Origin of the sequence: Pseudomonas grandcourensis, from assembly GCF_039909015.1 — a bacterium.
Lineage (GTDB): Bacteria > Pseudomonadota > Gammaproteobacteria > Pseudomonadales > Pseudomonadaceae > Aquipseudomonas > Aquipseudomonas grandcourensis.
On record NZ_CP150919.1, the window covers coordinates 1,311,983 to 1,369,653 of the forward strand.

The window sequence follows — 57,671 nt, forward strand, 5'->3', positions numbered from 1 at the left end:
GTGTTTTTCGGGCCGATGGCGGTGGCGATCATGGGGGGGTTGATTGTGGCCACGGCGTTGACGCTGCTGTTTTTGCCTGCGCTTTATGCTGCCTGGTTTCGGGTTCGCAAAGAGTCGGTTTGAGGGTCTGACCTTGGCGGCCTTCGGGCCGACCATGCTCTTGGTTGATTGAGTACATATCCGTTTCTGCGGTAACGGCGGCTGGCGGTTTCGCCCTTACGGCCAGCCCTTTCAAGGTCTTCGTTTAAACTCCCCCCAAAACTCCAGTCAGGGTGACGAAAACGATGTGGGCAGAAGTTCTAGCGCGGTTTGAAAAAAAGACACCGGCCAGTGTCATGACTAAATTGATACTGGAGCAGGCTGTTCCTGCCGAATGGGTTGATCAGGTGTTTGAAGAACACCGTCAACGCCAATACCCGCGTGAGCTTTTGTTTTCGACCATCGTTGAGCTGATGTCCCTTGTTTCATTAGGTTTGCGCCCTTCTTTGCATGCCGCTGCCCGGCAAATGGAGGGGCTACCGGTTACCTTGGCGGCGCTCTATGACAAGGTCAGCCGCACAGAACCGGCCTTGTTGCGAGCCTTGGTCACCGGCAGCGCCGAGCGCTTGGCTCCGACGATAAAAGAGTTGGGCTGTTCAGCCATTTTGCCCGGCTGGCAGCTGCGCATCGTTGACGGCAATCACCTGCCATCTACCGAAAAACGCTTGGGGGCTTTGCGGCGTGAGCGAGGTGCGGCGCGACCAGGGTTTTCAGTAGTGGTCTACGACCCGGACCGGGATCAGATTGTCGACTTGCAGCCATGCGAGGATGCCTACGCGAGTGAGCGCGTCAGCGTGCTGCCGTTGTTGGCCTGCGCCACTAAGGGCCAGCTGTGGATGGCTGATCGGTTGTACTGCACGCTGCCCGTCATGCAAGCCTGCGAGGAAGCGGGCGCTTCTTTCATTATTCGCCAGCAAAGCAAGCATCCACGGTTGATTGAGGAAGGCGGCTGGCAAGAATCTGTGGCCATCGAATCCGGAACGGTGCGCGAGCAAATCATCGAACTCAAAGGTGGTCACCGCTGGCGCCGAGTTGAACTGAACCTACAGACACCTACTGACTCAGGCGACACTGTGATGTGGTTCTGGAGCAACTTGCCAGACACCGTCAGCGCCGGGCAGATCGACGAGTTATACCGTCGTCGCTGGAGTATCGAAGGGATGTTCCAGCGCCTGGAATCGGTGCTGGACAGTGAAATCGAAAGCCTTGGCGCTCCGCGGGCGGCGTTGCTGGGTTTTGCTTCAGCGATCTTGGCCTACAACGTCCTGGCAGTGCTCAAACGCAGCGTGGAGCAGGCTCATCGCGAGACATTGCCCGAAGGCTGGGAAGCTTCGATCTTCCATCTGACGGTACAAGTACGCAGCGGTTATGAGGGCATGCAGATCGCGTTGCCCTCGGACTATCTATCACTCCAAACGACCTCGGAAACGCTGGCGGAGCGTCTGTTGGCGCTGGCCAGGAACATCAAGCCCAAACAGGTCGCCAAAAGCATACGTGGTCCCAAAATCGCCAAACCCAAGGAGTGGCTGGACGGCAAAGCTGCGCATGCTCATGTGTCGACCGACCGGGTGCTCAAAGCCCATAAAGCGAAAACACCTTGAAAGGGCTGGCCCTTACGGCGAGTCACTTTTTTTACAAACGCCTAAAAAAAGTAACCAAAAAAACGCTCGCCCCGAACGTACGGCCCCTCGCTAAGGCTCGGCGTTCCTTCGCTCCGGTATTCATCCGGGGGCATTGCCCTCCGGTCGGCTTCGCTTCGACCTACATGCAATGAGTTCGACTGCGTCGAACGGCGCTGCGCGCCAATCCCCGGATGAACACCTCCACTCAGCCTCCCGAGGGGGCGGGTGGATCAAGATCAAGAGCTGCAGGCGAGCTAACGCTCGGCCTGATGAGTGGTGAGAAGCAGTGAGTGTACGCCGACCCATTGTGGGAGCTGGCTAGCCGACCAATCCCTCACAGATGTACCCGATCCAATTGTAGGAGCGAGCCTGCTCGCGATGGCGGCTTATCGGTCAAAACCGTCGTTGCCATTTCAGCAACCCTGACTGCAAGAACCTGTACCAACCAGCGGGCCTTCATTGTTCCTACATCTATCTCGGACCCGTCTGATATTGAGGCTAAAAAGCTCAGGTGTTGTACTCAGCGCCCGGTTTCACGCATGTTTGAGACAGCACCATGAAAAATCCACCCACATTGAGGGGGCGGTCCGATCCGGTGTTTGATCGGCTGTTGCGATCGCCCCACAAGGAACGCCTTTCGCAATACCTTGCCTTGCTCAAGCCCCTGGACGATCAGGGGCGTTACCTGCCGTTCGATTCATTGCGCTATCGCTGGGCGCCTGGATTGGATTCGAACCTGTGCTGGGCCTTGGTCAAGAAGGCGCGGACTGCACAGTATTCGAGCCTTTTGCCATTGGGTGAACCGGCGTGCTGGCTGAAATTCATGCTGACGCCGCAAGCGCAAAAAGCCATTTCCGTAGTGGATCGTCAGGCGACAACCGCAGTGCTGGAATACATGACCGGCCAGATCGGCGAGCGCGCTCATTTCAGCTATTTGCTCAATGATCTGATCGAAGACGAGGCCATCAGCAGCAGCCAGCTCGAAGGTGCGGCCACCACGACGCGGGTGGCCAAGGACATGCTTAAGCGCCATCGCTCGCCGCGCACGCCGGATGAGCGAATGGTCATCGGTAACTTCAAGATGATGAACTTCGCCTGGGAGCAGCGTTACGAGCCACTGAGCGTTGAGCTGATTGCAGCCATGCATCGAGTTGGCGTCGAGGGTATCGACGATTCGCAGTACTCGCCAGGGGCGTTCAGGATCAACGATGACGTCGTCGTCCAGGATGGCGAGGGCAACACGGTGCATTCGCCACCGCCTGCAACAGGGCTCGCGTCACGCTTGCAGGTGCTGGCCAAGTGGATCAACCAACCCCACAACAACCCTCATCAAGCGGACTACCTTCATCCATTGATCAAAGCCATCGCGCTGCATTTTGTCTTGGGTTATGAGCATCCCTTTCGCGACGGCAACGGTCGGGTAGCGCGCGCGTTGTTTTACTGGTTCATGTTTAAAAATGACTACTCGGCGTTTCGCTACATCGCCATCAGTGTTTTGTTGCGCAATGCGCCGTTGAAGTACGGGCGGTCGTATTTGAATACCGAGGCGGATGATCTGGATCTGACGTACTTCATCGATTTCCAGTGTTCGGTGGTGTTGCGGGCTGTAGCCAGTTTTACCGAGGCGTATCGGAAAAGTCTGGACGATGCGCAGCAATTTGATTGCTGGCTGCGTGAAAGTGGTTTTCTCGACCAGCTCACCGAGAAACAGCGGGCGTTGTTTCAAGTGGCCAGGAGCGGAGTGGCCAAGGAGTTCACGGCGGTCAATGTGAAGGAGAATCTGGGTTGTTCCTACAACACGGCATCAGCCACGCTCAATGGGCTGGTCGCATTGAAGTTGTTCGAGAAGCGCAAGATGGGGCGCGAGTGGGTGTTCTTTCTAAGGCCAGTATCAGAGGCCTGAACCTTTGTGGGAGCAGGCCTGCTCCCACAGGTTTTGTGTCGCGGCTCAGAGCGTACCAAACACCTTCTTCGCCAAACTGGTCGCCGCAGCCGCCGGGTTCTGGCGGATGGTTTCTTCCTGTTTGCCGATCATTTCGAACAAGCCATTCAGCGCCTGCTCGGTGACGTAGTTTTCGACGTTGGCATTCTTCGCATCCACTACGCCCATGGTCGCCGCTTGCCCGGCGAAGGAGTTGTATTGCTGGGCCAGGCCAACCTTGTCGGTGGCTTGCTTGACGATGGGCAGGAATTTGGCGCGGATCTGTTCGCGGCTGGTCTTGTTCAGGTATTGGGTAGCCGAGTCGTTGCCGCCGCTGAGGATGCCCTTGGCATCTTCCACGGTCATTTTCTTCACGGCATCGACGAGGATGGGCTGGGCCTGGGTCACGGCGGTTTCCGCCGCTTTGTTCATGCTGGCTTCCAGTTCATCGACCTGATCGCCCATGCCGAACTGTTTCATCTTGCTCGCGACTTTGCCCAGTTTGCCCGGCAGTTCGATTTTCACGTCCGGGTTGTTGCTGAAACCACCCGGGGTGCCGAGTTGTTTGACGGCCAGTTGCGCGCCTTGGGTCAGTGCGTCCTTGAGTCCGCCTGTGGCGTCTTTCTGCGACAGGTCGGTGAGGGACAGCGCCAGGGCGTTGGCACAGATCATCAAGCCTGCGCACAGGCCGGCAAAGCGGAGGGTAGGGCGGAGCATGGCAACTTCCTTTTTCGAAAAAGACATTTAGTAGCGGGCCGGGTCGACACGGACCTTCAGCGGTTGTGGATCGGTGCCGTCCAGGCGTACGGCATGATTCTCGGTGGTGATGAACATCAGTTTGCCGTCGACTTCGATACGCGCACTCACCGAGTAACGGTGGTTGGGCTCTACCTTCAGCGGGTCGTAGCTGAGGTGGAAGGCCAGGGGCACCTGGCCCTTGACCTGGCCGCGCTGTTCGTCGATGACCTTCGCCGGGGCATCGGCGAGTGAGATGTCCTGCAGGCTGACGCTCAGGACCGCCGTCGGTGGCAGGGCGATGCGTTGCAGGTAGAAGACTTCGCCATCGAGGGAGGCCTTGGGCGCCGGTGTCGGGTGCTGGCAGGCTGTCAGCAGGACGGCGGCTGCGATCAGGGGCAGTTTTGTCATCGGTAAATCTCCGTATCGAGGGCGCCAGAACCGACTGGCGCCCTGATCAATCTAGACGCTTTGTACAGGTGGGGCGGCCTGGTCGGCGGCATCTTCACTGCGATGCAGCGCAACCTGACGGATCGACAAACGAATCTCCGCCGGCAATACGCGCTTGGCCGCGCCTTCGGCCAGTTCACCGAGCAGTTCGTGATAGCTCAGCTTGCCCGTTTCATCGCGCTTGAGCACGTCGAGGTCGAGCATGGTCTGGATGAAGTGGCGGAACAGGCTCTTGTCGAAGAATTCCGGGGCGTTCAGGCCATGCAGGATCGACAGGCGCTGGGCCATGACCGTGCACAGGTCTTCCAGTTCTTCGGCGCTGATGCTGTTCTGGCCGCTGTTGAGCAGTAGGGACACGGTCATGTAGAAGCGCTGCAAGGTCTGGGCGATGCTTTTCGACAGCAAGGTCAGCAGCACAAAATGCCGCGAGCTGGGCGCCGGGCGCAGGTACACGTCGTTTTCGAAACGCAGCAGGCCTTGTTCGACGAAGGCTTCCAGCCACTGATCGATCACCGCATCCAGTTCGTCCAGCGACCAGCGAATGAACAGTTCCGCTTGCAGGTACGGGTACAGCGCGCGGGTGTAGCGCAGGATCTGTTCGCGGCTCATGCGCGAGGCGCTCTGGAAGAAGCTCGCCAGCAGCGCCGGCAGTGCGAAGATGTGCAGCACGTTGTTGCGGTAGTAGGTCATCAGGACGGCGTTCTGTTCGTCCAGATACAGGATCTTGCCCAACGCATCGCTCTGCTCGGACAGCAGGTCCATGTCTTTCACGTGCTCGATCAGCGCCCGGCCATCGCCTTCCGGCAAGGTGGTGTGCGGCGAATAGGGGACCTTGCGCAGCAGCGCCAGGTACAAATCCAGCACCCGCGCCATGGCCCGGTCATCCAGCGCCAGTCGGGTGGTCGACAGCAGCGCCAGTGCCACCAGATTGACCGGGTTGATCGCCGCCGCTTCGTTCAGATGCCGGGCGACTTTCTCGCCGAGGCGGTTGGTGGTTTCGTTGAGCCAGGCGGGTCTGAACTGCGGGCCGAGTTCCTGTTGGCGCCAGTCCGGCTGCTCGCCGTCGAGGAACTCCGCCAGCTTGATCGGCTCGCCGAAGTTCACCGCCACCTGGCCGAAGCGCTGTTTGAGCGCGCCGATGACTTTGAAAATATCGAAGATCGACTCTTTCTTCTTGGCCGCACCGCGCAGTTCGCCGAGGTAGGTCCGGCCCTCCAGCACGCGCTCGTAGCCGATGTACACCGGCACGAAGACGATGGGCATGCGCGACGAACGCAGGAAGCTGCGCAGTGTGATTGCCAGCATCCCGGTCTTCGGTTGCAGCATGCGCCCGGTGCGCGAACGGCCACCTTCGACGAAGTACTCCACCGGGAAGCCCTTGGTGAACAGGGTGTGCAGGTATTCGTTGAACACCGAGGTGTACAGCGGGTTGCCCTTGAATGTGCGACGCATGAAGAACGCGCCGCCGCGACGCAGCAGGCCGCCGATCACCGGCATGTTCAGGTTGATGCCGGCAGCAATGTGCGGCGGGGTCAGGCCGTTACGGAACAGCAGGTAGGACAGCAGCAGATAGTCGATGTGGCTGCGGTGGCACGGCACGTAGATCACTTCGTGACCCTGGGCGACCTTCTGCACGCCTTCGATGTGATTGACCTTGATGCCGTCGTAGATCTTGTTCCAGAACCAGCTCAGCACCACTTCCATAAAACGGATCGCAGTGTAGGTGTAGTCCGAGGCGATTTCGTTGCCGTAGCGCAGCGCTTGAGCTTTGGCCTTCTCCGGCGAGATGTTCTCGCGCTCGGCTTCGTCGAGGATCGCTTGTTTGACCTGTGGCTGGTTGAGCAGGCCTTTGACCAGGTTGCGACGGTGGGAAATGTCCGGGCCGATCACCGCGGCCTTCAGGTTGCGAAAGTGCACCCGCAGGATGCGCTGGGCCATGCGCACGGTGCGCTCGTGGCCCTTGTCGTGTTCGATCAGTTCGCGCAGGTGGATCGGCGCGGAGAACTGCACGCGGGTCTTGCGGCCCAGCACGATGACGCTCAGCAATCGGCGCAAGCGCCCGGTAACGGCCCAGCTGTCGGCGAACAGCAGTTTCCATGGGCTGTTTTCGCTGTCCGGTGATTGGCCCCAGAACACGCTGACTGGAATGATCTGCGCATCTTCGGCGGCGTTCTGGCTCAGGGCGCTGACCAGGCGGGTCAGTGTCGGCGGTGCGCCGCGCTTGTCCTGGCGGCCGAGCCAGTCCGGGTCGGGCGTCAGGTAGAAGAACGCGGCAGGCTCCAGCAGGTTGCCCACCGATACCGGCAGCACCGGGCGTGGCAGGCCGGCCTTGCTGCATTCGGTATCGACCACGGCAAGGTCGGTCAGCGAAGGGTTTTGCAGGACGTAGAACACCGGACGACTGCGGTCGAGGTTGAGGGTGAACGACGACTGGTTGATCGTCTCGGAGCGAACCCAGAGGTACAACAGTCGGCGCAGGGTGCCAAACACAAGACGGCGGAACGGGGAGCGGGTCATACGGCTTCTGCGTGAGTGAATAAAACCGAGCGTTTGCTCGGGAGGCCGATAGTGTGCCGGATTCGTCGAAAATCGGCAAAAAAGCGCGTAAGTAAACTCCTGTTGAGAGTTTTAACGTCTGTCATATACTCGGCGCTCTGTCGCCGTTGCCCTCATGGGACCGGTATGCGCAGGCTGATGTTCCCGAGGCTTTCCTGCGAAAAGCCCGACCAATAATAAAAAGGGAGTATGAACAAATGGCAACACGCGAAACCGGCAATGTGAAGTGGTTCAACGACGCCAAGGGCTACGGCTTCATTCAGCGCGAGGACGGGGTGGACGTGTTCGTGCACTACCGCGCGATTCGCGGTGAGGGACACCGTTCACTGACCGAAGGCCAGCAGGTTGAATACGCGGTGGTGGAAGGGCAGAAGGGGTTGCAGGCTGAGGATGTTGTAGGTCTGTAACCAAAGTCTTCAGAACACCCAAAAACACTGTGGGAGCGAGCTTGCTCGCGATGAGGTCCTTTCAGCCAACGTAGATGTTGGATGTAAGTTCGCTATCGCGAGCAAGCTCGCTCCCACAGGTTTGGTGTATAGGCTTTTACGCGGTTTTCCAGGTGATTTCTTCTTCACCATCAACGCTGATGCGAATCCAGCGGTCGGCTGTTTCCTCACCCTCTTCCTCGACCCAGGTGCCCGGTGCGCAACGCACTTCCACGTTCAGCGCGGCAAACGCGGCGCGGGCGCAGGCGATGTCGTCGTCCCACGGGGTCTGGTCGCTTTCCAGGTACAGACTGTTCCATTTGCCGACGGCTTTTGGCAGCCAGGTCACTGGCACGTTGCCGGCCTTGCACTTGTAGGTCTGGCCCTTCTGGACCCAATCGGTGCACGGGCCCAATGCCGCGCCGAGCCAGGCGGAAATGGCCTTGTGGTCGACGTCGGCGTCTTTCAGGTAAATCTCGATATCGGGTTGGCGCATGGATGTCCTCACTGCGGGTCTGAAAAATCCATTCGCGGATTTAGCCGGTTTCGGGCACTCGCCCGGAACCAAAAGTTATTGAAGAACGAAATAATCGTAGCGCATTGATACGGTGGTCTCGAACGGCTCGGCCTGTTCGATAACCGCTGTCCGGCGCTCGGCACTGGCACGCCAGCCGTGGGGCGTCATCGCTAGCAGGTTGGCGCGGTCCTGCGGCTTGTCCAGCGTCAGCTTGAACGTCAGCGTCTCGCTGTGCGCCAGTGCCATGCCTTCCGGCACCAGGTCCAGATGCTTGTCGTCAATGTACTCGCGGACTTCGTCATACAGCCGCTCGCGCAGTTCCATCAGGTGGCCGCTGGTCGGTCCGACTTTCATCAAGCCACCGCCAACACTGAGCAGGCGCTTGGCTTCTTCCCAATCCAGCGGGCTGAAGATACTGGCCAGGAACTGGCAACTGCCGGAAGCCAACGGCACCCGCGCCATGCTGGCGATCAACCAGGTGAGCTGCGGGTTGCGTTTGCAGGCGCGTTTGACCGCTTCCCGGGAGATGTCCAGGGCATAGCCCTCGGCATCTGGCAGGGCCTCGGCGATTTGCGCGGTGTAGTAACCCTCGCCACATCCGATGTCCAGCCAGTGCTGCGGTGCATAACCAGCAGCCAGCTCCGCCAGACGCTTGGCCACCGGGGCGTAGTGCCCGGCGTTCAAAAAGTCTCGGCGGGCTTCGACCATCGCCTGGTTATCCCCAGGGTCACGGCTGTTCTTGTGCTGTACCGGCAACAGGTTCAAGTAACCCTGGCGCGCGCGGTCGAAACGATGCCCGGCGGGGCAGGCCACGCCGTTGTCCACCGCATTGAGCGGCTCACTGCAGATCGGGCACGCAAGCATCAGGCGAGCAACTTGATCAGGGTCTGGTAGTAGATCTCGGTCAGCACATCGAGATCGGCGGCCAGCACGCGTTCATTGACCTGGTGGATGGTCGCGTTGACCGGGCCCAGTTCAACTACTTGGGTGCCCATGGTCGCGATGAAGCGGCCATCGGAGGTACCACCGCTGGTGGACGCCTTGGTGTCGCGACCGGTGATGTCCTTGATGCTCACCGACACCGCGTCGAGCAGCGCGCCCGGTTCGGTGAGGAACGGCAGGCCGGACAGCGCCCAGTCGATATGCCAGTCCAGGCCGTGCTTGTCGAGGATGTCGGCGACGCGCTTCTGCAGGCCCTCGACGGTGGACTCGGTGGAGAAGCGGAAGTTGAACACCGCCACCAGGTCACCCGGGATCACGTTGGTCGCACCGGTGCCGGAGTTGACGTTGGAGATCTGGAAACTGGTGGGCGGGAAGAAATCGTTGCCGTGGTCCCAGTGCTCGGCGGCCAGTTCGGCCAGGGCCGGGGCCGCGAGGTGGATCGGGTTCTTGGCCAGGTGCGGATAGGCCACGTGGCCCTGCACACCGTGCACGGTCAGCTTGGCGCCGAGGGAGCCGCGACGGCCGTTCTTGACCACGTCACCGACCAGGGTGGTGCTCGACGGTTCGCCGACGATGCACCAGTCCAGACGTTCCTTGCGCGCGGCGAGGCGTTCGACCACGGCCTTGGTGCCGTGGTGCGCCGGGCCTTCTTCGTCGCTGGTGATCAGGAAGGCGACCTTGCCCTTGTGATTCGGGTAGTCGGCGACAAAACGCTCGGAGGCGACAGTCATGGCGGCGAGGCTGCCTTTCATGTCGGCGGCGCCACGGCCGCAGAGCATGCCGTGTTCGTCGATCAGCGCGTTGAACGGTTCGATCTGCCAAGCCGCCACCGGGCCGGTCGGGACCACGTCGGTGTGGCCGGCGAAGCACAGCACCGGACCGTCGTCCTGGCCGTGGGTGGCCCAGAAGTTATCCACATCTTCGATGCGCATCGGTTCCAGGGTGAAACCGGCATCGCCCAGGCGCTGCATCATCTGCTTCTGGCAATCGGCGTCGATCGGCGTCACGGACGGACGGCGGATCAGGTCGATGGCGAGTTGGAGGGTCGGCGAAAGGTCGGCGAGGGCCGTCATGGAAAACTCCGGAATCATGGAATATGAGCTTGGGGTTGAATGTGGGAGCGAGCCTGCTCGCGAAAGCGGCGTGTCAGTCAACATAAACATTGATTGTGACAACGCATTCGCGAGCAGGCTCGCTCCCACAGGTCTCGGGTTCGGTTGGAAACCGCATGCCGCCAAGCCCCGCAAAATGGCGCTTATCTTAAAGCAAAACGGCGACCATTGGCCGCCGTTTAGTGCATCCGCAGAGATTTAGACGACAGGTGCCGTTTCAGGCTCGGCGGTCGGTTTCGGCAGTGACGACAGGAACGCCATGATCAGCGCCGCCAGGTACGGCAACGACTGCACCAGCAACATGGTCACCCAGAAACGCATGTCGTTGCTCGGCATGCCGTTCACCAGGAAGATCCCCAAGGCCGCGCCCCACAACAGCAGCATGATGAACATCTCTTCCCGGGCTTCCGAAATCGCCACCCAGAAGCCGTGATTGTCGGCATTCTTCGGCGTACGGAAGAACGGAATGCTGCTGGTGAAGAAGCCGTACAGCACCGCTTTGGCGATGGTGTGGGACAACGCCAGACCGGCCAGCGCCGCGCAGAACGCATCCTTCAAATTGACCCCGACCGCACGACGGTAGAGGAAGATGATTTTGGCGACCTTGAACACGAACAGCGCCAATGGCGGGATCGCGAAAATCAGCAGCGGCGGATCGACCCGTTGCGGCACGATGATCATTGCCGCCGACCACAACAGTGCGCCGACGGTGAAGAAGATGTTCATGCCGTCCGCCACCCACGGCAACCAGCCCGCGAGGAAGTGGTAACGCTGGCCACGGGTCAGCTCGGTGTCCTTGCCGCGCAGCAGGCTGGCGGTGTGGCGCTTGATGATCTGGATCGCTCCGTAGGCCCAGCGGAAACGCTGTTTCTTGAAGTCGATGAAGGTATCGGGCATCAGGCCTTTGCCGTAGCTGGTGTGGTAATACGCTGCCGACAGGCCTTTTTCGAATACCCGCAGGCCCAGTTCGGCGTCTTCACAGATGCACCAGTCGGCCCAGCCCAGTTCTTCGAGCACCGAGCGACGGGTCATGGTCATGGTGCCGTGCTGGATGATCGCGTCGCGGTCGTTGCGGGTGACCATGCCGATGTGGAAGAAGCCCTTGTATTCCGCGTAGCAGAGCTTTTTGAAGGTGCTTTCGTTCTGGTCGCGGTAATCCTGCGGCGACTGCACCACAGCGATTTTCGGGTCGGCGAAGTGCGGCACCATGTGCTTGAGCCAGTTGCGGTCGACGCAGTAGTCCGAGTCGATCACGGCAATGACTTCGGCATCCTTGGCGGTGTGCGGGATCAGGTAGTTCAGCGCGCCGCCCTTGAAGCCGGCCAGCGGGGCCACGTGGAAGAACTTGAAGCGTGGGCCGAGGGTTTCGCAATAGTCGCGCACCGGTTCCCAGACCGCCGGGTCCTTGGTGTTGTTGTCGATGATCAGGACTTCGAAGTCCGGATAATCGAGGTTGGCCAGGGCGTTGAGGGTCTGTTTGACCATCTCCGGTGGCTCGTTGTAGCAGGGTACGTGAATCGACACTTTCGGGCGGTAGTCCGAATCGCCTACCACGGGCAGGAATTCACGCCGACGTTTGTGGGTCCAGACGGTCTCGGCCAGTTCGTGGGCTTCGGTCAGCAACACGATAAACACCCCAAGCGCACCGAGGGCGAGCAAGAAGCCTACCGTCAGGCTGAACCAGGTGCTGTATTGCTGGCTGTAGTCGTAACCGATCCACACCAGTGCCGAACCACCGAGGAACGCGGTGAAGGTCAGGAAGGTCCGGCCGCGTTGACGCAGGGCCGAGCCGTCGATCATCAGCAGGGTCAGGGACAACAGCGCCAGTACCACGGAGCCGACCGCCAGTACCCGCCATTGCGGAATCGCCACCACCGGGCCTTCGAAGTTGAACTTCTGCTGGCGCGCGGCGTTGAACACACCCCAATAGGCGCCGACGGAACCTTCGTCGCTGGCTTTCCACGGCTGGTCAAACGCTTCGATCACGAAGTAGTTGAAGCCCTGGCGGTTGAGCTTGTTGACCAGGGTTCGCAGGTAAATCGCCTGGTCCGCCGGGGAGGCATCGGCGCCACCGCGCATGCGGCCGTTGCTCGGCCAGCCCACTTCGGACAGCAGCAGCGGCTTTTTCGGGAACATTTTTTTCAGGTCGCGGGCGCGGTCGAGGACGAACTGCCCGGCCTTGTCCATCGGGACGAATTCCCAGTAAGGCAGGATGTGCGCAGCGATCAGGTCGACATGCTTGGCCAGTTCCGGGTGTTCTTCCCAGACGTGCCACTGCTCGGACGTCGTCACCGGCACCTTCACGGCGGCACGCACGCGATCAAGCATGACGCTGAGTTCCTGGGCGGTGATTTCCTTGCGGTAAATCGCCTCGTTGCCCACCACCACACGAACCACGCTGCGCGAGGAGTTGGCGATTTCAATGGCGCGGGTGATTTCCCGTTCGTTGCGCTCCTGATCCGGGCTGATCCAGATCCCCAGGGTCACCCGCAAGCCGAACTCTTCCGCCAGTTTCGGGATGTCTTGCAGGGTGCCATCGACCGAGTAGATGCGGATGTTGTCCGTCAGCTTGCTCATGATCTCCAGGTCGCGACGCATTTGATCGTCGGTCGGGAACTGGTCCTTCTGCGGGAACTGGCCCTGCTGGAATGGCGAGTACGAGAAACCGGAGATCTGTTCAGGCCAGTTGGGGGCGGTGACCGGGCGATTGATCAGCGCCCAGAAGCCGGTAAACAAGGCAGCGATGGCGAGCACCACGACCAGGTTGAGTCCAAATTTACGCGATGACATAGTTATTTCGGGTTCCAAAGACTGTGGAACGAAGGAACGGTTGGCGGTCGCCAAGGGGCGCGCATCCTACACCGGGCATTCTCTGGTCGTACAGCGAACAGGGAATTGCCGGACATTGGGCAATCCAAGTCGGTTTAAGTTCTTCCTTTAGAGCGTGTAGGGCAAATCTTTGTTCGATGTAGTTTTCGTGGATGTTGCCCGTTCATAGCGCAATGATGCTCTTGCGCGCCGACGGCCCTATAATGCGCGCCGGTTTTTGGGGTAATGGTCATGAGTACAGAAGATCCGCGGTTTGCCGGCATCGCCCGTTTGTATGGCATCGAAGGCCTTGAGCGCCTGAAAGCGGCCCACGTGGCGATCGTCGGCGTTGGTGGCGTCGGTTCCTGGGCGGCGGAAGCCATGGCCCGTTGTGGCGTGGGCGAGATTTCACTGTTCGACCTCGACGACGTCTGCGTCAGCAACGCCAACCGCCAGTTGCACGCGCTGGACAGCACGGTGGGCAAGCCCAAGGTCGAGGTGATGGCCGAGCGTCTGCGCGGGATCAACCCGGACTGCACGGTGCATGCGGTGCCTGACTTCGTTACCCGCGACACCATGGCCGAGTACATCACGCCGAACATCGACTGCGTGATCGACTGCATCGACAGCGTCAACGCCAAGGCCGCACTGATCGCCTGGTGCAAGCGGCGCAAGATCCAGATCATCACCACCGGCGGCGCGGGCGGGCAGATTGACCCGACGTTGATCCAGGTCTGCGACCTCAATCGCACGTTCAACGATCCGTTGGCTTCGAAAGTGCGTTCCACGCTACGTCGCGACTACGGCTTCTCACGCACCGTGACCCGCCATTACAGCGTGCCGTGCGTGTTTTCCACCGAGCAACTGCGCTACCCGAAACCGGACGGCAGCATTTGCCTGCAGAAGAGTTTTGTCGGTGATGGGGTGAAGCTCGATTGTGCCGGCGGGTTTGGCGCAGTGATGATGGTGACGGCGACTTTCGGCATGGTCGCGGCGACCAAGGCTGTGGACAAGATTGTGGCGGGTGTGCGGCGGCCGGCGGAACGGGTCAAGCCGCAGGTTTAGTCGGTGTGGCTGAAGGCCTCATCGCGAGCAAGCTCGCTCCCACAGGGATTTCGGTGATCCTGTAGGAGCGAGCCTGCTCGCGATGGACTGCGTAGCAGTCCCTTTATTGAGCTAACTCCCGCATCCGCTGAAGCACCGCATTCAAGCCATTACTGCGGGACTCGGACAACTGCCGTCCCAGCCCCAACTGATTGAACCAGTCCGGCAAATCCACCTGCTGCAACTCGGCCGCGGACAAGGCGTTGACCCTCGCCAGCAGCAACGCCACCAACCCGCGAATCAACCGCGCATCGCTGTTGGCGCTGAATTGCCAATGGCCATCGCGTAACTCGCCCACCAGCCATACCTGGCTTTCACAGCCGTGCACCCGGTTGGCATCGCACATCTGCGTATCACTCAAGGCCGGCAGACGCTCGCCCCATTGCATCAACAGGCGTGCGCGTTGTTCCCAGCCGGCTGCTTTCTGAAAGGTCTCGAGTGCCGTGACGGCATCGGCAGGCAGGTTCATCGCAATAGCTCCAGCGCCTGATCCAGGGCTTCAAAGAACCGCTCCAGGTCTTCGGAATCGTTGTACAGCGCCAACGACACCCGAATGGCTCCGGCCAGTTCGAAGCGCTTGAGCAGTGGCATGGCGCAGTGATGGCCGGCACGCACCGCGATCCCTTGTTCGGTCAGCAAATGCGCGAGATCGGAGTTATGCACACCCTCGACGGTGAAACTGGCCAGCGCCACTTGCGGCTTGCCCAGCAGGCGAATACCGTTGCGCGCCTCCAGGCCCTTGAGCAGGCAGGCATGCAGCGCGGCTTCATGGGCGGACACGGCGTTCTGATCGAGCCCGGCGAGGTAATCCAGGGTCGCTCCCAGACCAATCACACTGGCAATCGGCGGCGTCCCGGCCTCGAAACCCAGCGGTGCCGGGCGAAAGCGTGCGTCGTGGTAATTGGCATCGAGCACCATTTCACCGCCGAACTGCCAGGGACGTAGCTGTTGTAGCGCTTCATTACGCCCGAACAGCACACCCAACCCGTCGGGACCGTAAAGCTTGTGGCTGGAGAACACATAAAAATCGCAGCCCAACGCTTGCACGTCGTGGCGGCCATGGACCACGCCCTGGGCGCCGTCGATCACGGTCAGGGCGTTGTGAGCCTTGGCCAGTGCCAGCAATTCAGGCAGCGGCTGCCATGCGCCAATCACGTTGGACAACTGGCTGACGGCCAACAGGCGTGTGCGCGAGCCGATCAGGCCGGCGGCGGCTTCGAGGTCGATCACGCCGTCGGCATCCAGCGGCAGAATCACCAGTTTCAACTCGCGACGGTGCGCCAGTTGCTGCCACGGCAGCAGGTTGGCGTGATGCTCCAGGGCGCTGATGACAATCTCGTCGCCCGGATTGAAAAGATGTTCCAGGCCATAGGCCAGGAGATTCAGCGCGGACGTCGCGCCGTGGGTAAAGATGATCTGCCCGCAATCGCCGGCATTGAGCCATTGCGCGACTTTGCGGCGGCTGTCCTCGAACGCCTGGGTGGCGTGGGCGCCGGGCAAATGCTGCGCCCGATGCACGTTGGCCGCGCCGTTGGCGTAGTAGTGTGCCAGGGCATCGAGCAGGGCTTGAGGTTTTTGCGTGGTGGCGGCGTTGTCCAGATAGGTCTGGTCTTGCCGTTGCAGGGCGGCGATGGCCGGAAAATCGGCACGCCAGGGAGAGAGAATCATCATGTGTTCAGCCCTGTGAACTTGGGCGGATGTACACCGGACCTTGTGGGAGCGAGCTTGCTCGCGATGGCGTCCGTAAGGCCGCCAAAAAGCATCGCGAGCAAGTCGAATCGTCGCACCGTCGCTCCCACAGGTGCCTGCGGCACTTAGTTGTGAGCGTGCAGCGCTTCGTTCAGTTCGATGGCCGATTTGTGGGTTTTGCATTCCACGGCACCGGTCTCCGAATTGCGACGGAACAGCAGGTCCGGCTGGCCGGCCAGTTCACGGGCCTTGACCACTTTGACCAGTTGATTGTTCTCGTCCAGCAGCGCGACTTTTGTGCCGGCGGTCACGTACAGGCCCGACTCGACGGTGTTGCGGTCGCCCAACGGGATACCGATACCGGCGTTGGCGCCGATCAGGCAGCCTTCGCCAACCTTGATCACGATGTTGCCGCCGCCCGACAGGGTGCCCATGGTCGAGCAGCCGCCGCCCAGGTCCGAACCCTTGCCGACGAATACGCCAGCGGATACGCGGCCTTCGATCATGCCCGGGCCTTCGGTGCCGGCGTTGAAGTTGATGAAACCTTCGTGCATCACAGTGGTGCCTTCGCCCACGTAAGCGCCCAGGCGCAGACGCGCAGCGTCAGCGATACGCACGCCGGCCGGAACCACGTAGTCGGTCATTTTCGGGAACTTGTCCACCGAGAACACTTCCAGCAACTCGCCGCGCAGGCGGGCTTCGAGTTGCAGTTCGGCCAGTTCGCTAAGGTCGACTGCGCCCTGGCTGGTCCAGGCCACGTTTGGCAGCAATGGGAAGATCCCGGCCAGGTTCAGGCCGTGTGGCTTGACCAGGCGATGGGACAGCAGGTGCAGCTTGAGGTAGGCCTCAGGGGTGGACGACAGCTGGGCGTCTTCAGCCAGCAAGGTGGCAACCAGCGGCTTGTGGCTCTCGGCCAGACGGGTCAGCAGGGCAGCCTGGGCAGCGTCGACGCTTTTCAGGGCTTCAGCCAGTTGCGAGGCCTGGGCGGTGCTGAACGCGATGGCCTGATTGCCTTCGGTGTAGCCCAGGATCGGTGCGATAGCGGCGAGGACTTCAGCCGATGGCTTGAGGACCGGGGCGGCGTAGAACACTTCCAGCCATGCGCCTTGACGGTTTTGAGTGCCGACGCCGAAGGCCAGGCTGAACAGGGTAGTGGACATGTGTATACCTCTAACAAAATTGAACGGGCTGCTTACTTGAGCGCGGCCGCGTAGATATCTGGCTTGAAGCCAATCAGGGTTCGGTCACCGAGATCGAGCACCGGGCGCTTGATCATCGAGGGTTGTGCGAGCATCAGTTCGATGGCTTTCGTCTGGTCGAGATCGGCTTTGCGTTCGTCGTCGAGCTTGCGAAAGGTCGTGCCTGCACGGTTCAACACCACTTCCCAGCCGTGCTCGTTGCACCATTGGGTCAGGTGTTCACGGTCGATACCGACCGCCTTGTAATCATGAAAGTCATAGCTGACAGCGTGTTCATCGAGCCAGGTGCGCGCCTTTTTCATGGTGTCGCAGGCTTTGATGCCGAAAAGGTGCAACGTTTTGCTTGAAACGGTCAAGGAATTGCCCCCTTTGCAGGTGCCGTAAATATTAAGGTGACGGATTATGCCATGTGCATTGAGTTAAAACGCAAAACCTGTGGGATTGGCGCGGTCCGGGTGCGATATAGGTGCAAGGGCCACCGGTAGTCTAAGCGGCTAATATGGCACTTCAAGGCGTCCGGGAACATGTCCGAATAGCGACATCAGTTGGAGGTGTTCAACGACTCCGCTGAAGCCCAGGCCCTGGCCTTTCAGATGGACTTGCTGGAACGGCGCTTGCGCTTGAAGGCGCTGCGGGCGCAGCGCCTGGAGTTGTACAGCCTCAGTTGTCATCACCAGATTGGTGATGACGTGTTGCGTGAGGTGTTGGGGGAGTTGGACTTGAGTGAGGCCAAGCTTGGCCAGGTGAAGTGAACCTGGCTCTTACCGACGCTGGATGAACGCACGAATACGTTCGGCAGCCTCGACACATTCTGCCAACGGCGCAACCAGCGCCAGGCGCACGCGCCCGGCCCCCGGGTTGACGCCATCGACGTCCCGCGACAGGTAAGAACCCGGCACCACGGTCACGTGCTCCTGCTCGAACAGATCGCGGCAGAACGCAGCGTCGTCACCGGCGACATTCGGCCACAGGTAGAAACTGCCATCCGGACGCTGTACGTCCAGCACCGGGCTGAGGATTTCCAGCACCGCATCGAACTTCTCGCGATACAGCGCACGGTTGGCGCGTACGTGTACTTCGTCATTCCACGCAGCGACGCTGGCCAGTTGGGTTTGAACCGGCATTGCACAGCCGTGGTAGGTGCGGTAGAGCAGGAAGCCCTTGAGGATGTCGGCGTCACCGGCCACAAAACCCGAACGCAGGCCCGGCAGGTTCGAACGCTTGGACAGGCTGTGGAACACCACGCAACGCTTGAAGTCCTTGCGACCCAGTTGCGCGCAGGCACTGAGCAGGCCTGGCGGTGGGGTTTGTTCGTCGAAGTACAGCTCGCTGTAGCACTCATCGGCGGCAATCACGAAGTCGTATTCGTCGGCCAGGGCGATCAGCTTTTTCAGGGTTTCCACTGGAATCAATGCGCCGGTCGGGTTGCCTGGCGAGCACAGGAACAGGATCTGGCAGCGTTTCCAGATGTCCGGCGACACGGCGTCGAAATCCGGGTTGAAACCGTTTTCGTCCAGGCATGGCAGGTAGTGCGGCTTGGCCCCGGCGAGGAATGCCGCGCCTTCGTAGATCTGATAGAACGGGTTCGGGCTGACCACCAGCGCGTCATCGCCACGGTTGACCACGGTCTGGGTGAAGGCGAACAGCGCTTCGCGAGTGCCGTTGACTGGCAGCACGTTGCGCGCCGGATCGATCCAGCCTTTTGGAACATCGAAACGACGCTCGCACCATGCCGCGATGGCTTCACGCAGCTCCGGGATACCGAGCGTGGTCGGGTACACGGCCATTTTTTCCAGATTGCTGGCCAGGGCCTCGGCGACAAAGCTTGGCGAACGGTGTTTCGGCTCGCCGATGGACAACGCGATCGGACGCTTGTCCGGGTTTGGCGTCACGCTGCCGAGCAGGGCGCGGAGTTTCTCGAACGGGTAGGGCTGGAGCTGGGACAGAGCGTTGTTCATGGTGGCCTCGTTCAATGTGGGAGCGGCGGTGCGGCGATCCGACTTGCTCGCGAAAGCGGTGTATCAGTGAAGTGTGTGTTGACTGACACACCGCTTTCGCGAGCAAGCCCGCTCCCACAGGGGAAAATTGTTTAGTTCAGATGCTGATGTGCGACAGTTTGATGTCAGGTTCCTGGTTGACGCTCAGTTGTTCGACGATCGCATCCTGCAGACGGCTGCACAGTAGCGGGTCGGACAACGGCTGATTGTTGGCGTCGGTGATGAAGAACACGTCTTCCACGCGCTCGCCGAGGGTGGCGATCTTGGCGTTCTGCAACGACAGGTCGAACTCCAGGAAGATCGTGCCAATCCGCGCCAGCAGGCCCGGGCGGTCGGGCGCCGTGAGTTCCAGCACCGTCACCGGGCGCTGGGCGTCGTTGTGGATCGTCACCTGTGGCGCAAATGCGAAATGCTTGAGCTGACGCGGCACCCGGCGCTGGATGATGGTCGGGTAGTCGTCCGGGTTGCGCAGGGCTTCGGTCAGGCCCTCGCGGATCTGTTTGACCCGCGCCGGGTTATCGCCAATCGAGTCGCCGTCGGTGTCGAGCACGATATAGGTGTCGAGGGTGAACTGGCTGCTGGAGGTAATGACCCGGGCGTCGTGAATGTTCAGGTTGAGCTGGTCCATCGCGGCCACGGTCACGGCAAAGAAGTCGTGCTGGTCCGGGGCATAGATGAAGATCTGCGTGCCACCTTCGAATTCGCGCTGGGTGGTTTCCTTGATCAGCACCAGTGGCCCGCCGTCGGCCGGTTGCTGGAGGATTGCGTCACTGTGCCAGGCGACATCGCCAGCGGTGTGGCGCAGGAAATAGTCATCACCCAGTTGCGCCCACAACTGCTCGACGTCGTCTGGGTCGGTGCCGCCGCGCACCAGGATATCCAGGGCGGCGCTCTGGGTCTGGCGGATCTGCTCTTCGCGATCCACCGGGTTCTCGAGGCCGCGACGCAGGGCACGCTTGGTCTCGGTGTAGAGCTGGCGCAGCAGGCTGGCGCGCCAGGAGTTCCACAGGGTCGGGTTGGTGGCGTTGATGTCGGAGACGGTCAGCACATACAGGTAGTCGAGGCGGGTTTCGTCGCCGACGATCTGGGCGAAATCATGGATCACCTGTGGGTCGGACAAGTCCTTGCGCTGGGCGGTGGTCGACATCACCAGGTGGTTTTGCACCAGCCACACGATCAGGCGGCTGTCCCACGTAGGCAGTTGATGACGCTGGCAAAAGGCCTCGGCGTCCACGGCACCGATGTCCGAGTGATCGCCGTGCCGGCCTTTGCCGATGTCGTGGTACAGGCCGGCCATGTAGATCAGCTCGGGCTTGGGCAGTTTGCCCATGGTTTTGCTGGCCAGCGGGAATTTTTCCGACACCTGGGTGTACTGCAACTTACGCAGGTGTTTGATCAGGTTCAGGGTGTGGGCGTCGACCGTATAGATGTGGAACAGGTCGTGTTGCATTTGCCCGACGATGAAACCGAATTCGGGCAGATAGCGCCCAAGGATGCCGTAACGGTTCATGCGCCGCAGATTGCGGTGGATGCCGATCTTGCATTTGAACAATTCGATAAACAGGCTGGTGTTGCGAATGTCGTTGCGGAAGTCGTCGTCGATCAGGTGGCGGTGTTCCCGCAGCAGGCGAATGGTGTCGGCGCGTACGCCCTTGATTTCCGGCTGCTGGGCCATCAGCACGAAGATTTCGAGCATGGCGAACGGGGTGCGGCGGAAAACGTTGTCGTTGCGTGCCTCGATGTAGCCGTCATGCAACTGGAAGCGCGAGTTGATCGGCTGCGGTGGTGATTCGTCTTCCGGTGCGAGGATAACTTCCTCGAAGTGCTGGATGATCAGGTCGCTGAGCTGGGCGATGCTCATGACCACCCGATAATACTGCTGCATGAAGTTTTCGATGGCTTGCTTGGCGTCGTCGCCTTTGAAACCCAGCAGCCCGGCAATGGTGCGCTGGTGATCGAACAGCAGGCGGTCTTCGGAGCGCCCGGCCAGCATGTGCAGGGCATAGCGAACCTTCCACAGGAACTCCTGGGAGGAGGCGAGCAGGGCGTTTTCACTCTCGACGAGGAATCCTTCCCCGGCCAGCGCCCGCAGGTTCAGGGTGCCGTACTCGCGACGGGCCACCCACAGAATCGTCTGGATATCCCGCAGGCCGCCGGGGGAGCCTTTGACGTTGGGTTCCAGGTTGTATTCGGTGTCGTTGTACTTGTGGTGGCGAGCCTTTTGTTCGGCACGCTTGGCCAAAAAGAAGTCCTTGCTCGGCCACATGTGCCCGGTGCCGGTGACGTCCAGCATGCGCTGGCGCAGATGCTCGGGGCCGGCGATGGTGCGGCTTTCCATCAGGTTGGTGACGACCGTCAGGTCGGCGCGGGCCTCGACGGCACATTCGTCGACCGAGCGAACACTCTGACCGACCTCCAGGCCGATGTCCCACAACAGCGTCAGAAAACGCTCGATGGAATCGCGGAAAACCTCGTGGTCGGCGCTGTCCAGCAGGATCAGCAAATCGATATCGGAGTAAGGGTGCAATTCGCCACGGCCGTAGCCGCCGACCGCGACCAGCGCGATGTCGGCGTCCTCGCTCCAACTGAACTGCTCCCAGGCCTTTTGCAGGATGTTGTCGACGAACCAGGCGCGATCCTCGATCAGCCGGCGAATGTCCCGGCCGTTGCGAAAGCGCGTATCGAGCACCTCGCGGGCCTGGCGGATCGCCTTCTTGAAGGCCGCGATCGGGCTTGCCTTCAGGGCCAGTTCAGCCTGGAACTGGCCGCGGTCGAAGAGTTCTGGATCCACCTGCGGCATCGATTGGCTTTCCTTTCTATAGGCGATGTACGGTAACGGGATCAGGCCGAAACGCGAGGGATGGTGTCATCGCCGCGCAGGGTGAAGATCTCGTAACCGGTTTCGGTCACCAGCAGGGTGTGTTCCCACTGTGCCGAGAGCTTGCGGTCCTTGGTGATCGCGGTCCAACCGTCGCCCAGAACCTTGGTGTCGGCGCGGCCCTGGTTGATCATCGGCTCGATGGTGAAGGTCATGCCAGCCTTGAGTTCCATGCCGGTGCCAGCGCGGCCGTAGTGCAGGATCTGCGGCTCTTCGTGGAACACCTTGCCGATACCGTGGCCGCAGAATTCGCGAACCACCGAGAAGCCATTCTTTTCCGCGTGCTTCTGGATGATTTCGCCGATGTCGCCCAGGCGGCAGCCGGGTTTGACGATCTCGATCGCCTTGTACATGCATTCCTGGGTCACTTGGGACAGGCGCTCGGCCCAGACCGGCACGCTGCCCACGTGGAACATGCGGCTGGTGTCGCCGTGGAAACCGTCCTTGATGACGGTGACGTCGATGTTCAGGGTGTCGCCATCCTTGAGCGGCTTGTCGTTCGGGATGCCGTGGCAGACCACATGGTTGATCGACGTGCAGATCGACTTCGGATAGCCCTTGTAGTTGAGCGGGGCAGGGATGGCTTTCTGCTCATTGACGATGTAGTCGTGGCAGATCTGGTTCAGTTGATCGGTGGTAACGCCCGGCTTGACGTATTCGGCAATCATTTCCAGCACATCGGCGGCCAGTTTGCCGGCGATACGCATTTTGGCGATATCCTCGGGGGTTTTGAGGGTGACGGTCATACAGGCTCTCTCTGCGCCAGGCGGCGCTTTCTAAACGGAAAGGGCATTGCGCGATCGAACTTCGCGGCCCTGAAAAATGCGATTCTACCAGACGATCAGCGCAAATCTGCGCCTGTGTGCATCGCTTCTCTCTATAGAATGGTGCATTCTTGGCTGATTCCAAGGTATGGAGCAAAGCGCTCGCCAGGATTTCAGAATCCGGGTTCCGTTTTGCCCTGTCTTGTGATATAAAATGCGCCGCTTTCCGGGGATGTCCCGTAAAGCCTAAATCCACACACGTGTCGACACGATGACCTGGGTGCCTTCAGTTGATGCTGCTGGTTGGTCATTGGGATACGTGGAGGCCAAACCCGACTTATTAAGGAACTATCATGTCCCAAGTCAACATGCGCGATATGCTGAAGGCCGGTGTGCACTTCGGTCACCAGACCCGTTACTGGAACCCGAAAATGGGCAAGTACATTTTCGGCGCGCGTAACAAGATCCACATCATCAACCTTGAAAAAACCCTGCCTATGTTCAACGAAGCTCTGACTTTCGTAGAGCGTCTGGCCCAGGGCAAAAACAAGATTCTGTTCGTCGGCACCAAGCGTTCCGCTGGCAAGATCGTTGCTGAAGAAGCAGCACGTTGCGGTTCGCCGTACGTCGATCACCGCTGGTTGGGCGGCATGCTGACCAACTTCAAAACCATCCGTGCTTCCATCAAGCGTCTGCGTGACCTTGAAGTTCAAGCCGAAGACGGTACTTTCGCCAAGCTGACCAAGAAAGAAGCGCTGATGCGCACTCGTGACCTGGAAAAGCTGGATCGTTCCCTGGGTGGTATCAAGGACATGGGCGGTCTGCCTGACGCTCTGTTCGTTATCGACGTTGATCACGAGCGCATCGCGATCACCGAAGCCAACAAGCTGGGCATCCCGGTTATCGGCGTAGTCGATACCAACAGCAGCCCGGAAGGCGTTGACTACATCATCCCAGGCAACGATGACGCAATCCGCGCTATCCAGCTGTACATGGGTTCGATGGCTGACGCTGTAATCCGTGGTCGCAACAACGTTGGCGGCGGCACCGTAGAGTTCGCAGCTGAAGAAACTCAGGCTGCAGCTGAGTAATTGACGCCCTGGCGTTGACTCAGTAAGCAAAAAGGGGGCTTGGCCCCCTTTTTGCCACCTCGAAAACCATTTGTCGGCGCCCACCGCTCTATCTGTAACGTGCGGCAGCTAACAAGGGTGGTTGGGGAAGAATTGATCGCCCGTTCGATCGGGTGGAATGGTTGAAAACCTATCCAAGAGGATTTTGAAATGGCAGAGATTACTGCAGCGTTGGTCAAAGAACTGCGCGAGCGTACTGGCGAAGGCATGATGGACTGCAAAAAGGCCTTGACCATGGCTGGCGGCGACATCGAGAAAGCCATTGATGACATGCGTGCTTCGGGCGCCATCAAGGCCGCCAAGAAAGCCGGCAACGTTGCCGCTGAAGGCGCTATCGCCATCAAGGCTGACGACAAGGTAGCAGTGCTGCTGGAAGTCAACTCGCAGACCGACTTCCTGGCCCTGCAAGACGACTTCAAGAACTTCGTTGCTGCCAGCGTAGAAAAAGCCTTCGACGAAAAACTGACCGACGCAGCTCCGCTGATCGCCGCTCAGGAATCGGCTCGTGAAGCACTGGTTGCCAAAGTAGGCGAGAACGTCAACATTCGTCGCCTGGTACGCGTAGAGGGCGACGTTGTCGGCACCTACCTGCACGGTAACAAGATCGGTGTTGCTGTTGTTCTCAAGGGCGGCGATGTTCAGCTGGCCAAAGAGATCGCCATGCACGTGGCGGCAAGCAACCCTGAGTTCCTGCTGCCATCGCAGGTTTCGCCAGAAGCCATCGAGCGCGAGAAGGGTGTTTTCCTGACCCTGAACGAAGACAAGATGAAAGGCAAGCCAGCTGAAATCGTCGAGAAGATGATCGCCGGCCGCATCACCAAGTTCCTGGCTGAAGCCAGCCTGGTCGAGCAAGCTTTCGTCATGAACCCGGAAATCACCGTAGGTGCCTTGGCCAAGAAAGCCGGCGCTGAAATCGTTTCCTTCACTTACTTCAAGGTAGGCGAAGGCATCGAGAAGCCAGTGGACAACTTCGCAGAAGAAGTTGCTGCCCAGCTGGCTGCCGCCAAGCAATAAGACGGTTTTTTAACTGTCGCCCAGAAGAGGCTGCCCGCTCACGCGCGCAGCCTCTTTTCAGATGGGGTATCAATTTTTATTTGGTTTCCCCTTGGAACTGGCTTACAAAGCCATGTTCCGATGGCGCTGAAGCAGCGCCAAGCTAGAGTGAGCGCCAGCTGTAAACAGCTCGCAAAGAATTTTTAAAATACGCCGCAGGAGAGATTCGCAATGGCTCAGCAGGGCAGTGGTTATCAGGCTCGCTATAAACGCATTCTACTCAAGCTTAGCGGCGAGGCCCTGATGGGCTCGGAAGAGTTCGGGATCGATCCGAAAGTTCTGGATCGCATGGCATTGGAAGTTGGCCAACTGGTCGGCATCGGTGTTCAGGTCGGTCTGGTTATCGGTGGTGGCAACCTGTTCCGCGGTGAAGCGCTGAGCAAGGCTGGCATGGATCGGGTCACAGGCGACCACATGGGCATGCTGGCCACTGTGATGAACGCCCTGGCCATGCGTGACGCCCTCGAGCGCGCCAACATCTCGGCCATCGTGATGTCCGCTATTTCCATGGTTGGCGTGACCGATCACTACGATCGTCGCAAGGCCATGCGTCACCTGAACTCCAAGGACGTGGTGATTTTCGCGGCCGGTACCGGCAACCCGTTCTTTACGACGGATTCGGCGGCCTGCCTGCGTGCAATCGAAATCGATGCCGATGTCGTGCTCAAGGCGACCAAGGTCGATGGTGTCTACACCGCTGACCCGTTCAAAGACCCGCATGCCGAGAAGTTCGATCATCTGACCTACGATGAAGTGCTGGATCGCAAGCTGGGTGTGATGGATCTGACGGCCATTTGCCTGTGCCGTGACCACAAGATGCCACTACGCGTATTTAACATGAACAAGCCCGGCGCCCTGCTGAACATCGTACATGGCGGCGCTGAAGGAACCCTGATCGAGGAAGGCCAACAATGATCAACGAAATCAAGAAAGACGCTAAAGAGCGCATGCAGAAGTCCGTGGAGTCCCTGTCCCACAACTTCGGTCGAATTCGTACCGGCCAGGCGCACCCAAGCATCCTGGAAGGCGTGATGGTGCCGTACTACGGCTCCGACACCCCGATCAAGCAAGTGGCCAACATCACCGTCAAGGACGCCCGTACCCTGCAAGTCGTAGCGTTTGAGCGCAACATGCTCGGTGCTGTCGACAAGGCAATCGGTAGCGCAGGTCTGAACCTGAACCCGACCAACCTTGGCGAGTTGCTGCTGATCAGCATGCCGGCGCTAACTGAAGAAACCCGTCGTGGTTTCACCAAGCAGGCTCGCGACGTTGCTGAGGACGCCCGTGTAGCGGTGCGTAACATCCGTCGTGATGCCAACAGCTCGCTGAAGGATCTGGTCAAGGAAAAGGAAATCAGCGAAGACGAAGAGCGTCGCGCCACTGGCGAGATCGACGATCTGACCAAGAAGTTCGTGGCTGAAATCGACGCGAAGCTGGCAGAGAAAGAAAAAGACCTGATGGCCGTATAAGGGTCGCGTTTTCATGGAAAAGACCAAGCAGTCTGCACCGTCCGCGGTGCCGCGCCATGTCGCGATCATCATGGATGGTAACAATCGCTGGGCGAAAAAACGCTTTATGCCGGGTGTCGCCGGGCATAAAGCGGGCGTGGATGCGGTACGTGCCGTCATTGAGGTTTGTGCCGAGGCCAAGGTCGAAGTACTGACCCTGTTCGCCTTTTCCAGCGAGAACTGGCAGCGTCCGGCCGATGAGGTCAGTGCTTTGATGGATCTGTTCTTCAAGGCGCTGCGTCGTGAGGCCAAGCGCCTCAACGACAACAACATCAGCTTGCGTATCATTGGCGATCGCTCGCGCTTTCATCCCGAGTTGCAGGCAGCCATGCGTGAAGCCGAGGCCATGACGGCTGGTGCCAATCGATTTGTCCTGCAAATCGCCGCCAATTACGGCGGTCAGTGGGATATCGCGCAAGCTGCGCAACGACTGGCACGAGAGGTCCAGGCCGGACACCTGCGTCCGGAAGACATCACGCCTGATCTGCTGCAGACCTGCCTGGCCACGGGCGACCTGCCGCTGCCGGACCTGTGTATCCGCACCGGTGGCGAGCACCGCATCAGCAATTTTCTGCTCTGGCAGCTGGCCTATGCCGAGCTGTATTTCTCCGACCTGTTCTGGCCGGACTTCAAACACGATGCCATGCGCAATGCGCTGGCCGATTACGCTTCCCGCCAGCGCCGCTTCGGTAAAACGAGCGAGCAGGTCGAGGCTGGAGCCCGGGTTTAATGCTTAAACAACGAATCATCACCGCACTGATCCTGCTACCGATTGCCCTGTGCGGGTTTTTCCTGCTTGAAGGTTCCGGTTTTGCACTGTTCATTGGGCTGGTCGTGACCCTTGGTGCCTGGGAATGGGCGCGCCTGGCGGGTTTCGCCGGTCAAGCGTTCCGCGTCGGCTATGCTGCAGTGGTCGCTTTGGCGCTGTTCCTCATGTACATCCTGCCCGGTCTCGCGCCTTGGGTATTGGGCGCTTCAGTGCTGTGGTGGGCTGTGGCGACGTATCTGGTGCTGACCTATCCGCGTTCGAGCGAGCATTGGTCCACTGCGGCGACCAAGCTGGTTATCGGTCTGTTGATTCTCTTGCCGGCCTGGCAAGGCCTGGTGCAGATCAAGCAATACCCGTTGGGTAACTGGCTGATCATGGCGGTGATGGTGCTGGTCTGGGGTGCCGATATTGGCGCCTACTTCTCCGGTCGTGCTTTCGGCAAGCGCAAGCTCGCACCGCAGGTCAGTCCAGGCAAAAGCTGGGAAGGCGTGTACGGTGGTCTGGCGCTGAGTCTGGTGATTACCACAATCGTTGCTCTGATACGCGACTGGACGGTGGCCGAATTGTTCAAAGGGTTGATCGGTGCCGCGCTGATCGTGTTCGTTTCGGTGGTGGGAGATCTGACTGAAAGCATGTTCAAGCGTCAATCCGGGATCAAGGACAGCAGCAATCTGCTTCCAGGTCACGGCGGCGTGCTGGATCGTATCGACAGCCTGACGGCAGCGATTCCGGTGTTTGCGGTGCTGCTGTGGATGGCGGCCCCATGAGCCGCCCGCAACAGATTACCGTTCTGGGTGCGACCGGCTCGATTGGCCTGAGTACGCTCGACGTCATTGCTCGTCACCCCGATCGATATCAGGTCTTTGCCTTGAGTGGCTTCACCCGTCTGAGTGAGTTGCTGGCGCTCTGCGTGCGCCATGTGCCGCGATTTGCCGTGGTGCCTGAAGTCGCAGCTGCCCGCACCCTGCAGGATGATTTGCGCGCGGCAGGTCTTTCGACCCGTGTTCTGGTGGGGGAGGACGGTTTGTGTCAGGTCGCTTCCGATCCGGAAGTCGATGCGGTCATGGCGGCCATCGTCGGTGCAGCAGGATTGCGTCCGACACTGGCGGCGGTCGAGGCGGGCAAGAAGATCCTCCTGGCCAATAAAGAAGCGCTGGTCATGTCCGGCGCGCTGTTCATGCAGGCCGTGCGCAAGAGCGGTTCGGTGTTGTTGCCGATCGATAGCGAGCACAACGCCATTTTCCAGTGCATGCCGCTGGATTATGCCCGTGGCCTTGAGGCGGTCGGCGTACGCCGGATTTTGCTGACGGCTTCCGGCGGTCCGTTCCGGCAGACGCCAATGGCCGAACTGGCGCATGTTTCTCCCGATCAGGCGTGTGCTCACCCGAACTGGTCCATGGGGCGAAAAATCTCCGTTGACTCGGCCAGCATGATGAACAAGGGCCTTGAGTTGATCGAAGCCTGCTGGCTGTTCGATGCCAGGCCTTCGCAGGTCGAGGTGGTGATTCACCCACAAAGTGTGATCCATTCGCTGGTCGACTACGTCGATGGTTCTGTCCTGGCGCAGCTGGGTAATCCGGACATGCGCACGCCCATCGCCAATGCCCTGGCGTGGCCTGAGCGGATCGATTCGGGTGTGGCGCCGCTGGATCTGTTTGCCATTGCGCGGCTGGACTTCCAGGCGCCCGATGAAGAGCGTTTCCCTTGCCTGCGTCTGGCCCGTCAGGCTGCCGAAGCGGGTAACAGCGCGCCCGCCATGCTCAATGCGGCGAACGAAGTGGCGGTGGCGGCATTTCTCGACGAACGGGTTCGTTACCCGGAAATCGCGAGTATCATCGAGGAAGTACTGAATCTGGAGCCCGTAGTGGCCGTGGATGATCTCGATGCAGTGTTCACGGCAGACGCGAAAGCGCGATTGCTGGCCGGACAATGGTTGAGTCGTCACGGGCGGTAAGTGCTGCGGATAGTTGGCCCAGGCAGCAGCGGATAGGATTGCGGAGAAAGTAGATGAGCGCGCTCTATATGATTGTCGGCACCCTGGTCGCACTGGGTGTGCTGGTTACCTTCCACGAGTTCGGCCATTTTTGGGTCGCGCGTCGCTGTGGGGTCAAAGTGCTGCGCTTCTCCGTAGGCTTCGGCATGCCCTTGCTGCGCTGGCACGACAAGCAGGGCACCGAATTTGTCGTCGCCGCCATCCCGTTGGGCGGCTACGTCAAAATGCTCGACGAGCGCGAAGGTGAAGTACCGCTCGATCAGCTCGATCAAGCCTTCAATCGTAAATCCGTTCGTCAGCGCGTTGCCATCGTAGCGGCGGGGCCGATTGCCAACTTCCTGCTGGCATTCGCGTTCTTCTGGGTATTGGCGATGCTCGGCAGCGAGCAGGTACGTCCGGTCATCGGCGCTGTCGAGTCTGGCAGTATCGCGGCCAAGGCAGGTTTGAGCCCCGGCCAGGAAATCGTGGCCATTGATGGCGAGGCGATTTCCGGTTGGGCGGCGGTGAACCTGCAGCTGGTGCGTCGCCTGGGCGAAAGCGGTTCGTTGCAGATAATGGTGCGCGAACAAGGTTCCACGACCGATATTCCTCGTGAACTTGCGCTGGACAAATGGCTCAAAGGGGCTGACGAGCCTGACCCAATCCGTTCGTTGGGGATTCGTCCGTGGCGTCCGGCATTGCCGCCTGTCCTGGCCGAACTCGATCCAAAGGGGCCTGCTCAGGCTGCCGGCCTGAAGACCGGCGACCGGTTGCTGGCGCTTGATGGTCGTACGCTGGATGACTGGCAGCAGGTAGTTGATACCGTCCGTATGCATCCTGATACCAAAATCATGCTGCGGGTTGAGCGCGACGGTGCTCAAATCGACGTCCCCGTGACGCTAGCCGCTCGCGGCGATAGCAAATCACCCAACGGTTACTTGGGGGCTGGGGTGAAGGCGATCGACTGGCCGCCGGAGATGATCCGCGAGGTCAGTTACGGGCCATTGGCAGCAATTGGCGAGGGGGCACGACGCACCTGGACCATGAGTGTGCTGACCCTCGATTCACTGAAGAAAATGTTGTTCGGCGAGCTCTCGGTAAAAAACTTGAGTGGACCGATAACCATTGCTAAAGTGGCGGGCGCTTCGGCCCAGTCGGGTGTTGCTGATTTCCTGAATTTCCTTGCTTATCTGAGTATTAGCTTGGGCGTTCTGAATTTGTTGCCCATTCCGGTACTGGATGGGGGGCATTTGTTGTTTTATCTGATCGAGTGGGCGCGTGGTCGTCCCTTGTCAGATCGGGTGCAAGGTTGGGGGATACAGATCGGTATCAGTTTGGTGGTCGGGGTGATGTTACTTGCTCTGGTCAATGATCTGGGTCGACTGTAACGCTTCGCTGAATTGCGAATCTGCCGCATTTTGCGGCAGTTTGTTTATTGCCAGTTGGAATAAGAAAGGACTTCATGAAACGTCTGCTGCTAACTGCGGTTCTCACCGTATTGATGATCGCCGAAGTTCACGCCGAGTCCTTCACTATCTCTGATATTCGCGTCAATGGCCTCCAGCGGGTCTCCGCGGGTAGCGTCTTTGGTGCTTTGCCGTTGAACGTCGGTGAACAGGCGGACGATCGTCGCCTGGTGGAATCCACTCGTGCGTTGTTCAAAACCGGTTTCTTTCAAGATATCCAGCTGGGCCGCGATGGCAACGTCCTGGTCATCACGGTAGTTGAGCGCCCGTCGGTCGCCAGTATCGAGATCGAAGGCAACAAGGCGATCTCTACCGAAGACCTGATGAAAGGCCTCAAGCAATCCGGTCTGGCCGAAGGCGAGATCTTCCAGCGCGCTACCCTTGAAGGTGTGCGTAACGAGCTGCAACGCCAGTACGTGGCCCAGGGTCGCTACTCGGCTACCGTCGACACCGAAGTGGTTCCACAGCCGCGTAACCGCGTAGGCCTGAAGGTCAACATCAACGAAGGCACCGTTGCGGCTATCCAGCACATCAACGTGGTGGGCAACACGGTCTTCCCTGATGAAGACCTGATCGACCTGTTCGAACTCAAGACCACCAACTGGTTGTCGTTCTTCAAGAACGACGACAAGTACGCTCGTGAAAAGCTGTCCGGTGACCTGGAGCGTCTGCGTTCCTATTACCTGGACCGTGGCTATATCAACATGGATATCGCTTCGACCCAGGTCTCCATTACGCCAGACAAGAAGCACGTGTACATCACCGTCAACGTCAACGAAGGCGAGAAGTACACCGTTCGTGACGTCAAGCTCAGCGGTGACCTGAAAGTCCCTGAAGACCAGGTCAAGTCCCTGCTGCTGGTGCAAAAAGGCCAGGTGTTCTCGCGCAAGCTGATGACCACCACCTCCGAATTGATCACTCGTCGCCTGGGTAACGAGGGTTACACCTTCGCCAACGTCAACGGCGTGCCTCAACCGCACGATGAAGATCACACCGTAGATATCCTGTTCGCGGTCGATCCGGGCAAGCGTGCCTACGTGAACCGCATCAACTTCCGTGGCAACACCAAGTCCGAAGACGAAGTGCTGCGTCGTGAAATGCGTCAGATGGAAGGTGGTTGGGCTTCGACCTACCTGATCGACCAATCCAAGACCCGTCTGGAGCGACTGGGCTTCTTCAAGGAAGTCAACGTCGAGACCCCGGCCGTGCCGGGTGTCGATGACCAGGTGGACGTCAACTACAGTGTTGAAGAGCAAGCCTCCGGTTCGATTACCGCCAGCGTCGGTTTCGCCCAGAGCGCCGGTCTGATCCTCGGTGGTTCGATCACCCAGAACAACTTCCTGGGTACCGGTAACAAGGTCAGCGTCGGCTTGACCAAGAGCCAATACCAGACGCGCTACAACTTTGGCTTTGTCGACCCCTACTGGACAGCTGATGGCGTGAGCCTGGGTTACAACGCCTTCTACCGCACCACAGACTACAACGACCTCGACGTCGATGTAGCGAGCTATGCCGTGGACAGTCTGGGTGCAGGCGTGAGCGTCGGCTACCCGATCAGCGAGACTTCGCGTCTGACCTTCGGCCTGACTGCGCAAGAGGACAAGATCAAGACCGGTCAATACACCGTCGACGAAATTTTCGACTTCGTTAACCGTGAAGGCGATCAGTACCTGAACTTCAAGGCTTCGGCCGGCTGGTCCGAATCCACCCTGAACAAGGGCGTATTGGCGACCCGTGGTCATTCTCAAAGCTTGACGGCGGAAGTCACCGTACCGGGGAGCGACCTGTCGTTCTTCAAGCTCGATTACCGTGGCCAGTTGTTCCAGCCACTGAGCGAAAACTACACCATGCGCCTGCACACCGAATTGGGTTATGGCGACGGTTACGGTTCGACCGATGGCTTGCCATTCTATGAAAACTACTATGCTGGTGGTTTCAACTCGGTTCGTGGCTTCAAGGACAGTACATTGGGGCCGCGTAGTACTCCGAGCCGTGGCGCACTCAAGACTGGCAACCCGGGTACCCTTGCTGACCCGGATCAGGATCCACTGCCGTTCGGTGGTAACGTCCTGATTCAAGGTGGTGCCGAGATTCTGTTCCCGCTGCCATTCGTCAAGGATCAGCGCTCCCTGCGGACTTCGGTATTCTGGGACGTGGGTAACGTGTTCGACTCCAAGTGCACTCAGTTTTCCAACACTGACCCAACTTCGAAGTCCAATACGCAGTGTAACGATGTCAGTCTGAGCAACCTGGCCAGTTCCGTCGGCGTAGGTGTGACATGGGTCACCGCGCTGGGTCCTCTGAGCTTTGCGTTGGCCATGCCAGTAAAAGAACCGGATAACGCTGAAACCCAGGTGTTCCAATTCTCTCTTGGCCAGACGTTCTAAGCGTCTGTCCCAAAATAACGACAATGAATTTTGTAGGAGTGCATCGTGCGTAAGTTGACTCAATTGGTTCTCCTGGCCAGCGTACTGGTCGCTGGTCCGGCGTTTGCCGACATGAAAATTGCTGTTCTGAACTATCAGATGGCTCTGCTGGAGTCTGACGCGGCCAAGAAATACGCCGTGGATGCCGAGAAGAAGTTCGGTCCTCAGTTGACCAAGCTCAAGACGCTGGAAAGCAGCGCCAAGGGCATTCAGGATCGTCTGATGGCCGGTGGCGACAAAATGCAGCAGGGCGAACGCGAGCGCCTGGAGCTTGAATTCAAGCAAAAGGCCCGTGACTTCCAGTTCCAGTCCAAGGAACTGAACGAAGCCAAAGCTGTTGCCGACCGTGAAATGCTGAAGCAGCTCAAGCCGAAACTGGACAGCGCTGTGGAAGAAGTCATCAAGAAAGGTGCTTTTGACCTGGTCTTCGAGCGTGGCGCAGTGATTGATGTCAAGCCTCAGTACGACATCACTCGCCAGGTTATCGAGCGCATGAATCAGCTGAAGTAATCCATGACCGTGACCATTAAGCTCGGCCAGTTGGCCGAGTTCCTCGGCGCCACGCTACGTGGCGACCCCGAGAAAGCAATTACTGGGCTAGCCACCTTGCAGGAGGCTGGCCCAGCTCAGTTGAGCTTTCTTGCAAACCCCCAATACCGTAAGTACCTGGCAGGGAGTCAGGCTGCAGCCCTGTTGCTCAAGGCTGTTGACGCCGAAGGTCATTGCGGGGATGTGCTGGTGGTACCGGATCCGTACGCAGCCTACGCACGTGTTTCTCACCTGTTCGACCCCAAGCCGAAGGCCGCAGCCGGGATTCATCCGACGGCGGTGATCGCGGCGGATGCGGTTGTCGACCCGGCGGCGAGTATCGGCGCTTTTGTGGTGATCGAAAGCGGTGCGCAGGTGGCAGCCGGTACGACTGTCGGCGCGCATTGCTTCATTGGCGCTCGCAGCGTGGTGGGCGAGGGAGGCTGGCTCGCGCCGCGGGTGACCCTGTATCACGACGTTCGCGTCGGCAAGCGGGTCGTCATTCAGTCCGGAGCGGTGCTCGGCGGTGAAGGCTTCGGCTTTGCCAATGAAAAAGGTATCTGGCAGAAAATCGCCCAGATCGGTGGTGTGCTGATCGGCGATGATGTTGAAATCGGCGTGAACACGGCTATTGATCGCGGTGCGTTGGCCGATACCATCATCGGTAACGGCGTGAAGCTCGATAACCAGATTCAGATTGCCCACAACGTTCAGGTGGGCGATCACACCGCCATGGCGGCGTGCGTCGGAATCTCCGGCAGCACCAAAATCGGCAAGCATTGCATGCTCGCCGGTGGCGTAGGCCTGGTGGGACACATCGATATTTGTGACAACGTTTTCATTACCGGGATGACCATGGTGACCCACTCGATTACCGAGCCAGGCGCCTATTCTTCCGGTACGGCCATGCAGCCGGCAGCCGAATGGCGCAAAAGCGCGGCACGTATTCGTCAGCTCGATGACATCGCGCGACGTCTGCGACAGCTGGAAAAGCAGGTGGGGGAAGTGACCCCTGACGGTAATGCTTCATCAGATGGCTGATACCATTTCCATATCAAGTGCGCGCAGTCGCTAGACTGCGTCCCTGATTTGCTAGTGGAGCGTGCGCCAGTCGCGCGCCCCCAATCTTTACATAGGCTTCCCCCCGAAATGATGGACATCAACGAGATTCGCGAATACCTGCCTCACCGTTACCCGTTCCTGCTGGTGGACCGGGTAGTGGAGCTGGATGTTGAAGGCAAGCGCATTCGCGCCTACAAGAATGTCAGCATCAACGAACCGTTCTTCAATGGTCACTTCCCTGCGCATCCAATCATGCCGGGCGTATTGATCATCGAGGCAATGGCTCAGGCTGCCGGGATCCTTGGTTTCAAAATGCTCGACGTGAAACCGGCCGACGGCACGCTCTATTACTTCGTCGGTTCCGACAAGCTGCGCTTCCGCCAACCGGTATTGCCGGGCGATCAGTTGATCCTTGAAGCCAAGTTCATCAGCTGCAAGCGTCAGATCTGGAAATTCGAATGCCAGGCTTCGGTCGATGGCAAGCCTGTCTGCTCGGCTGAAATCATCTGTGCGGAACGCAAGCTATGAGTTTGATTGACCCTCGTGCAATCATCGATCCGACAGCCGTTCTGGCTGACGGCGTCGAGGTCGGCCCGTGGTCGATCGTCGGCGCAGGTGTGGAAATCGGCGAGGGGACAGTCATCGGGCCACACGTGATTCTCAAGGGCCCGACCCGAATTGGTAAGCACAATCGCATCTACCAGTTTTCCTCGGTGGGCGAAGACACACCTGACCTGAAGTACAAGGGCGAGGAAACCCGCCTGGTGATCGGTGATCACAACGTCATCCGTGAAGGCGTGACGATTCACCGTGGCACCATCCAGGACCGTTCGGAAACAACCTTGGGCGATCACAACCTGATCATGGCCTATGCCCACATCGGCCACGACAGCGTTATCGGCAACCACTGCATCCTGGTGAACAACACCGCACTGGCGGGCCATGTGCATGTGGAAGACTGGGCGATCCTCTCCGGTTTTACCCTGGTTCACCAGTATTGCCACATTGGCGCCCACAGCTTTTCAGGCATGGGTACGGCAATCGGCAAGGATGTTCCTGCGTATGTCACCGTGTTCGGCAACCCTGCCGAAGCCCGGAGCATGAACTTCGAGGGCATGCGCCGTCGGGGCTTCAGCGAAGATGCGATCCACGCGCTGCGTCGTGCCTACAAGGTGGTGTACCGCCAGGGCCTGACCGTGGAGCAGGCACTCGCCGAACTGGCCGAGCCGTCGGCCCAGTATCCTGAAGTGGCGGTGTTCCGTGACTCCATCCAGTCTTCGACTCGCGGCATCACTCGCTAACCATGGCCAATCTGCGTATTGCGCTGGTAGCGGGTGAAGCTTCCGGTGACATTCTGGGTGCGGGCCTCATGCGCGCGCTCAAGGTTCGTCACCCGGCGGTCGAGTTCATCGGTGTCGGTGGTCCATTGATGCAGGCTGAAGGCCTGACCTCGTATTTCCCGATGGAGCGTCTGTCCGTCATGGGCCTGGTGGAAGTACTGGGCCGGTTGCGCGAGCTGCTTGCACGGCGCAAGAAGCTGGTCGCCGACCTGATCGACGCGAAACTCGACGTGTTCATCGGTATCGACGCGCCGGACTTCAACCTCAATATCGAACTCAAGCTGCGCCAGGCCGGGATCAAGACAGTGCATTACGTCAGCCCGTCGGTCTGGGCCTGGCGGCAGAAACGCGTGCTGAAGATTCGCGAAGGCTGCGACCTGATGCTCACGCTGTTTCCGTTCGAAGCCAGATTCTACGAAGAGAAAGGCGTGCCGGTGCGGTTCGTCGGCCATACCCTGGCCGATGCCATTCCACTCCAGGCCGATCGCGCTGCTGCACGGGCCGAACTCGGTTTGCCCGACGGGCCGCTGGTGGCGTTGATGCCCGGCAGCCGTGGCGGTGAAGTTGGCCGGCTCGGCGCGTTGTTTCTCGATACGGCCCAGCGCTTGCGTGCGCTACGCCCTGGGGTGCGGTTTGTCATGCCGTGCGCCAGTGCACAACGTCGCGCGCAGCTGGAAGAGCTGTTGGCCGGTCGCGATCTGCCGCTGACCCTGCTCGACGGCCAGTCTCATCTGGCCCTGGCAGCGTGCGATGCGGTGTTGATTGCCTCAGGCACTGCAACGCTTGAAGCGCTGCTGTACAAGCGACCGATGGTGGTCGCCTATCGCCTGGCGCCGCTGACGTTCTGGATTCTCAAGCGCATGGTGAAAAGCCCCTACATTTCGTTGCCGAACCTGTTGGCCCAGCGTCTGTTGGTGCCCGAGTTGTTGCAGGACGATGCCACGGTCGAAGCGCTGGCCCAGACCTTGTCGCCGCTGATCGAGGGTGGGGAAGAGCAGACCCGCGGTTTTGACGAGATTCACCGGACCCTGCGTCTGGATGCCTCCAACCAGGCTGCGGACGCAGTGCTGAACCTGATCGGCCAAGTAAAATGAGTAAAACGAATATGCAGATTGGGCTGGATTTCACCTTGGTCGCAGAAATCGAAGAGTTGGTTGCCGGTGTCGATGAAGTGGGTCGCGGCCCGCTCTGTGGCGCGGTGGTGACAGCAGCGGTGATCCTCGATCCGAACCGCCCGATCCTCGGCCTGAACGACTCGAAAAAACTCACCGAAGCCCGCCGTGAAAAGCTCTTCGACGAAATCTGTGAAAAAGCCCTGAGCTGGTGCATCGCTCGCGCCGAAGTCGAAGAAATCGACGAGCTGAACATCCTGCACGCCACCATGTTGGCCATGCAGCGCGCGGTCGCCGGGCTGCACGTTCAGCCGAAGCTGGCAATGATCGACGGCAACCGTTGCCCGAAACTGCCGATGCGCTCCGAGGCCGTGGTCAAGGGCGATAGCAAGGTCCCCGCCATCGCCGCCGCATCGATTCTGGCGAAGGTCAGCCGTGATCGGGAAATGGCCGCGTTCGAATTGATCTACCCGGGTTACGGCATTGGTGGGCACAAAGGCTATCCGACACCCGTTCATCTGGAAGCGCTCGCCCGTCTTGGTCCGACCCCGATTCACCGGCGCTCGTTTGCCCCGGTGCGGCTGGCGTATGAGGCGCGGGAAGGTCTCATCGAGAGTTAGTCGCGAGGCTGATTTTTTTTGCCAAGGCCCGGTACAATCCGGGCCTTGTTGTCTTTACGTTCTCAGACAGGATCACTATGCCGGCTTCATTCGTTCACCTACGCCTGCACACTGAATACTCCCTGGTCGACGGTCTGGTGCGGATCAAACCGCTGGTCAAGACCCTGGTCGGCATGAACATGCCTGCCGTAGCGGTCACCGACCAGAACAACATGTGTTCCCTGGTCAAATTCTATAAAAATGCCATGGGTGCCGGGATCAAGCCGATCTGCGGTGCCGACCTGTGGCTGTCGAACAAGGATCCGGACAACCCGCTGAGCCGGATCAGCCTGCTGGTGATGAACGCCGAAGGCTATCGCAACCTTACCGAGCTGATTTCCCGCGGTTTCATCGATGGTCAGCGCAATGGCGCGGTCATCATCGAACGTGAATGGGTTGCTGAAGCCAACTCGGGCTTGATCATGCTGTCGGCCGCGAAAGAAGGCGAGATCGGCCAGGCCATGCTCAGCGGCAACCCCGCCGAGGCCGAAACCCTGGCCCGCGAATGGATGGAAGTGTTTCCGGATCGTTTCTATCTGGAGATCCAGCGCACCAACCGTCCCAACGATGAAGAACAACTGCACGGCGCCGTAGCCCTGGCCGAGAAGCTCGGTGCGCCGCTGGTGGCGACCAACGATGTGCGCTTCATCAAGCAGGAAGACTTCGCCGCCCACGAAACCCGCGTTTGCATCGGTGAGGGCCGCGCCCTCGACGATCCGCGGCGCTCGAAGAATTACAGCGATCAGCAGTACCTCAAAAGCGCCGAGGAAATGGCCGAGCTGTTCAGCGACATTCCCGAAGCGCTGGAAAACACCGTCGAGATCGCCAAGCGCTGCAACATCGAAGTGAAACTGGGCACGCACTTCCTGCCCAACTTCCCGATCCCCGATGGCATGACCATCGACGAGTACTTCCGCAAGGTGTCCTTCGACGGTCTGGAAGAGCGGCTTAGCGTTCTGCTGCCCAAGGACACCACCGAAGACTACGAGGCCAAGCGTCAGGTCTATGTCGACCGGCTGAATTTCGAGCTGGATATCATCATCCAGATGGGGTTCCCCGGTTACTTCCTGATCGTGATGGACTTTATCCAGTGGGCCAAGAGCAACGGCGTACCAGTGGGCCCTGGCCGTGGATCGGGTGCCGGATCGCTGGTGGCCTACGTACAGAAGATCACCGACCTCGACCCGCTGGAATATGACCTGCTGTTCGAACGCTTCCTTAACCCGGAACGGGTATCCATGCCCGACTTCGACGTCGACTTCTGCATGGACGGTCGTGACCGGGTTATCGACTACGTAGCCGAGAAGTACGGCCGCAACGCGGTAAGCCAGATCATCACCTTCGGTTCCATGGCTGCGAAGGCTGTGGTCCGCGACGTGGCGCGGGTGCAAGGCAAGTCCTATGGCCTGGCGGATCGTCTGTCGAAGATGATTCCGTTCGAAGTCGGCATGACCCTGGAAAAGGCCTACGAGCAGGAAGAGATCCTGCGCGACTTCATCAAGGTCGATGAAGAGGCTGCGGAAATCTGGGAGATGGCCCGCAAGCTCGAAGGCATTGTGCGTAACGTCGGTAAGCACGCCGGTGGTGTGGTGATCGCGCCGACCAAGCTGACCGACTTCTCACCGATCTATTGCGACGAGGCCGGTGACGGCCTGGTAACCCAGTTCGACAAGGATGACGTCGAGGCGGCTGGCCTTGTGAAGTTCGACTTCCTCGGTCTGCGGACCCTGACGATCATCGACTGGGCGCTGAAAACCATCAACCGCGACCGCGCCAAGGTCAATGAGCCACCACTGGATATCGCGTTCATCCCGCTGGACGACAAGCCGACCTACACGCTGCTGCAAAAAGCCGAAACCACGGCGGTGTTCCAGCTTGAATCCCGGGGCATGAAGGAGCTGATCAAAAAGCTCAAGCCCGACTGCCTGGAAGACTTGATCGCACTGGTGGCCCTGTTCCGTCCGGGTCCGCTGCAGTCGGGCATGGTGGACGACTTCATCAACCGTAAGCACGGTCGCGCCGAGCTGGCGTATCCGCACTCGGACTACCAGTACGAAGGCCTCAAACCAGTACTGGCACCGACTTACGGCATCATCCTGTATCAGGAACAGGTGATGCAGATTGCCCAGGTCATGGCCGGTTACACCCTCGGTGGTGCGGACATGCTGCGTCGAGCCATGGGTAAGAAAAAACCCGAGGAAATGGCCAAGCAGCGCGGTGGTTTCATTGAAGGTTGCGCCACCAACAACATTGATGCGGACCTCGCCGGTAACATTTTCGACCTGGTGGAAAAATTCGCCGGTTACGGCTTCAACAAATCCCACTCCGCCGCCTATGGCCTGGTGTCGTACCAGACTGCATGGCTGAAGGCGCACTACCCGGCGCCGTTCATGGCCGCGGTACTCTCGGCGGATATGCACAACACCGACAAGGTCGTGACCTTGATCGAAGAAGTGCGGACCATGAAGCTGCGTCTCGACGCGCCGGACGTGAACACGTCCGAATTCAAGTTCACGGTGAACGACGAAGGCCGGATCATTTACGGCCTGGGCGCCATCAAGGGCGTGGGTGAGGGGCCGGTCGAGGCGATCACCGAAGCGCGTCTGGCCGGTCCGTTCAAGGATCTGTTCGATTTCTGCGCACGGGTCGACCTCAAACGCATCAACAAGCGCACCCTCGACGGTTTGATCCGCAGCGGTGCCCTGGATCGCCTCGGGCCGTATTTCCACGACGAGCAGAAAGCCTACCAGGCCAACATCGACCGCAATCGCGCGGTGCTGCTGACGGCCATGGAAGAAGCGATCAAGGCGGCCGAACAGACCGCGCGCACCCAGGACAGTGGTCACTCCGACCTGTTTGGCGGTCTGTTTGTCGAAGAAGACGCCGACGTCTATGCCAATCACCGCAAGGCCAAGGAGCTGACCCTCAAGGAGCGCCTGAAAGGGGAGAAAGATACCCTCGGCCTGTACCTGACCGGGCACCCGATCGACGAATACGAAGGTGAAATCCGTCGTTTCGCCCGCCAGCGCATCATCGATCTGAAACCGGCGCGTGATACCCAGACTGTTGCCGGGATGATCATCGCCTTGCGGGTGATGAAGAACAAAAAGGGCGACAAGATGGGGTTCATCACCCTCGACGACCGCTCCGGACGGATCGAGGCCTCGCTGTTTTCCGAGGCGTTCCATTCCGCGCAGTCGCTGTTGCAGACCGACGCGATGGTGGTGGTCGAAGGCGAAGTCAGCAATGACGACTTCTCCGGTGGCCTGAAATTGCGGGTCAAGCGGGTGATGAGCATGGAGGATGCGCGCACCAATCTGGCCGAGAGCCTGCGCCTGAGGTTGCATGCCAAGGACCTCAAGGGCGATCAGCTACGCTGGCTGGGTGAACTTTTGAAACGTCACCGCGGCGCGTGCCCGATCACCATGGACTACACCAGCCCCGATGCGAAGGCCTTGTTGCAGTTCGGCGAAGGCTGGCGAATCGATCCGGCGGATGCGTTGATTCAAGCCCTGCGTGACCAGTTCGGGCGAGACAACGTCTTCCTCCAATACCGTTGACGGTCAGTGCTATCAGATTGCCCTGACCTTGACCTGAATTTTTAATCTCGACCTCAACGCGCCTGTCCCTTAAGGTAGGGCGCGAATAGACAACCGGCCGGCCCAAGAACCCTTGGGACTCGACCCAAGACGGACGCCTATGAACCCGAATTTTCTAGATTTCGAACAGCCGATCGCCGACCTGCAAGCCAAGATCGAAGAGTTGCGCTTGGTCGGTAATGACAATTCGCTGAATATCGGCGATGAGATCTCCCGCCTGCAGGACAAGAGCAAAACGCTGACCGAAGACATCTTCGGCAAGCTGACCAGCTGGCAGATCGCACGTCTGGCGCGTCACCCGAAACGTCCGTATACCCTGGACTACATCGAACACATCTTCACCGAGTTCGACGAACTGCACGGTGACCGCCACTTCTCGGACGACGCTGCCATCGTTGGCGGTATTGCCCGTCTGGACGACAAGCCGGTGATGATCATCGGTCACCAGAAAGGCCGTGAAGTGCGCGAGAAGGTTCGCCGCAACTTCGGCATGCCGCGTCCGGAAGGCTACCGCAAGGCTTGCCGCCTGATGGAAATGGCCGAACGTTTCAAAATGCCGATCCTGACCTTCATCGACACCCCGGGCGCTTACCCTGGCATCGACGCTGAAGAGCGTAACCAGAGCGAAGCGATTGCCTGGAACCTGCGTGTCATGGCCCGCCTGAAAACTCCAATCATCGCCACCGTGATCGGTGAGGGTGGTTCCGGTGGTGCACTGGCGATCGGTGTCTGCGATCAGTTGAACATGCTGCAATACTCGACCTACGCGGTGATCTCGCCAGAAGGTTGCGCTTCGATCCTGTGGAAAACCGCCGAGAAAGCACCGGATGCCGCAGAAGCGATGGGCATCACCGCCGAGCGCCTCAAAGGCCTGGGCATCGTGGACAAGGTGATTGGCGAGCCACTGGGTGGCGCGCACCGTGACCCGGCCACCGCAGCCGCATCGATCCGCGCCGAGCTGAGCTCGCAACTGGCGATGCTGAAGAAGTTCGATAACGACGCGCTGCTGAAGCGCCGTTATGATCGACTGATGAGCTACGGTCTCTAAGCCGAACACGCAGTGCCCATGTGGGAGCGAGCTTGCTCGCGATGAGGGTATGACAGTCGACGAATGGGTTGAATGTTAAGCCGCTATCGCGAGCAGGCTCGCTCCCACATTTGATTTGTGCAAGGTGATGGATATGAGTCGGTCCAATATTGATCTGCCCGCCAGACTCTTGTTGAATCTTGCCTCGTGGCGCAATGCCGCCACTTGGCGCATCGCCTTCTCCGGCGGCCTGGACTCCACCGTCCTGCTGCACCTTCTGGCAACACTCTCCAAAACCGAATCCCTGCCGGCGCTCAACGCCATCCATGTCCATCACGGTCTTCAGGTCGTGGCCGATGCTTGGCCGGAACATTGTCGTTCCGTGTGCGCTGCGCTGGGCGTTCCGCTGCAAGTGGTTTGCGTACAGGTGCAACCGGGTGCCAGCCTCGAGCGTGCAGCCCGGGATGCGCGGTATCAGGCCTTCACTGAAACTGTTCAGGCCAACGAAGTGCTGCTGACGGCCCAGCACCGCGACGATCAGGCGGAAACCCTGTTGTTTCGCTTGTTGCGCGGGGCGGGCGTGCGCGGATTGTCCGGGATGCCGCGTCAGCGCCCGTTGGGCAAGGGGCATCTGCTGCGGCCATTGCTTGATGTCACGCGTGCTGAGCTGGAGGCTTATGCCAGTGTGCATGGCTTGAGTTGGATCGAAGATCCCTCGAATCAGGATCGGCAGTACTCGCGCAATTACCTGCGGCATCAAGTCTTGCCCGTGTTGATCCAGCGCTGGCCGCAAGCGGTGGCAACCATGGCCCGCAGCGCGGCGCATCTGACTGAAGCGCAGGGACTGCTCGAAGAACTGGCGGACATGGATTTGCGTGGGGCCGGCTCTGCCAGTGAGTTCGACTGGTTGGGCTTGCGGTCCCTTGAACTGGCGCCGCTTGCGCAACTGTCTGATGCCCGGCAGCGCAATGCCTTGAGTCATTGGCTCGAACCGCTGACCCGCCTGCCGGACACTGACCATTGGTCGGGTTGGGAGGATTTGCGCGACGCCACCGGCGATGCCAGCCCGGTGTGGCGACTGGCCGATGGCGAACTGCATCGGGCGGGCGGGCGGATCTGGTGGCTGTCCGGCCGCTGGCTGCAGCCACTGCCCGGCACCGGGGTGTGGCTGGATCCGGCGTCACCACTGATTCTCCCGGGCAACGGCGTGCTTTCGCTCACCGGCCAAATCCCCGATGGCCCTCTGCATATCCGCTATCGTGAAGGGGGAGAGGTCATGGCCTTGCCAGGTCGCGGCCATCGGGACCTGAAACGTTTGCTCAATGAAAGCGCTGTACCGTCCTTCGTACGCGGCAGATTGCCGCTGCTCTGCAAAGACGGGCAACTGCTGGCGGTAGCGAACCTCAAGGGGCTCGATGGTGGTGCGCTCGGCGACTGGTATTTGCATTGGCAGCCACTGAACGAAGATCAAGGTTTGAGCTGAAAGGGGCTTTCCGGTAGACTACGCTCCCTTCTTGATACAACTTCTGTGGATTCGCCTGAATTGCAGGAGTTGCCGATTACCAAGCAGTCTTTGCTGGGCGATTCCAAAAAATGTGTAGCGAGCAACGAACCGGTGTTTCATTTTCCGGTCTGTCCCAACGCGGCGGTTTTTTTGAAAGGTGCACTGTGATTAATGCAGGTGATCGGGGGCTTCGGCCTTCCTTCGCTTTCCCCGGCGGCTCGGACCGCTTTAACGCAGACTTCTAGGGTTTTTCATGACGCGCTACATATTCGTCACGGGCGGTGTTGTTTCTTCATTGGGGAAAGGCATTGCATCGGCATCATTGGCGGCCATCCTGGAGGCGCGGGGACTTAAGGTCACCATGCTGAAGCTGGACCCGTACATCAACGTCGACCCGGGCACCATGAGCCCGTTCCAGCACGGTGAAGTGTTCGTCACGCACGACGGCGCCGAGACCGACCTGGACCTGGGTCACTACGAGCGGTTCATCCGCACGACCATGACCCAGAACAACAACTTCACCACGGGCCGTGTCTACGAACACGTCCTGCGCAAGGAGCGCCGTGGTGACTATCTGGGTGCAACCATCCAGGTGATCCCGCACATCACCGACGAAATCAAGCGCCGCATCATCAAGGGCGCGGGCGATGCTGACGTGGCAATGGTCGAGATCGGTGGCACCGTGGGTGACATCGAGTCGCAACCGTTCCTCGAAGCCATCCGCCAGCTGCGTTTCGAAGTCGGCGCCAAGCGCGCGATGCTGATGCACCTGACACTGGTGCCGTACATCGCCACGGCCGGCGAAACCAAGACCAAGCCAACCCAGCACTCGGTGAAGGAACTGCGTTCCATCGGCCTGCAGCCGGATGTGCTGGTCTGCCGTTCCGACCACCCGATCGATGTGTCGTCGCGTCGCAAGATCGCGCAGTTCACCAACGTTGAAGAGCGTGCGGTGATCGCGCTGGAAGACGCCGACACCATCTACAAGATCCCGGGCATCCTGCACTCCCAGGGCCTGGACGATTTCGTCGTCGAGCGTTTCGGCCTGCAATGCGGCGGTGCCGATCTGTCCGAGTGGGAAGCCGTGGTCGACGCCAAGCTCAACCCTGAGCACGAAGTCACCATTGCCATGGTCGGCAAGTACATGGAGCTGCTGGACGCCTACAAGTCGCTGATCGAAGCGATGAGTCACGCCGGTATCAGCAACCGTACCAAGGTCAACCTGCGCTACATCGATTCCGAAGACATCGAAAACCAGGGCACCGCGCTGCTCGAAGGCGTCGACGCCATCCTGGTGCCTGGCGGCTTCGGTCTGCGTGGCGTTGAAGGCAAGATCACTGCCGTTCAATACGCTCGCGAAAACAAGGTTCCGTACCTGGGTATCTGCCTGGGCATGCAAGTGGCCGTTATCGAGTTCGCACGTAACGTGATGGGCTGGAAAGACGCCAACTCCACCGAGTTCGACCGTGCAAGCGGTCACCCGGTCGTGGGCCTGATCACTGAGTGGGAAGATGCCACCGGCGCTGTCGAAACCCGCACCGAAACCTCCGATCTGGGCGGCACCATGCGCCTGGGCGCGCAGGATTGCCTGCTGGAGCCGGGTTCCCTGGTACACGGTTGCTACGGCAAGGACGTGATTGTCGAGCGTCATCGTCATCGCTACGAAGTGAACAACAACCTGCTGCCGAAAATCATGGAAGCCGGTTTGAAAATCTCCGGTCGTTCCGGTGATGGCGCACTGGTTGAAGTGGTTGAAGCACCGGATCACCCATGGTTCGTCGCTTGCCAGTTCCATCCTGAGTTCACCTCGACGCCGCGCGACGGTCACCCGCTGTTCAGCGGTTTCGTCAAGGCAGCGTTGACTCAACACCAGAAGAAGGCGTAACCCCGATGGCACAGAAGATCATCCGCGTCGGCGACATCGAGATTGCCAACGACAAGCCCATGGTGCTGTTCGGTGGCATGAACGTGCTGGAAAGCCGTGACATGGCCATGCAGGTTTGCGAAGAGTATGTGAAGGTCACCGAAAAGCTCGGTATCCCTTACGTGTTCAAGGCCAGTTTCGACAAGGCCAACCGGTCTTCTGTGACCTCCTATCGTGGTCCTGGCCTGGAAGAAGGCATGCGCATCTTCCAGGACATCAAACAAGCTTTCGGCGTGCCGATCATCACCGACGTCCACGAGCCTGACCAGGCAGCGGTCGTCGCTGAAGTCTGCGACATCATCCAGTTGCCGGCCTTCCTGTCGCGCCAGACCGACCTCGTGGTCGCGATGGCCAAAACGGGCGCTGTGATCAACATCAAGAAAGCCCAGTTCCTCGCCCCTCAGGAGATGAAGCACATCCTGAACAAGTGCGTGGAAGCGGGTAACGATCAGTTGATCCTCTGCGAGCGTGGTTCGAGCTTCGGCTACAACAACCTGGTCGTCGACATGCTTGGCTTCGGCATCATGAAGCAGTTCGAATACCCGGTGTTCTTCGACGTGACCCACGCGCTGCAAATGCCTGGTGGTCGCTCCGATTCCGCCGGCGGTCGTCGCGCCCAGGTCCTCGATCTGGCGAAGGCCGGCATGAGCCAGTCGCTGGCCGGCTTGTTCCTCGAAGCCCATCCGGATCCGGACAACGCCAAATGCGACGGTCCTTGCGCCTTGCGCCTGGACAAACTGGAGCCTTTCCTGGCCCAGCTCAAGGCTTTGGACGAACTGGTTAAGAGTTTTCCGACGGTAGAAACCGCGTAATCCTCAATTCTCCGGTAAAGTACCGCACGATTTAACGCCCAGGCCCTCGGGCCTGAGCCTTGTCGTCTGCAAGACTGCCCGCTGCACCTCACTTGCCGACGATCAAAGATTTCCTACAGCTGCGTCGTTTTCGTCAACTTTGGAGTGTTTACAACAATGGCTAAAATCGTCGACATCAAAGGTCGTGAAGTTCTCGACTCCCGTGGCAATCCCACCGTGGAAGCGGACGTGCTTCTCGACAACGGCATCATCGGCAGTGCCTGCGCGCCGTCCGGTGCTTCCACTGGCTCGCGTGAAGCGCTCGAGCTGCGTGATGGCGACAAGAGCCGTTACCTGGGCAAGGGCGTTCTGAAGGCCGTAGGCAACATCAACGGTCCGATCCGCGACCTGTTGAAAGGCATGGACCCAAGCGACCAGAAAGCGCTCGATCTGGCAATGATCAAGCTCGACGGTACTGAAAACAAAGGTTCCCTGGGCGCCAACGCGATCCTCGCCGTTTCCCTGGCCGCGGCCAAGGCAGCAGCACAGGACCAGGACCTGCCGCTGTACGCTCACATCGCCAACCTGAACGGCACCCCGGGTGTCTACTCGATGCCGGTTCCGATGATGAACATCATCAACGGCGGCGAGCATGCCGATAACAACGTCGACATCCAGGAATTCATGGTTCAGCCGGTTGGCGCCAAGTCTTTCTCGGAAGGTCTGCGCATGGGCACCGAGATTTTCCACCACCTCAAGGCTGTACTGAAGGCCCGTGGCCTGAGCACTGCCGTGGGTGACGAAGGTGGTTTCGCACCGAACCTGGCGTCCAACGAAGACGCTTTGAAAGTGATCTCCGAAGCCGTGGCCAACGCTGGCTACAAGCTGGGCACCGACGTGACCCTGGCCCTGGACTGCGCGGCCAGCGAATTCTACGAAGACGGCAAGTACAACCTGTCCGGCGAAGGCCAGGTGTTCACCGCTGAAGGTTTCGCCGATTACCTGAAAGGTCTGACCGAGCGTTACCCGATCATCTCCATCGAAGATGGCCTGGACGAGTCCGACTGGGCTGGCTGGAAAATCCTCACCGACAAGATCGGCGAGAAGATCCAGCTGGTAGGCGACGACCTGTTCGTGACCAATACCAAGATCCTGAAAGAAGGCATCGACAAAAAGATCGCCAACTCGATCCTGATCAAGTTCAACCAGATCGGCACCCTGACCGAAACCCTGGAAGCCATCCAGATGGCCAAGGCTGCCGGTTACACTGCCGTGATCTCGCACCGCTCCGGCGAAACCGAAGACTCGACCATTGCCGACCTGGCCGTGGGCACCTCGGCTGGCCAGATCAAGACCGGCTCCCTGTGCCGTTCCGACCGCGTTTCCAAGTACAACCAACTGCTGCGTATCGAAGAGCAGTTGAACGGCAAAGCCAAGTACAACGGTCGCAGCGAGTTCCGCGGCTGATTGTTAAATGGTAAAAAGTCAGCGGATTGTGTCGAAAAAATCGCTACAGCGACGTTTTTGCCACTAATCTGATGCCTTATAAGCACAAGCCTGGTTCTTCCAGGCTTCGTGCTATCAGAAGCTTCACGTTTTGGCATGGCTGTCTTTTTTCACTGGATACCTGATATTCGATGCGCAGTCCCAATTGGTTGTTCCTCATCCTGCTTTTGCTGCTGGCTGGCTTGCAGTACCGCCTGTGGGTGGGAAACGGCAGTCTGGCGCAAGTGGCCGAGTTGACTCAGCAGATTGCGGATCAGCAGGCTGAGAACCAGGCGTTGTTGGAACGCAATCGGGTGATGGATGCCGAAGTCAGCGAGTTGAAAAAGGGCATGGAGACCGTTGAAGAACGGGCTCGTCATGAGTTGGGCATGGTCAAGGACGGTGAAACCCTTTACCAGTTGGCCCAATGATTAATTCGTTACCGGCCTTCTGGGCCGTGATTCCTGCCGCGGGCGTCGGTGCCCGTATGGCCGCGGACCGTCCCAAGCAGTATCTGCAACTGGGCGGGCGCACTATTCTCGAACACAGCCTTGGCTGTTTCCTTGATCATCCATGCCTCAAAGGTCTGGTGGTCAGTGTTGCTGTTGACGATCCTTATTGGCCGAACCTGGCATGTGCCAGTGATCCGCGCATTGCCCGGGTCGAGGGCGGCGCCGAACGTTCCGGGTCGGTGCTCAATGCCTTGCTGCACTTGCATGCGCAGGGTGCCGACGATGAGGATTGGGTACTGGTTCACGATGCCGCACGGCCGAACCTCAGTCGTGATGATCTGGACAAATTGCTGGCTGAGCTGGCTGACGATCCTGTTGGCGGACTGCTGGCGGTTCCGGCACGGGATACACTCAAGCGGGTCGACAAGCACGGTCGTGTGGTCGAAACCGTGGATCGCAGCGTGATCTGGCAGGCCTACACGCCGCAGATGTTCCGCCTTGGGGCGTTGCATCGCGCACTGGCTGACAGTCTGGTGGCCGATGCCGTTATTACCGACGAAGCTTCGGCGATGGAGTGGGCCGGTTCGGCACCGCGACTGATCGAAGGGCGGTCCGATAACCTTAAGGTTACGCGTCCCGAAGATCTTGAATGGCTTAGGCAGCGTTGGGCCAATCGTCACTAGAAGATCTTAAAACCTGTACTCCGGCCGTTCGGCCAACCCCTCTTTCAAGTAGTCCACCAACTTGCGCACCTTCGGCGACAAATGCCGCTGCTGCGGATATAGCGCCCAAACGGCGGTATTTGGCGGTTGATGTGCCTCCAACAACGAAATCAACGCGCCGCTATTCAAATGCTCCAGCACGTAATAGTCCGGCAACTGACACAACCCCACGCCTTGTAAAGCGGCATCCAGTACGGCTTGCCCACTGTTGCAGCGCCAGTTTCCCTGCACCCTTTGCGAAAATTCCCGCCCGTTCTGTTCCAGTTGCCAAAGGTCCGAGCTGCCGATTAGACAGTTGTGGCGGCTCAGCTCCGACAAGCTGTGCGGGCGACCGTAGCGCTCAAGGTAGGAGGGCGATGCACAGAGAAACATGCGTCGTGGCGCGAGGCGGGTGGCGACCAGCCGTGAGTCCTGCAAACGCCCGAGGCGAATCGCCAGGTCGAGGCCTTCGTGCACAAGGTCAAGCTGGCGATTGCTCAGTTCGATGTCGATCCGCAGTTGCGGATACAGCCCCATGAAACGGGTCACCAGCGGCACGATGAAGCGTTCGCCGTAAGCCACGGCGCAGGTCATGCGCAGCATGCCCTTGGGTTCGCTGGTCAGATCGCCCACGGCGCGCAGTGCTTCTTCGCGACCATCCTGCAAACGCTGGCAATGTTGCAGGAAGGTTTGCCCTGCCTCGGTCAGCGTGACCCGGCGGGTACTGCGGTAGAGCAGACGAGTCTGCAAACGCTCTTCAAGGCGTACGATCTGTCGACTGACATGGGAGGAAGAAACCCCCAGGCGCTCCGCCGCAGCGGTGAACTGGCTGCATTCGGCAACGGCGACAAACTCGTCGATCCCTTCCCAGCGATTTTCGGACATCGATGATTATCCCTGTGCGGCAATAATATTTTGCATTTGCATCGATTATTCATCGTTAAGCCATGTATTACACTCCCTGTCTCGTTTTAATTCACTGGAGAGCCACCATGATCAAGTCGCGCGCCGCCGTTGCCTTCGAGGCCAAGAAACCCCTCGAGATCGTTGAAGTCGATGTCGCCATGCCCAAGGCCGGCGAAGTCTTGCTGCGCGTGGTGGCCTCCGGTGTCTGCCATACCGATGCCTACACCTTGTCCGGCGCTGATCCGGAAGGCATCTTCCCGTCGATCCTCGGCCATGAAGGTGGTGCGATTGTCGAGGCCATCGGCGAAGGCGTGACCTCTGTTGCGGTCGGTGATCATGTGATCCCGCTGTACACCCCGGAATGCCGTCAGTGCAAATTCTGCCTGTCGGGTAAAACCAACCTCTGCCAGGCGATTCGCGCGACTCAGGGCAAAGGCTTGATGCCCGACGGTACTTCGCGTTTTTCCTACAAGGGCCAGCCTATTTTCCACTACATGGGTACTTCCACTTTTTCGGAGTACACCGTGCTGCCGGAAATCTCCGTGGCCAAGATCGCTAAAGAAGCACCACTGGAAAAAGTCTGCCTGCTGGGCTGTGGTGTCACTACCGGTATCGGTGCAGTGCTCAACACCGCCAAGGTGAAACCAGGTGATACCGTGGCCATTTTCGGCCTCGGCGGCATCGGCCTGTCGGCTGTCATCGGTGCCGTCAAAGCCAAGGCTGCCCGGATCATCGCCATCGACATCAATCCGGCGAAATTCGAAATCGCCAAACAGCTGGGCGCAACCGACTGCGTGAACCCGAAAGACTTCGATCGTCCGATCCAGGAAGTCATCGTCGACATGACCGATGGCGGCGTCGATTTTTCCTTCGAGTGCATCGGCAATGTGCAACTGATGCGCGCGGCGCTGGAGTGCTGTCACAAGGGCTGGGGCGAGTCGGTCATCATCGGCGTTGCCGGTGCCGGTCAGGAAATCTCGACACGTCCGTTCCAGTTGGTCACCGGCCGCGTCTGGCGGGGTTCGGCGTTCGGCGGCGTGCGTGGCCGTACCGAGTTGCCAAGCTATGTGGAAATGGCCGAGACCGGTGAGATTCCGCTGGATACCTTCATCACCCACACCATGGGCCTGGAAGATATCAACAAGGCGTTTGACCTGATGCATGAAGGAAAAAGCATCCGCTCCGTCATCCATTTCTGAGGTCCGCCATGAGCCTGGAAAACATCTCCTGCCAGAAAAGCTTCGGCGGCTGGCACAAACGCTATCGCCATCGCTCGGAAGTGCTCGGTTGCGACATGGTGTTTGCCGTCTACCTGCCACCGCAGGCGGAGCAGGGCGGCAAGCTGCCGGTGTTGTACTGGTTGTCCGGCCTGACCTGCACCGACGAGAACTTCATGCAAAAGGCCGGCGCCATGCGCATGGCCGCCGAGCTGGGGCTGATCATCGTCGCACCGGACACCAGCCCTCGCGGCGCCGATGTGCCGGGCGATCCGGATGGCGCCTGGGACTTCGGTCTTGGCGCCGGTTTTTACCTGAATGCCACCCAGGAGCCTTGGTCGCGCCACTATCGGATGCATGACTATGTCGTGCAGGAATTGCCGACTTTGGTTGAAGCCCATTTCCCGGCTTCGGACAAGCGCGGCATCAGTGGCCATTCCATGGGTGGCCACGGTGCGCTGGTCTGCGCATTGCGCAATCCGGGGCGCTATCTGTCGGTGTCGGCATTCTCGCCAATCAACAATCCGATGGATTGCCCGTGGGGGCAGAAAGCCTTCTCCCGCTATCTGGGAGAGGACCGTTCGAAATGGCGCGAATGGGATGCCTGCGCGTTGATAGCCGAGGCCGATGAAAAGCTGCCGCTGTTGGTCGACCAGGGCGATCGTGACGATTTCCTTGCCAACCAACTCAAACCCGAAGCCTTGCAGCAGGCAGCCAAACTGGCCGGTCACCCGCTGACGTTGCGCCTGCAACCGGGCTATGACCACAGCTATTTCTTCATTGCAAGTTTCATTGACGACCACTTGCGGCATCACGCGCATGCTCTAGGTGCCTAATGCAGGTAGAATCACGCCCTGACAAAAATCGGGGCGTTTTTTTATGCGTATTGGCCACGGCTATGATGTGCACCGTTTCGCTGAAGGCGATTTCATCACTCTGGGCGGCGTGCGCATTGCACACAGCTTCGGGCTGCTCGCTCACTCTGACGGTGACGTCCTCTTGCACGCCTTGAGCGATGCCTTGCTCGGCGCCGCGGCGCTGGGCGACATCGGCAAGCATTTCCCGGATACCGACCCGCAATTCAAGGGCGCCGACAGCCGTGCGCTGTTGCGTCACGTCGTCGCACTGGTCCATGCCAAAGGCTGGAAAGTCGGCAACGTCGATAACACCATCGTCGCCCAGGCGCCGAAAATGGCCCCGCATATCGAATCGATGCGCGCGCTGATTGCCGCGGATCTTCAAGTAGAGTTGGATCAAGTGAACGTGAAAGCTACCACCACCGAAAAGCTCGGCTTTGTCGGTCGCGAAGAAGGCATTGCCGTGCACTCCGTTGCCTTGTTGCTGCGCGCATGAACGAACTGCAATTGCTCGGCCCGCGGGCTTACGGTGAAGCCCTCGGTACAGCGGTCCTGAAAGCGATCGCGGAAGATTTCCAGGTCGACGAAGTCCTCGACATTCCCCTCAGCGGCGAAGGCGAACACCTGTGGATCTGGGTGGAAAAGCGCGGCCTGAATACTGAAGAAGCAGCGCGACGGATTGCCAAGGCTGCCGGGGTGCCATTGCGCACCGTCAGTTATGCCGGGCTCAAGGACCGTCAGGCGTTGACTCGCCAGTGGTTCAGCGTGCAACTGCCGGGCAAGGCAGACCCGGATCTGTCGGCCGCGGAAAACGATACGCTGAAGATCCTCAAGACCGCCCGCCACAAACGCAAACTGCAACGCGGTGCCCACTCGGCCAATGGTTTTACGTTGCGCCTGACGCAATTCGCCGGCGACAAGGCCGCGCTTGAAGAGCGTCTGCAATTGATCGCCAAACAAGGCATCCCCAATTATTTCGGCGCCCAGCGTTTCGGCCATGACGGCGGCAACGTCGTCGATGCTCGCGCCTGGGCCGCGCGCAAGGCCTTGCCGGAGCAGCGCAACGTGCGCTCGCGTCTGCTCTCCACGGCGCGCAGTTTTCTGTTCAATCAGGTGTTGGCCGCAAGAGTTGCCGATGGCACCTGGCAGCGTGCCCAGGTGGGCGATCTGCTGGCGTTCACCGACAGCCGCAGCTTTTTCCCGGCAGGCGAAGCCGAGTGCAGCGACCCGCGCCTGGCGATTCTCGATCTGCACCCGACCGGTCCGCAGTGGGGCGAAGGTGACTCGCCGGCCACGGGCGCTGTCCATGAACTGGAGCAGGCCATCGCCGCACGCGAAGCGGATTTGCGTGACTGGTTGATCAACGCCGGAATGAGCCACGAACGTCGCATCCTGCGGCTGCCCATTGGCGGGTTGACGTGGCATTATCCCGAGCCTGACATTCTGCAACTGGAATTCGTCCTGCCGGCCGGATGCTTCGCCACCGTATTGGTGCGCGAGCTTGTTGATCTGGTGCCGGTGGGGCAGACGGACAGCCCATGCGTATTCTGATTTCTAACGACGATGGGGTAACAGCACCCGGTCTCGCCGCGCTTTATGCTGCGCTGGCGGATTACACCGAGTGCGTGGTTATCGCCCCGGACCAGGACAAGAGCGGCGCTAGCAGTTCGCTGACGCTCGACCGTCCGTTGCACCCGCAAACCCTGGCCAACGGTTTTATCAGCCTCAATGGCACGCCAACCGATTGTGTGCACCTGGGCCTCAACGGCCTGTTGGAGCGCGAAGCGGACATGGTGGTTTCCGGTATCAACCTGGGCGCGAACCTGGGGGACGATGTCCTGTATTCCGGCACGGTGGCGGCGGCCCTCGAGGGGCGTTTCCTGAAGCATCCTTCGTTTGCCTTTTCGCTGGTCTCGCGCCAGGTAGATAACCTTCCCACAGCTGCCCATTTCGCGCGCAAACTGGTTGAAGCCCATGCTGACCTGGTGCTGCCACCGCGTACGGTACTGAATGTGAACATTCCCAATTTGCCGCTGGACCGTATCCGCGGTATCCAGCTGACTCGCCTGGGCCATCGCGCCCGGGCCGCGGCACCGATTAAAGTGGTCGATCCGCGGGGCAAGTCCGGTTACTGGATCGCCGCGGCCGGGGATGCCGAAGATGGTGGCCCGGGTACCGATTTCCATGCGGTGATGCAGGGTTATGTTTCGATCACGCCGCTGCAACTGGATCGCACCTTCAATGATGCCTTCAGAAGTCTGGACGGCTGGCTGGAGGGGCTGCGCTGATGGGTCGCGAACAAGACGATATGCTGCGTCGCGGCATCGGCATGACCTCCCAGCGAACCCGGGAGCGGCTGATCCAGCGCCTGTACGAAGAAGGCATCTCCAACGCGAGGGTACTGGAGGTCATTCGCCGGACCCCGCGCCACCTGTTCGTCGACGAAGCGCTGGCACACCGTGCCTATGAAGACACCGCGCTGCCGATTGGCAACAACCAGACCATCTCCCAGCCTTATATGGTGGCGCGCATGAGCGAGCTGCTGCTGGAGGCCGGCCCCCTCGACAAGGTGCTGGAGATCGGCACCGGGTCGGGTTATCAGACGGCGGTGCTGTCGCAACTGGTCGAGCGTGTGTTCTCGGTCGAGCGCATCAAGGTTCTGCAGGATCGGGCAAAGGAACGCCTGGTCGAACTGAACCTGCGCAACGTGGTGTTCCGCTGGGGCGATGGCTGGGAAGGCTGGCCGGCTCTGGCGCCGTACAACGGGATTATCGTCACCGCAGTGGCGACCGATGTGCCCCAGGCACTGCTTGATCAGTTAGCGCCGGGAGGCCGAATGGTGATCCCGGTCGGGGCCGGCGAAGTCCAGCAATTGATGCTGATCATCCGCGAGGAACAAGGTTTTTCCAGGCATGTCCTGGGGGCTGTGCGCTTTGTGCCATTGCTCAATGGGCCACTGGCCTGAGCATTTGTTTCGGCACGCTGAATTCTCTTCGATTGCCTTTGTCTTACAGCGGCATCGTTGTGTTAAACGGGATTCATCGTCAGGCAGCAAACGTGTGCGCGACACCGATTCGCTACATTAAAGGTAAAGCGTGCACAGCCCGTTATACTTGCGACAGTTCATTACCGGACTCCGGTATTTCACATTTTCAGCCACCACAGAGGGAGCGGCGGGTGAGTCTCACAGTCATTGCGCAGCGTATGAGTAAAACGAGCTTTCAGCGCCTGGTGACTGGCCTTGTCTTGAGCACGTTGCTGGTCGGTTGTTCCAGCAACAAATCCAGCGATGTTCGTGTCGTCGACCGCAACAACGCTGCACCCCAGCGTCCGGTCGTGACCACCGGACAATACGTCGTTCGGCCCAAGGACACCCTGTTCTCCATCGCCTTCCGTTACGGTTGGGACTACAAGGCCCTGGCGGCACGCAACAACATTCCTGCGCCTTACACCATCCGTCCGGGTCAGACGATTCGCTTTGATGGTCGTACCGATTCAACGTCGACGGCGGTGGTCAGTTCGTCCAGTTCAACGCCTTCATCGTCGAGTACAACCACGATCATCCGTCGTTCGGCAAACGGTACGACCACCAGCACAACGACGGTTGTACCGTCCGTCGCGAGCAAGCCTGCAGCCGATCCATTGCCCCCTCCCGGGCCAGCCCCGACCGGCTGGGGATGGCCATCTAATGGCATTCTGATTGGAAAATTCTCTTCAAACGGTAGTTTGAATAAAGGAATTGATATCGCCGGAGATTTGGGACAGCCTGTTTTAGCTGCGTCTGATGGGACGGTGGTATACGCCGGGAGTGGCTTAAGGGGCTACGGCGAACTAGTAATCATCAAACACAGTGAAACCTACGTAAGCGCCTACGGACATAACCGCAGGCTGTTGGTTCGGGAGGGGCAGCAGGTCAAGGTCGGACAGACAATTGCCGAAATGGGGTCAACGGGTACAGACCGGGTGAAACTGCATTTTGAGATTCGCCGCCAAGGTAAACCTGTAGATCCGCTGCAATTCCTGCCACGTCGTTGATCGCTTACCAGCCTGTTCCGTCGCGTAGAGGGGACAGGCTCCAGCGTTGCCAGGGAGAAAGGCGCCGCTTGAGCTTGAGGTCGAACTCACCAAAGGACTATAACAATGGCTCTCAGTAAAGAAGTGCCGGAGTTTGACATCGACGATGAGGTTCTCCTGATGGAGAGCAGCATCGATACGGATTCGATGTCGAATGATGAAGGGGCGGCTCCACCTTCCGTTCGTGCCAAATCCAAACACTCCGCATCCTTGAAACAGCACAAGTACATTGACTACACGCGGGCACTTGATGCCACGCAGCTGTATCTCAATGAAATTGGTTTCTCTCCCCTGCTATCACCCGAAGAAGAAGTTCATTTTGCGCGCCTGTCGCAAAGTGGCGATCCGGCCGGGCGCAAACGCATGATTGAAAGTAACCTGCGGCTGGTGGTGAAAATCGCCCGACGCTACGTCAATCGTGGGCTGTCGCTGCTGGACCTGATCGAAGAGGGCAACCTCGGCTTGATCCGGGCGGTGGAGAAGTTCGATCCGGAACGCGGTTTCCGCTTCTCGACCTACGCGACCTGGTGGATTCGCCAGACCATCGAACGCGCAATCATGAATCAGACCCGGACCATCCGGCTGCCGATCCATGTGGTCAAGGAGCTGAATGTGTACCTGCGGGCCGCGCGGGAGCTGACGCAAAAACTCGACCATGAACCCTCACCCGAAGAAATCGCCAACCTGCTGGAAAAACCGGTGGGAGAGGTCAAGCGCATGCTCGGCCTTAACGAACGGGTTTCTTCGGTCGACGTCTCGCTGGGTCCGGATTCGGATAAAACCCTGCTGGATACCCTGACTGACGACCGTCCAACCGATCCATGTGAACTGTTGCAGGACGACGACCTGTCCCAGAGCATCGATCAATGGCTTTCGGAACTGACCGACAAGCAACGTGAAGTGGTTGTACGCCGCTTCGGCTTGCGCGGTCATGAAAGCAGCACCCTTGAAGACGTAGGCCTGGAAATCGGCCTGACCCGGGAACGGGTCAGACAGATTCAGGTGGAAGGCTTGAAGCGGCTGCGCGAGATCCTGGAAAAAAATGGTCTGTCGAGCGAGTCGCTGTTCCAATAAGGCGCTCACTGCGATGGCACGAAAAACCCCGACCGGCTCGGGGTTTTTTATTGTCTGGTCTGGGGATCGAATCCCCCTCGGGATTTTGGTTTCGTGCTGTAAGCCTTGGCTTACTCTTGCGTAAGTGTTCGTTATTTTTACACTCTGGCAGTCGCCTATGTTGAGCGCTATTTGCCTCTATCTTTTTGATTTATATAGCTATTTTTTATTATTAATGATGTGTGACAGTTGGAATTCGCACCAAGGGGCGATTGATCCCGCAGGGGAAAGCTCTAGT

The 57,671-nt window shown here is 59.5% G+C and carries 50 protein-coding genes and 2 pseudogenes (1 of these 52 cut by a window edge); 37 read left to right on the plus strand and 15 right to left on the minus strand.

The window, feature by feature from the left end; genetic code table 11:
• From AABM52_RS05705 to AABM52_RS05715, 3 genes and pseudogenes are all read left to right on the plus strand, one after another.
• Positions 1-123: pseudogene (locus AABM52_RS05705) on the plus strand (efflux RND transporter permease subunit) (it extends 2,944 nt beyond the left edge of the window).
• A 212-nt stretch (positions 124-335) separates the two neighbouring features.
• Complete coding sequence (locus AABM52_RS05710; RefSeq protein WP_347910880.1) at positions 336-1,640, plus strand: IS4 family transposase; 1,305 nt, start codon at positions 336-338, stop codon at positions 1,638-1,640.
• A gap of 577 nt (positions 1,641-2,217) precedes the next feature.
• Positions 2,218-3,564 (plus strand): Fic family protein, encoded by a 1,347-nt coding sequence (locus AABM52_RS05715; RefSeq protein ID WP_347910881.1) that lies wholly within the window; start codon positions 2,218-2,220, stop codon positions 3,562-3,564.
• A 45-nt stretch (positions 3,565-3,609) separates the two neighbouring features.
• Here AABM52_RS05715 and AABM52_RS05720 read toward each other — a convergent pair whose 3' ends face one another.
• The 3 genes from AABM52_RS05720 to plsB are packed head-to-tail and all read right to left on the minus strand — an operon-like array spanning position 3,610 to position 7,284.
• On the minus strand, positions 3,610-4,299 hold the full coding sequence (locus tag AABM52_RS05720) for a DUF4197 domain-containing protein (RefSeq protein WP_347910882.1): 690 nt from the start codon (positions 4,297-4,299) through the stop codon (positions 3,610-3,612).
• Between the two features lie 27 nt (positions 4,300-4,326).
• Positions 4,327-4,728: a YbaY family lipoprotein gene (locus tag AABM52_RS05725; protein WP_347910883.1), complete on the minus strand. Its 402-nt coding sequence runs from the start codon at positions 4,726-4,728 to the stop codon at positions 4,327-4,329.
• A gap of 51 nt (positions 4,729-4,779) precedes the next feature.
• Complete coding sequence (gene plsB / locus AABM52_RS05730; RefSeq protein ID WP_347910884.1) at positions 4,780-7,284, minus strand: glycerol-3-phosphate 1-O-acyltransferase PlsB; 2,505 nt, start codon at positions 7,282-7,284, stop codon at positions 4,780-4,782.
• 236 nt (positions 7,285-7,520) lie between these two features.
• Between plsB and AABM52_RS05735 the strand changes: the two genes are divergently transcribed.
• Complete coding sequence (locus AABM52_RS05735; protein WP_007954750.1) at positions 7,521-7,730, plus strand: cold shock domain-containing protein; 210 nt, start codon at positions 7,521-7,523, stop codon at positions 7,728-7,730.
• 136 nt (positions 7,731-7,866) lie between these two features.
• Here AABM52_RS05735 and AABM52_RS05740 read toward each other — a convergent pair whose 3' ends face one another.
• From AABM52_RS05740 to AABM52_RS05755, 4 genes are all read right to left on the minus strand, one after another.
• The gene (locus AABM52_RS05740; protein WP_008052800.1) at positions 7,867-8,244 is read right to left on the minus strand and encodes a hypothetical protein; all 378 of its coding nucleotides are present in this window, start codon (positions 8,242-8,244) and stop codon (positions 7,867-7,869) included.
• 75 nt (positions 8,245-8,319) lie between these two features.
• Entirely contained in the window at positions 8,320-9,129 is an 810-nt protein-coding gene (locus AABM52_RS05745; protein ID WP_347910885.1) for a putative RNA methyltransferase, read from the minus strand.
• On the minus strand, positions 9,129-10,280 hold the full coding sequence (dapE, locus tag AABM52_RS05750; RefSeq protein ID WP_347910886.1) for a succinyl-diaminopimelate desuccinylase: 1,152 nt from the start codon (positions 10,278-10,280) through the stop codon (positions 9,129-9,131). The genes AABM52_RS05745 and dapE overlap by 1 nt, the downstream gene beginning before the upstream one ends.
• Positions 10,281-10,517: 237 nt before the next feature.
• The gene (locus AABM52_RS05755) at positions 10,518-13,109 is read right to left on the minus strand and encodes a glycosyltransferase (RefSeq protein ID WP_347910887.1); all 2,592 of its coding nucleotides are present in this window, start codon (positions 13,107-13,109) and stop codon (positions 10,518-10,520) included.
• A gap of 264 nt (positions 13,110-13,373) precedes the next feature.
• Here AABM52_RS05755 and tcdA point away from each other — a divergent pair, with 264 nt between their 5' ends.
• The gene (gene tcdA / locus AABM52_RS05760) at positions 13,374-14,192 is read left to right on the plus strand and encodes a tRNA cyclic N6-threonylcarbamoyladenosine(37) synthase TcdA (RefSeq protein ID WP_046041104.1); all 819 of its coding nucleotides are present in this window, start codon (positions 13,374-13,376) and stop codon (positions 14,190-14,192) included.
• Between the two features lie 103 nt (positions 14,193-14,295).
• Here tcdA and AABM52_RS05765 read toward each other — a convergent pair whose 3' ends face one another.
• The 4 genes from AABM52_RS05765 to AABM52_RS05780 all read right to left on the minus strand — a co-directional run bounded on the left by AABM52_RS05765 (position 14,296) and on the right by AABM52_RS05780 (position 17,421).
• A complete protein-coding gene (locus AABM52_RS05765; RefSeq protein ID WP_347910888.1) occupies positions 14,296-14,700 on the minus strand; it encodes a SufE family protein in 405 nt (134 codons plus the stop codon).
• Complete coding sequence (locus AABM52_RS05770) at positions 14,697-15,902, minus strand: cysteine desulfurase (protein WP_347910889.1); 1,206 nt, start codon at positions 15,900-15,902, stop codon at positions 14,697-14,699. The genes AABM52_RS05765 and AABM52_RS05770 overlap by 4 nt, the downstream gene beginning before the upstream one ends.
• Before the next feature lie 143 nt (positions 15,903-16,045).
• The gene (gene dapD, locus AABM52_RS05775) at positions 16,046-17,080 is read right to left on the minus strand and encodes a 2,3,4,5-tetrahydropyridine-2,6-dicarboxylate N-succinyltransferase (protein WP_223458364.1); all 1,035 of its coding nucleotides are present in this window, start codon (positions 17,078-17,080) and stop codon (positions 16,046-16,048) included.
• A gap of 32 nt (positions 17,081-17,112) precedes the next feature.
• A complete protein-coding gene (locus tag AABM52_RS05780) occupies positions 17,113-17,421 on the minus strand; it encodes an arsenate reductase (RefSeq protein ID WP_238538813.1) in 309 nt (102 codons plus the stop codon).
• A gap of 222 nt (positions 17,422-17,643) precedes the next feature.
• Here AABM52_RS05780 and AABM52_RS05785 point away from each other — a divergent pair.
• Positions 17,644-17,871 (plus strand): annotated as a pseudogene (locus AABM52_RS05785) (Na+/H+ antiporter); the annotation flags it as partial.
• Between the two features lie 9 nt (positions 17,872-17,880).
• Here AABM52_RS05785 and dapC read toward each other — a convergent pair.
• The 3 genes from dapC to map form a co-directional block, all read right to left on the minus strand.
• Entirely contained in the window at positions 17,881-19,077 is a 1,197-nt protein-coding gene (gene dapC / locus AABM52_RS05790; RefSeq protein WP_347910890.1) for a succinyldiaminopimelate transaminase, read from the minus strand.
• 136 nt (positions 19,078-19,213) lie between these two features.
• Positions 19,214-21,916: a [protein-PII] uridylyltransferase gene (locus tag AABM52_RS05795; RefSeq protein WP_347910891.1), complete on the minus strand. Its 2,703-nt coding sequence runs from the start codon at positions 21,914-21,916 to the stop codon at positions 19,214-19,216.
• A gap of 41 nt (positions 21,917-21,957) precedes the next feature.
• Entirely contained in the window at positions 21,958-22,740 is a 783-nt protein-coding gene (gene map, locus AABM52_RS05800; RefSeq protein ID WP_347910892.1) for a type I methionyl aminopeptidase, read from the minus strand.
• 371 nt (positions 22,741-23,111) lie between these two features.
• On the opposite strand from map, the gene rpsB reads away from it, so the two are divergent.
• The 23 genes from rpsB to ispD all read left to right on the plus strand — a co-directional run bounded on the left by rpsB (position 23,112) and on the right by ispD (position 49,248).
• Entirely contained in the window at positions 23,112-23,849 is a 738-nt protein-coding gene (gene rpsB, locus AABM52_RS05805) for a 30S ribosomal protein S2 (RefSeq protein WP_095189367.1), read from the plus strand.
• Positions 23,850-24,038: 189 nt separating this feature from the next.
• Complete coding sequence (gene tsf / locus AABM52_RS05810) at positions 24,039-24,902, plus strand: translation elongation factor Ts (RefSeq protein WP_347910893.1); 864 nt, start codon at positions 24,039-24,041, stop codon at positions 24,900-24,902.
• 210 nt (positions 24,903-25,112) lie between these two features.
• Entirely contained in the window at positions 25,113-25,856 is a 744-nt protein-coding gene (pyrH, locus tag AABM52_RS05815) for a UMP kinase (protein ID WP_003222124.1), read from the plus strand.
• On the plus strand, positions 25,853-26,410 hold the full coding sequence (gene frr / locus AABM52_RS05820) for a ribosome recycling factor (RefSeq protein ID WP_347910894.1): 558 nt from the start codon (positions 25,853-25,855) through the stop codon (positions 26,408-26,410). The genes pyrH and frr overlap by 4 nt, the downstream gene beginning before the upstream one ends.
• Before the next feature lie 13 nt (positions 26,411-26,423).
• Entirely contained in the window at positions 26,424-27,179 is a 756-nt protein-coding gene (uppS, locus tag AABM52_RS05825) for a polyprenyl diphosphate synthase (RefSeq protein WP_046041127.1), read from the plus strand.
• Positions 27,179-27,985 carry a phosphatidate cytidylyltransferase gene (locus AABM52_RS05830; RefSeq protein ID WP_347910895.1) on the plus strand — a complete coding sequence of 269 codons (807 nt, stop codon included), beginning with the start codon at positions 27,179-27,181 and terminating at the stop codon, positions 27,983-27,985. Before uppS ends, AABM52_RS05830 begins: the two co-directional genes overlap by 1 nt.
• A complete protein-coding gene (gene ispC / locus AABM52_RS05835; protein ID WP_347910896.1) occupies positions 27,982-29,172 on the plus strand; it encodes a 1-deoxy-D-xylulose-5-phosphate reductoisomerase in 1,191 nt (396 codons plus the stop codon). The genes AABM52_RS05830 and ispC overlap by 4 nt, the downstream gene beginning before the upstream one ends.
• 53 nt (positions 29,173-29,225) lie before the next feature.
• Positions 29,226-30,578: a sigma E protease regulator RseP gene (gene rseP / locus AABM52_RS05840; RefSeq protein ID WP_347910897.1), complete on the plus strand. Its 1,353-nt coding sequence runs from the start codon at positions 29,226-29,228 to the stop codon at positions 30,576-30,578.
• A 74-nt stretch (positions 30,579-30,652) separates the two neighbouring features.
• Positions 30,653-33,043 carry an outer membrane protein assembly factor BamA gene (gene bamA / locus AABM52_RS05845; protein ID WP_347910898.1) on the plus strand — a complete coding sequence of 797 codons (2,391 nt, stop codon included), beginning with the start codon at positions 30,653-30,655 and terminating at the stop codon, positions 33,041-33,043.
• A gap of 45 nt (positions 33,044-33,088) precedes the next feature.
• The gene (locus AABM52_RS05850) at positions 33,089-33,592 is read left to right on the plus strand and encodes an OmpH family outer membrane protein (protein WP_007990260.1); all 504 of its coding nucleotides are present in this window, start codon (positions 33,089-33,091) and stop codon (positions 33,590-33,592) included.
• A gap of 3 nt (positions 33,593-33,595) precedes the next feature.
• Positions 33,596-34,651: a UDP-3-O-(3-hydroxymyristoyl)glucosamine N-acyltransferase gene (lpxD, locus tag AABM52_RS05855; protein ID WP_347910899.1), complete on the plus strand. Its 1,056-nt coding sequence runs from the start codon at positions 33,596-33,598 to the stop codon at positions 34,649-34,651.
• A gap of 108 nt (positions 34,652-34,759) precedes the next feature.
• A complete protein-coding gene (fabZ, locus tag AABM52_RS05860; RefSeq protein ID WP_007978374.1) occupies positions 34,760-35,200 on the plus strand; it encodes a 3-hydroxyacyl-ACP dehydratase FabZ in 441 nt (146 codons plus the stop codon).
• Complete coding sequence (gene lpxA / locus AABM52_RS05865; RefSeq protein ID WP_204930157.1) at positions 35,197-35,973, plus strand: acyl-ACP--UDP-N-acetylglucosamine O-acyltransferase; 777 nt, start codon at positions 35,197-35,199, stop codon at positions 35,971-35,973. Before fabZ ends, lpxA begins: the two co-directional genes overlap by 4 nt.
• A gap of 2 nt (positions 35,974-35,975) precedes the next feature.
• Positions 35,976-37,106, plus strand: coding sequence for a lipid-A-disaccharide synthase (gene lpxB / locus AABM52_RS05870; RefSeq protein WP_347910900.1), 1,131 nt, complete (start codon positions 35,976-35,978; stop codon positions 37,104-37,106).
• Positions 37,107-37,117: 11 nt separating this feature from the next.
• Complete coding sequence (rnhB, locus tag AABM52_RS05875; protein WP_347912588.1) at positions 37,118-37,744, plus strand: ribonuclease HII; 627 nt, start codon at positions 37,118-37,120, stop codon at positions 37,742-37,744.
• Positions 37,745-37,821: 77 nt separating this feature from the next.
• The gene (dnaE, locus tag AABM52_RS05880) at positions 37,822-41,343 is read left to right on the plus strand and encodes a DNA polymerase III subunit alpha (protein WP_347910901.1); all 3,522 of its coding nucleotides are present in this window, start codon (positions 37,822-37,824) and stop codon (positions 41,341-41,343) included.
• Between the two features lie 139 nt (positions 41,344-41,482).
• Positions 41,483-42,430: an acetyl-CoA carboxylase carboxyltransferase subunit alpha gene (locus tag AABM52_RS05885; RefSeq protein ID WP_150718431.1), complete on the plus strand. Its 948-nt coding sequence runs from the start codon at positions 41,483-41,485 to the stop codon at positions 42,428-42,430.
• 133 nt (positions 42,431-42,563) lie between these two features.
• Positions 42,564-43,892: a tRNA lysidine(34) synthetase TilS gene (gene tilS / locus AABM52_RS05890; RefSeq protein WP_347910902.1), complete on the plus strand. Its 1,329-nt coding sequence runs from the start codon at positions 42,564-42,566 to the stop codon at positions 43,890-43,892.
• A gap of 274 nt (positions 43,893-44,166) precedes the next feature.
• Complete coding sequence (locus AABM52_RS05895) at positions 44,167-45,798, plus strand: CTP synthase (protein ID WP_347910903.1); 1,632 nt, start codon at positions 44,167-44,169, stop codon at positions 45,796-45,798.
• A 5-nt stretch (positions 45,799-45,803) separates the two neighbouring features.
• Positions 45,804-46,649: a 3-deoxy-8-phosphooctulonate synthase gene (kdsA, locus tag AABM52_RS05900; protein ID WP_056720954.1), complete on the plus strand. Its 846-nt coding sequence runs from the start codon at positions 45,804-45,806 to the stop codon at positions 46,647-46,649.
• Positions 46,650-46,805: 156 nt separating this feature from the next.
• On the plus strand, positions 46,806-48,095 hold the full coding sequence (eno, locus tag AABM52_RS05905; RefSeq protein WP_347910904.1) for a phosphopyruvate hydratase: 1,290 nt from the start codon (positions 46,806-46,808) through the stop codon (positions 48,093-48,095).
• A 170-nt stretch (positions 48,096-48,265) separates the two neighbouring features.
• A complete protein-coding gene (gene ftsB, locus AABM52_RS05910; protein WP_007970710.1) occupies positions 48,266-48,544 on the plus strand; it encodes a cell division protein FtsB in 279 nt (92 codons plus the stop codon).
• Positions 48,541-49,248, plus strand: coding sequence for a 2-C-methyl-D-erythritol 4-phosphate cytidylyltransferase (ispD, locus tag AABM52_RS05915; protein WP_347910905.1), 708 nt, complete (start codon positions 48,541-48,543; stop codon positions 49,246-49,248). Before ftsB ends, ispD begins: the two co-directional genes overlap by 4 nt.
• A gap of 6 nt (positions 49,249-49,254) precedes the next feature.
• On the opposite strand, the gene AABM52_RS05920 is transcribed toward ispD, so the two are convergent.
• On the minus strand, positions 49,255-50,151 hold the full coding sequence (locus tag AABM52_RS05920; RefSeq protein ID WP_347910906.1) for a LysR substrate-binding domain-containing protein: 897 nt from the start codon (positions 50,149-50,151) through the stop codon (positions 49,255-49,257).
• Between the two features lie 107 nt (positions 50,152-50,258).
• On the opposite strand from AABM52_RS05920, the gene AABM52_RS05925 reads away from it, so the two are divergent.
• The 8 genes from AABM52_RS05925 to rpoS all read left to right on the plus strand — a co-directional run bounded on the left by AABM52_RS05925 (position 50,259) and on the right by rpoS (position 57,394).
• The gene (locus AABM52_RS05925) at positions 50,259-51,371 is read left to right on the plus strand and encodes an S-(hydroxymethyl)glutathione dehydrogenase/class III alcohol dehydrogenase (RefSeq protein ID WP_008054058.1); all 1,113 of its coding nucleotides are present in this window, start codon (positions 50,259-50,261) and stop codon (positions 51,369-51,371) included.
• 8 nt (positions 51,372-51,379) lie between these two features.
• A complete protein-coding gene (gene fghA, locus AABM52_RS05930; protein WP_347910907.1) occupies positions 51,380-52,225 on the plus strand; it encodes an S-formylglutathione hydrolase in 846 nt (281 codons plus the stop codon).
• A 43-nt stretch (positions 52,226-52,268) separates the two neighbouring features.
• Positions 52,269-52,742 carry a 2-C-methyl-D-erythritol 2,4-cyclodiphosphate synthase gene (gene ispF / locus AABM52_RS05935; protein WP_007970721.1) on the plus strand — a complete coding sequence of 158 codons (474 nt, stop codon included), beginning with the start codon at positions 52,269-52,271 and terminating at the stop codon, positions 52,740-52,742.
• A complete protein-coding gene (gene truD, locus AABM52_RS05940) occupies positions 52,739-53,797 on the plus strand; it encodes a tRNA pseudouridine(13) synthase TruD (RefSeq protein WP_218543479.1) in 1,059 nt (352 codons plus the stop codon). The genes ispF and truD overlap by 4 nt, the downstream gene beginning before the upstream one ends.
• Positions 53,785-54,534 (plus strand): 5'/3'-nucleotidase SurE, encoded by a 750-nt coding sequence (gene surE / locus AABM52_RS05945; protein WP_347910908.1) that lies wholly within the window; start codon positions 53,785-53,787, stop codon positions 54,532-54,534. Before truD ends, surE begins: the two co-directional genes overlap by 13 nt.
• A gap of 41 nt (positions 54,535-54,575) precedes the next feature.
• Positions 54,576-55,211: a protein-L-isoaspartate(D-aspartate) O-methyltransferase gene (locus tag AABM52_RS05950; protein ID WP_172435346.1), complete on the plus strand. Its 636-nt coding sequence runs from the start codon at positions 54,576-54,578 to the stop codon at positions 55,209-55,211.
• Between the two features lie 212 nt (positions 55,212-55,423).
• Positions 55,424-56,281 carry a peptidoglycan DD-metalloendopeptidase family protein gene (locus AABM52_RS05955; protein ID WP_347910909.1) on the plus strand — a complete coding sequence of 286 codons (858 nt, stop codon included), beginning with the start codon at positions 55,424-55,426 and terminating at the stop codon, positions 56,279-56,281.
• A gap of 105 nt (positions 56,282-56,386) precedes the next feature.
• Positions 56,387-57,394: an RNA polymerase sigma factor RpoS gene (gene rpoS / locus AABM52_RS05960; protein ID WP_007990225.1), complete on the plus strand. Its 1,008-nt coding sequence runs from the start codon at positions 56,387-56,389 to the stop codon at positions 57,392-57,394.
• The last annotated feature ends 277 nt before the right edge of the window (positions 57,395-57,671 follow it).

Bases quoted from the DNA above. Each gene is read 5' to 3' on its own strand.
- AABM52_RS05710 (WP_347910880.1), top strand. From the start codon at position 336: ATGACTAAATTGATACTGGAGCAGGCTGTTCCTGCCGAATGGGTTGAT.
- AABM52_RS05715 (WP_347910881.1), top strand. From the start codon at position 2,218: ATGAAAAATCCACCCACATTGAGGGGGCGGTCCGATCCGGTGTTTGAT.
- AABM52_RS05720 (WP_347910882.1), bottom strand. From the start codon at position 4,299: ATGCTCCGCCCTACCCTCCGCTTTGCCGGCCTGTGCGCAGGCTTGATG.
- AABM52_RS05725 (WP_347910883.1), bottom strand. From the start codon at position 4,728: ATGACAAAACTGCCCCTGATCGCAGCCGCCGTCCTGCTGACAGCCTGC.
- plsB (WP_347910884.1), bottom strand. From the start codon at position 7,284: ATGACCCGCTCCCCGTTCCGCCGTCTTGTGTTTGGCACCCTGCGCCGA.
- AABM52_RS05735 (WP_007954750.1), top strand. From the start codon at position 7,521: ATGGCAACACGCGAAACCGGCAATGTGAAGTGGTTCAACGACGCCAAG.
- AABM52_RS05740 (WP_008052800.1), bottom strand. From the start codon at position 8,244: ATGCGCCAACCCGATATCGAGATTTACCTGAAAGACGCCGACGTCGAC.
- AABM52_RS05745 (WP_347910885.1), bottom strand. From the start codon at position 9,129: ATGCTTGCGTGCCCGATCTGCAGTGAGCCGCTCAATGCGGTGGACAAC.
- dapE (WP_347910886.1), bottom strand. From the start codon at position 10,280: ATGACGGCCCTCGCCGACCTTTCGCCGACCCTCCAACTCGCCATCGAC.
- AABM52_RS05755 (WP_347910887.1), bottom strand. From the start codon at position 13,109: ATGTCATCGCGTAAATTTGGACTCAACCTGGTCGTGGTGCTCGCCATC.
- tcdA (WP_046041104.1), top strand. From the start codon at position 13,374: ATGGTCATGAGTACAGAAGATCCGCGGTTTGCCGGCATCGCCCGTTTG.
- AABM52_RS05765 (WP_347910888.1), bottom strand. From the start codon at position 14,700: ATGAACCTGCCTGCCGATGCCGTCACGGCACTCGAGACCTTTCAGAAA.
- AABM52_RS05770 (WP_347910889.1), bottom strand. From the start codon at position 15,902: ATGATGATTCTCTCTCCCTGGCGTGCCGATTTTCCGGCCATCGCCGCC.
- dapD (WP_223458364.1), bottom strand. From the start codon at position 17,080: ATGTCCACTACCCTGTTCAGCCTGGCCTTCGGCGTCGGCACTCAAAAC.
- AABM52_RS05780 (WP_238538813.1), bottom strand. From the start codon at position 17,421: ATGAAAAAGGCGCGCACCTGGCTCGATGAACACGCTGTCAGCTATGAC.
- dapC (WP_347910890.1), bottom strand. From the start codon at position 19,077: ATGAACAACGCTCTGTCCCAGCTCCAGCCCTACCCGTTCGAGAAACTC.
- AABM52_RS05795 (WP_347910891.1), bottom strand. From the start codon at position 21,916: ATGCCGCAGGTGGATCCAGAACTCTTCGACCGCGGCCAGTTCCAGGCT.
- map (WP_347910892.1), bottom strand. From the start codon at position 22,740: ATGACCGTCACCCTCAAAACCCCCGAGGATATCGCCAAAATGCGTATC.
- rpsB (WP_095189367.1), top strand. From the start codon at position 23,112: ATGTCCCAAGTCAACATGCGCGATATGCTGAAGGCCGGTGTGCACTTC.
- tsf (WP_347910893.1), top strand. From the start codon at position 24,039: ATGGCAGAGATTACTGCAGCGTTGGTCAAAGAACTGCGCGAGCGTACT.
- pyrH (WP_003222124.1), top strand. From the start codon at position 25,113: ATGGCTCAGCAGGGCAGTGGTTATCAGGCTCGCTATAAACGCATTCTA.
- frr (WP_347910894.1), top strand. From the start codon at position 25,853: ATGATCAACGAAATCAAGAAAGACGCTAAAGAGCGCATGCAGAAGTCC.
- uppS (WP_046041127.1), top strand. From the start codon at position 26,424: ATGGAAAAGACCAAGCAGTCTGCACCGTCCGCGGTGCCGCGCCATGTC.
- AABM52_RS05830 (WP_347910895.1), top strand. From the start codon at position 27,179: ATGCTTAAACAACGAATCATCACCGCACTGATCCTGCTACCGATTGCC.
- ispC (WP_347910896.1), top strand. From the start codon at position 27,982: ATGAGCCGCCCGCAACAGATTACCGTTCTGGGTGCGACCGGCTCGATT.
- rseP (WP_347910897.1), top strand. From the start codon at position 29,226: ATGAGCGCGCTCTATATGATTGTCGGCACCCTGGTCGCACTGGGTGTG.
- bamA (WP_347910898.1), top strand. From the start codon at position 30,653: ATGAAACGTCTGCTGCTAACTGCGGTTCTCACCGTATTGATGATCGCC.
- lpxD (WP_347910899.1), top strand. From the start codon at position 33,596: ATGACCGTGACCATTAAGCTCGGCCAGTTGGCCGAGTTCCTCGGCGCC.
- fabZ (WP_007978374.1), top strand. From the start codon at position 34,760: ATGATGGACATCAACGAGATTCGCGAATACCTGCCTCACCGTTACCCG.
- lpxA (WP_204930157.1), top strand. From the start codon at position 35,197: ATGAGTTTGATTGACCCTCGTGCAATCATCGATCCGACAGCCGTTCTG.
- lpxB (WP_347910900.1), top strand. From the start codon at position 35,976: ATGGCCAATCTGCGTATTGCGCTGGTAGCGGGTGAAGCTTCCGGTGAC.
- rnhB (WP_347912588.1), top strand. From the start codon at position 37,118: ATGCAGATTGGGCTGGATTTCACCTTGGTCGCAGAAATCGAAGAGTTG.
- dnaE (WP_347910901.1), top strand. From the start codon at position 37,822: ATGCCGGCTTCATTCGTTCACCTACGCCTGCACACTGAATACTCCCTG.
- AABM52_RS05885 (WP_150718431.1), top strand. From the start codon at position 41,483: ATGAACCCGAATTTTCTAGATTTCGAACAGCCGATCGCCGACCTGCAA.
- tilS (WP_347910902.1), top strand. From the start codon at position 42,564: ATGAGTCGGTCCAATATTGATCTGCCCGCCAGACTCTTGTTGAATCTT.
- AABM52_RS05895 (WP_347910903.1), top strand. From the start codon at position 44,167: ATGACGCGCTACATATTCGTCACGGGCGGTGTTGTTTCTTCATTGGGG.
- kdsA (WP_056720954.1), top strand. From the start codon at position 45,804: ATGGCACAGAAGATCATCCGCGTCGGCGACATCGAGATTGCCAACGAC.
- eno (WP_347910904.1), top strand. From the start codon at position 46,806: ATGGCTAAAATCGTCGACATCAAAGGTCGTGAAGTTCTCGACTCCCGT.
- ftsB (WP_007970710.1), top strand. From the start codon at position 48,266: ATGCGCAGTCCCAATTGGTTGTTCCTCATCCTGCTTTTGCTGCTGGCT.
- ispD (WP_347910905.1), top strand. From the start codon at position 48,541: ATGATTAATTCGTTACCGGCCTTCTGGGCCGTGATTCCTGCCGCGGGC.
- AABM52_RS05920 (WP_347910906.1), bottom strand. From the start codon at position 50,151: ATGTCCGAAAATCGCTGGGAAGGGATCGACGAGTTTGTCGCCGTTGCC.
- AABM52_RS05925 (WP_008054058.1), top strand. From the start codon at position 50,259: ATGATCAAGTCGCGCGCCGCCGTTGCCTTCGAGGCCAAGAAACCCCTC.
- fghA (WP_347910907.1), top strand. From the start codon at position 51,380: ATGAGCCTGGAAAACATCTCCTGCCAGAAAAGCTTCGGCGGCTGGCAC.
- ispF (WP_007970721.1), top strand. From the start codon at position 52,269: ATGCGTATTGGCCACGGCTATGATGTGCACCGTTTCGCTGAAGGCGAT.
- truD (WP_218543479.1), top strand. From the start codon at position 52,739: ATGAACGAACTGCAATTGCTCGGCCCGCGGGCTTACGGTGAAGCCCTC.
- surE (WP_347910908.1), top strand. From the start codon at position 53,785: ATGCGTATTCTGATTTCTAACGACGATGGGGTAACAGCACCCGGTCTC.
- AABM52_RS05950 (WP_172435346.1), top strand. From the start codon at position 54,576: ATGACCTCCCAGCGAACCCGGGAGCGGCTGATCCAGCGCCTGTACGAA.
- rpoS (WP_007990225.1), top strand. From the start codon at position 56,387: ATGGCTCTCAGTAAAGAAGTGCCGGAGTTTGACATCGACGATGAGGTT.